The sequence below is a fragment of the Vibrio sp. PBL-C16 genome, from assembly GCF_034321865.1.
In the GTDB taxonomy this organism is placed as follows: domain Bacteria; phylum Pseudomonadota; class Gammaproteobacteria; order Enterobacterales; family Vibrionaceae; genus Vibrio; species Vibrio alginolyticus.
In genome coordinates this window covers 115343-173013 of record NZ_JAXLNY010000001.1, presented here as the reverse complement: position 1 = coordinate 173013, position 57671 = coordinate 115343, and the positions used below count along the sequence as shown (strand labels likewise).

Here is a 57671-nt window from a genome sequence, read left to right as displayed (position 1 = left end):
TGTCTTTGGACTCCGTCAACGCACCATCAATGTGAATTTGCTTCTTCTTAGCGGGGAATTGCCCCTCATCCACAGAAAGAATAATCACAAAGTCAGCTTCGCGTCCTTTACTCGCATGGCAAGTCATAAAGCGAATATCGAGATTAGGGAAACGTCGCAACCAATCGTCGAACAAATCGGGCTTATGATAATGGTTACGTCCTAGCAATAAAACTGACTTGGTTTGCTTGGCTTGTTGATTCAAGTGGTCCAAGATCTTTTCCACTTGATTGCTCGGCGCGGTATGTACGCTCTTCTGCTTGCGTTGTTTGTGGCTGTTTAGTGTTTTCGGCAACTGCGATGGGTTTTGCTGCACGAATGTATTCGCTACATCACCAATCTGATTGTTGAAACGATAAGTTGTATCTAAGTGATGAACGGTTGAGTGAGCAAAGCGTTCTTTAAAACCAGTGATAAGATCGACATCCGCTCCTGCAAACTGATAGATCGCTTGCCAATCGTCGCCAACAGCAAATAACGTGGCACCTGCTTGTTTCTGAGTGGATTCACACAGTGCTTCAATCAATGCCAGACGATCTGGAGAGATATCTTGATACTCATCGACCATAATAAAGCGCCATGGCGAGACAAACTTCCCTTTATTCACATAATCTGTCGCACGACTGATCATGGTTGGGAAATCCACTTGGTTGCTTTCTTTAAGCATTTTCTGCCACGCTGTAAAACATGGCCAGCATAAGGCGAGTTCACTATTTAAACGCGTATAGTCTTGGTGGTTTACGAGCTTTTCTTGTACTTGCTTTTTGGTCAAGCCCACCGCCGCTAAATGAGACAGCTGCGAATCTAGCCAAGCGATCAGTTTTGGATTTTCTGAATGGCTTCCTAACTCATCATCCCCTTTTAGGTACGCAATCGGCCATTTGTCTAAATGTTTTTGCCAACGTTTAAAGTTGGTGGGTGTCATCCAATGTTTTTTCAACCAGTCTACACACCATGCTGTTCGTTGATTTTCGTCCAACGCTAAAGGACTAATTTCGACAGGTTGCTGTTCGACTTGTTTAAGAATATACAAGCCCAACTGATGGAATGTGTTGACGCGCACACCGTCTGCCGCCATGCCCACTTTATCTACTAAGCGTTCTTTCATTTCAGTCGCCGCATCACGACCGAACGCTAACATGAGAAGCTCTTCTGCTTGAGCTTGATGGCTTTGCAACAAATAGGCAACTCGTGCGGTTAAAACGCTGGTTTTGCCCGAGCCGGCCCCAGCAAGAACTAAGTTGTGGTCGTCGTTGAGCAATACCGCATATTGCTGGGATAAATTCAAAGGAGAGGATTCAATTTGATTAAACAGCACTTCCCAATTTGGACGTTCTGCTTCTAGCCAATCGCGATTACGCTCACCAAGCGCCTCAGAGGTATCAATGAGCCAAGGCTCTATTTGCGACATACGATTCGGCATTCGCATTTTGGCTTCTTCTAGGGTGGTTTTCATCTCGCTTAACTCTTGGTTAAGGCTTTCAACCCAGGAGACCACTTGAGAATGCGATAAGTAAGCAGGCAAGTGCTTTAGTTTGTAAAGCTCTTCTTCCCACTTAGGTAGATACTCAGCCAGTTTTCGGCACTGAGTGTTGTGCCACTCTTGATATTGACGAACGGCCTCAAGCGCGAACTTTCGGCATTGTGGCCACGGTAAACCTTGGACTAGCCAGCTTTGTTGTTTGCCTTCGTGTTCATGAGCAAAAAACTGTAAAGAGCTCCATAATAACCCACGCTTTACGCTAACTTTGCCATTCCAGATCGTAAAAGGAATATGTTCTTCACTGCCTATCGAGCTTAATAAAACACTGTTCTCTTTTATTTCGACGTGATGGTACTCATTTTGAATAAAAAACTGTGCTTTGCTAGTGGCAGTAAGCTGCATGAAACGTGCGCCTTTTAGTTTAGAAGTTGTCGATTTATATCATTTTAAGGTGCTAAATTGTAGCAACGGCGAGCACCTAAGTAAGCTTCTTCTTCTATTCTTTAATAAAATTCACATTACTGTCGATTTAATAACCTAAAGCTGAGGTTATTTGAAGCTGGCTTTACAATCCTCAATACATGACCTGGCAGTTTTAATATAAGTCGATGACATCCCTGCTGATTTTATCAGCAACCACGAATTTTTCTTAAAGTAAATCATAAACGCGCTATAGTGGGTCTGGTAGTATTCCCCCTGTTCTTCATCGGAAACATAAGGCGCATTGTGCAAGCAACTTCTAAATTTCGGCTATATTGGGCAAACAAGACGATAAATTACAGCGTTCTTATCCTCATTACCTTACTGGGTGTGGTTATCCCAACTTGGTACTTCGAGCAAAACACGCTGATAACGCCATTAATATTAGGCGTTATTGCTGCTGCTTTGGCTGAAAGTGATGACAGTTTCACTGGACGCATTAAGGCTCTGATTCTCACCTTTCTCTGTTTTGCGCTTGCTGCTTTTTCAATTGAAATCTTGTTCGATACCCCTTGGGCTTTTGCGTTGGGATTATTTATCTCAACCTTCGGCTTCATCATTCTTGGGGCGATAGGTCCTAAGTACGCGAGTATTGCTTTTGGTTCGTTGCTGATCGCTATTTATACTATGCTTGGCGCACATGAAAGCACCAACATTTGGTTTCAGCCACTACTGCTTTTAACTGGTGCCGCCTGGTATTACTTCATGTCCATGATTTGGCAGATATTTTGGCCCCTTCAACCTGTGCAACAAAGCCTAGCCAATGTGTTCTTCCAAATGGCGAATTATCTTGATGCGAAAGCCAAGCTTTTTCACCCTGCGACCAACTTGACGCCACAACCGCTACGGATTGAAGCTGCAAAATGCAATGCTGCCACGGTTACGGCACTAAACGCTTGTAAAACCACATTACTTAACCGATCGAAACGGGGTCACATTGATGGGCCTAGTGACCGATTTTTAAATATTTATTTCATCGCTCAAGACATTCACGAACGCGTCAGTTCTAGCCATTATCGCTATCAGGATTTAGCGACCGAATTTGAACGTTCTGATGTGCTGTTTCGTTTTAAATATCTTTTGGAGTCTCAAGCCCAAGCGTGTCGTGATATTGCACTAGCCATTCAGCTAGGAAATGAATACTCCCATACCGATCAATCTATTCTGGCATTAGCTGAAGTACAAAACTCTCTTGCTTATCTAGAAGAACAAAAGCAAGGGCACTGGAAACGTCTTCTGATGCAGTTAACATATTTATTCAATAACTTAGCGACGGTAGAAAAACAGCTTAATAACATTAACAACCCAGATGTTGAAGGCCTCGAAGAAGATACCCTCGCCGATACCAACCCACACACGCTAAAAGCGATGTGGCAGCGTATATCAGCAAATTTACACAAAGATTCGATGCTGTTTCGGCATGCATTACGTATGTCAATTGCCTTAACGATTGGCTATGGAATCATTCAAATATTCAACATCGACCGAGGTTACTGGATACTCTTAACCACTTTATTCGTATGCCAACCGAACTACAGTGCCACTCGCCAAAAATTGACGGCGCGAGTAATAGGTACATTAGCTGGTTTGTTGATTGGTGTACCATTGCTGACTTTTTTCCCTTCTCAAGAAAGCCAGTTAGTATTTATCGTTATCTCTGGTGTGATGTTTTTCGCCTTCCGGATGAACAACTATGGGTACGCGACTGGTTTTATTACACTGCTCGTCCTCTTCTTATTTAATCAACTAGGTGAAGGTTACGCAGTTGTCCTTCCTCGACTAGCAGATACCCTCATCGGGTGTGTGCTTGCAGTAGGAGCTGTATTAGTTATTTTGCCCGACTGGCAGTCGAGAAGGCTTCACAAAGTTATGTCGGATGCGATAGAGGCGAACAAGCAGTATCTCGATCAGATCATTGGTCAGTATAGAATCGGCAAGAAAGACAATTTGAGTTACCGTATCGCTCGCCGCCAGGCCCACAATAATGATGCCTCACTCTCTTCTGCGATTAGTACGATGCTGGCGGAGCCTGGCAAATATCGCGCAGCTGTTGATGAAAGTTTTCGCTTCCTAACGTTAAATCACGCAATGTTGAACTATATTTCTGCATTAGGCGCGCACAGAACTCGCATCGAAGATGAGTCAATTCATAAACTCGTTTTAGATGCTCACCGTTGTATTCATCAGCATCTGGATGTACTTCATAAACAGCTTCACCAGCATTGTGAGGAGTGTGACCTATCTAATATTGATGATGCTGGACTCGAGCAACGCTTAAACGAATGGCGCGATGAAGACGACAGCTCTGCCCGCATGGTATTGCAGCAACTTCATCTTATCTATCGCATGCTCCCAGAGCTTCATTCACTTGCTAGTAAGTTTGCCGTCAGGGTAAGTTAGTAACATTCAAACCATATGTAAGAGGGAAGCGCTATATCGCTTCCCTTTTTCTTTTTACGTTTCCATCTACCCCAAAGTGGGTAATTATGTACCTTCTTAGGAAAAATCTGACGTATCACTTAACACACCTTGACAATATTCGGACAAAAAGCAATCGATCAAATTCTAATCTATTTTGGTTGAATAAATATGTTGTATCCAAAGGATGAAGATTTTCGGGCAACGACGGATAAACCGAATCACGACGAAGGTATTGAGATGAACGCACAACAATTTAATGAACTTAAGCAAAAGCTCAGTGATTTAACGGCAAGTCAGTTAAAGTCATTACAAGGTGAGATCAGCGTGAAACTAAATAAAGCGCAAAAACCGGTTCTATCTGGTGAAGAAAGAGAAATGCTTGCCAAACTGTTTGCCTAATCAAGTCATTGATATAAAACACTTGAACGTTTTATAAAGTCCACCTATGCTCTCACTATCATAATGTTGGGAGTAGTGATATGCCTGTATCGGGAATTCAATCTGGACACCACATCGTTCAGATGTCACAACAAATGGCCGAGAAAGCTGCACATGGCATTAGCAATAATGTAAGTAAGGTAAAAGAAGAGCTTTCTGATCACAACATCGATTTAGCTGCGGTTGCGGATGTCGCAATAACAGCCTCAACACCTAGCCTTCCCTCTCAAAAAGTTGAATCTCTCATCAACCTAGCACAAGCCGCTGGTTATAACCGAGTTGGCGCGTCTGTCATAGAGAAAAACAATGAAATCATTGGCAGCTTGCTAGACATCCACGTTTAGGCGATTTAACGTCAAATTATCGCTATTTTAATTTCCAACTATCACTATAACGTCGTAACTAGATAGCCCCTTTGCTTCGTTCTTGCTTTCTATTTCGATTCAAATATCTCCTGTTTAAAATCAAGCTTTCCCGAAAAAAAATGGGCGGCTTATCAGAGCCGCCCATTTTTGTGTTGTATACTGGTTTATCCGTTATCAATAACACCGTTGTTCAGCAATGACTCTACAATCTCGTTGGAGCTGAGACCGTTGAAGTCGATTGAAGTACCTAAGTTTTCCACGACAATAGTCTGTTGAACATTTGCATCCGTCGTAATGTTCAGAGAAACACTTTCCGTCGATGCATCGTAGTCTGCCGAAATGTGACCAAGCAGATCATCCATGTCGATCATTGAGTTATTGAGATCAGAGATAACTTCACGTAAATCGATGCTGTCTTCGTTAACAGTGAAGTCAGTAATGGTATCCACTGCCCCTTCATCAACGGAGTCTACCGTCCACTTGAAGATATCGCTGCCGTCTCCACCCGTTAAGATATCTGAGCCTAAGCCACCGATAAGAACGTCGTCACCGTCGCCACCAATCAAATTGATACCTGTGTCTCCACCGACTAAATAGCTGTCGTCCACTGCGGTTGACTGGTCAATATCGTCGCTATCACTACTCACATTCAAACTAATTTGGACAGGTGAAGACTGCGCTTCATCGCCATTAGATTCCGTTGATATCGCCGTAAGCGAAATATCGTAAGAACCGACATCAATACCACTGTTAGTATCTGTTGCGACAATTTCTAGCGTATCAATTTCATCGCTTGGTACTGTCCAAGTGGTACCATCGAAGCTAATGCCTGATGGAGAAACGCCACTTGTTACCTCAGCACTAGCTGGTACGCCCGTTAGCTCCAAAGACAGCACCTCGTCAATATCAGTAAGCGCCGCCATGATTCCGACAATCGCTAAACCTTGACTGCTCGCGGTTTGGCTAGCCGCAATTTGACGAATGTAATTAAACTGAGGATTGATATTCAATGTAGGTGCATCAGCTACAGGTGTCACATTGATAGTGAAGTCTTGATTCGCCTCCAATGCGGAACCCGATGCATTTTCGAAGTACACACCGTTGTCTTCGACTTTCACCGATAAAGTGATTGAAGCTGCGTTGACATCTCCTGCATCCACAAATACACCCTCAGAAGCGTCTGTTGCTCCAAGAACGGAGTTAATATTATCTGGTGTGCCCATTAGAGTTATTTCACCAGCCATCCCCGCCCCAACAGTCACACCACTACCTGCTGGCGGCTCGACACGAAGGTCGCCCTCGGTAACTGTAAGAGTCACCGTCATGATTTCATTCGCCTGCGCACCAGTGAAGTCGATGTCACTTACACTAATACCCGTTATTTTCTGGCCATCGGCTTCGTTGATCGTATCCGTTACCGACGTTGCAGTGATTTCAGGTGCGTCATTGGTCGCTTCAACATTCAACACTGCTGTGCCCGCGATTGTAATTGGGTCTGGAGCGCCGTTAGTTGTTCCGTCATCTGTGATTTCATAAGTGAAATTAACGTCACCAAAGAAATCTGCTGCGGGTTCAAACGTCCACTCTGTCGCACTCACTTGAGTCAACGTGCCGGAAGTTGGGTCCACTAACGCAACATTATCGACGGTCAAGTTGTCTGACTCAGGATCACTTGCGTTGCTCAGCAACTCAGTAGCCGTAATAGTTACCGAACCACCATCTTCTTCGGTACTACTCAACGTTACCTCTGATGTTACCGGTGCATCGTTCACCTCAGTGACTTCGAAGGTCGCCGTTCCTGACACCGTTTGAGGATCAGAAACACCGTTCGTTGTACCGTTGTCGGTAATGTCGTAGGTCAAATCGACCTTGCCGTTGTAGCCAGGCGCAGGAGTAAATGACCATGTACCTGTTACGTTGTCGAAATCCAATGTGCCGCTGCTTGGATCAACCAACTGGACATTGCTCACCATCAAGGTGTCGTTTTCAATATCAGACGCATTCGCCAACAAATCAGCTTGGGTAATATCAACCGCCGTACTGTCTTCTGCGATATCAGAAAGTGTCACTTCAGACGTCGTTGGAGTATCATTGACTTCCGTTACATTGAACGATGCGCTGCCGTTAACCGATTTAGGATCGGATGCACCATTTGTCGTGCCATCATCTGTAATGGTGTACGTGATTTCAACTGGCCCGTTGTAATCTGGTGCTGGGGTAAATTCCCACTCTCCCGTGCCACTGTTGAAAATAATGCTGCCCGAATTCGGATCCGTTAACTGAACATTGCTAACCGTGAGATTATCGTTCTCTACGTCTGTCGCATTCGCAATAAGATCCGCTTCAGAGATGGAGAACACACCACTATCTTCTTCAATATCCGGTAGCGTCACTGGCGTAGTTTCTGGGGTATCATTCACCGCTGTCACTTCAATATTGAAGCTGCTGCTGTTGGTATTTAGGGTGTCATCTACCCCACCAATTACGATACCTTCATTACCTTGGTCATCGACTGTCACGTCCACCTGAACGTCACCAAAGAAGTTCAGGTCTGGATTAAACTCAATCAGACCGTCTGCAATGGCATTGTTTAGATCGGCCACTGTACCTTTCAGTTCAACGGAGTCCGTACCATCACCGCTCACGGTTAGGTTGTAAGTAGCGATGAGCGTTGGATTAAGCTCCAAGATACCGCTGTCGACGTTCACATTGAGTACATATTCAGCATTCGGATCATCGAGTACGGCATCAATATCGGTAATGCTGAAACCATCAAGCAGCATTGGCGTATCTTCTGGTGTTTCCACATCCACGGTATTGACGAACTCTGGACGATCGTTCACTGCTTCAACATCAACAGTGACATCAAACTCCTCTGCGGAGCCCAAGCTTTGACTGCCATCGAGCCCAGTATCAACGGCTTGCACTTTGAAATGCAGCGAACCATCCCATGAGTTATCGTTGCGATCCCCAGAATTAAACACCACTTGATCCAAGTCTTGAGCATTGATTTCTAAGACAAAAATGCCGCCGCCTTGGTCAGTAAACACGGTCCCATCAGGTAATGAAACACTCGCCCCATCAGGGACATTGGAGACCTCAACTCTCAGCGTCTCTGGATCATTTTCCTGGTAGTTTGCACCATCTCCGATGGACTCTTTGTTATCAACCACTAACGCATTTACATTAATAACAATGTCTTCGCCCTCATTACCTGCAGCAGAAGTGTCGGGATTCACATCAACATCATCACCAATAGGATTGACAATAAGCGTAAAGTTGTTGTTTCGTTCCGTTGGAACTTGTAGCAACTCCTCTTGAATGAAGACCGTAATACCTATCTCAGCCTCGCCACTAAAGTGTTTTGGCGGTTTAATTTGGATGTCACTCAGGTCAATGGACGTCTGAGTGAGATCTTTTAGTTGAATACTCCATTCGCCCCCACCGTTGTTCTTAACAACATAATCAGAGGAATTGGATTTAACGATAAAGTCATCAGGAAGTCCCGTTAACTTGAGTGAAACGAAACTCTCAGAACCGTCATTATCGTTCAGGCTGATCGAAACACCAGAGCCCGATTGATTCAGCGAAATTAAAGTATCTTCGTCACCAATCACCGTGATTGGCTGCGTCGGATCGGCACCTGTAATGGTAATGTCATCAACGACTGGCGTAACTTCAAATGTGACATCGTCAGTGAAGGTTCTTACATCTATATTATCGCCAGAGTTATTCAAGATAGACTGATCAAACACAGCTTCATCAGTAATTTCTCCCTCGATATTAATCTTGACGGTATTTTGGCCACCACCTACGGGGTAATTTTCTTTTGGCTTAAACAGAACATTGTCAAGCGCACCAGCTAAAATCTCAGCTTCATTAAACTCAATACTGGTTCCTAAGCTGTTACCATTGGCATCAACAAACTCACCTAATGTTGTGTCATCAAGCTCTAACTTGATGTTCGTTAGTGTTTCTCGACCACCTTGAGTGTTGTTAAATTGATCGGCAAAATCAACACTCAAGTTAAGTTGGATTAAGCCATCTTCGTAACCGACACCATCCGCCGTGGGAACGTCGTTATTTAGATCAGTTACAGGTTGTTTGTTTGCATCCAAGCCGAAAGTACCAACGATATCTACTTTTACATTCGGTGTGACATCGCTATCCAACGGCTGATCCCCGGCTGAACTCGGAACGTCTGCAACCGGTAAAACCTGAACTGGAAACTGGACATTATTTTCTTTTTCATCACCGGACTCAGTGTCTTTAGTGACGAACCGAATTGGTAATTCGAAATCACCTGCGTAATCTTCTGCCAAGTGCATCGTCAAACCATCAAGGCCAGTAATATTTCCACTCGCATCGATATGGGCTTGGAACACGTATTTGCCATTGACAAAGTCGATATCCGTCCCCGTAATCACCAAACCAGGAGGAATGCCAGGAGCTGAAGGATCGACGATAATAGTCAAGACATCCTCCACGCCATCTGCATTAATCGCATCAACTTTCGACGTTAACTGAGCACCAAGGTTGATAGAATTATCTTCCAACGCTTGAATTTGGACATCATCAGCCACCTGAATCTCTGCCGCTACACTCATTTGCGGTGTGAGAACGGTAGGAAATTCAAGTGTCACATCCGTTTGGCGCATGACCGTCGCATCTTTTTCGTTGCCCAAATCTTCGCCCAAATCATTCACTTCTGCGTAAATGGTTAAGCCAATTTGAGAGAGACCGCCGTTATCGCCATCGTCGCTGTCATCGTTTGGTGTTAAATCAAGACCAGACGGCGCTTTAATTGAGAAGTTATCTTCATTGGTTACTGTCCAACGACCCCCACCTTCATTTAGTGCACCGACGATAACCAATTGGTTGAGGATCTCAGGGTCCACATTGTGAAATTGAACAACAAGTTGAGTCACCACTTCATCTGAAGACGCATCAAACTCTTGATATTTAATGATATGAGCACCAGATTCGCCCCCCAAAGAAGTGTTGATCGTAAAGTCAATGTTACCTTGATCGTCTGACTTCACGATATCGGTAGCACCACCACCACTTTCAGTGACAAGCAGACGGGTTTGGTCATCTATTGCCCCCGTCTTATCCTCTGGCTCAACGATTGGATTAACTTGGACATTCACCGTACCATTGATGGTTTTCTCAGCGATACCTTCACCGGGATTCGAAGCGTCAACATATTCATGGTCAATCTCTTTCACAGTGACGGTCGTGGTCAAGTCAAAGTCAGTACTTGAATCCTGCTCCAACTGGACTTGAACATAGCCACTTTGAGAGATTCTAGCGGAAAAATCTTGCTCTGATTCACCGGCTTGCGGTGAAAGCGTTAGTGTTCCAGAAACAAGCGTTTGTGCCACACCATCTACATAGACCGTGCTGCCTGGAGGAAATCCAGAGATGGTTACATCACTAAAGAATTCATCGGTATCAGGGCTTTGTACGAGCGTCGGTTTCCAATCGATGTCAAAGCGCGTATCTTCATCTCCCTCCGATCGAACAACGTAGTTATCTTGGGCGTCAATAACGGGTTCGACCTTGATCCTTACCTCTCTTTCAATCACACGACTATGGCCATCATTCTCGGTAACAATGATCGTCCCAGTAATCGCAATGTTTTCAGTTGAAGAGGCTTCCGGAATAATTTGAATACCGGAATTAAAATTCAGCCCAGTGATGTTTGCTTCGTAAATCGGTTGACCGTTACCATCATAGCCAACAAAGGTGAGGTCAACGCTTGAGCCGTCTGAATCTACGACACGAACACCGTCGGGGATGTTGGACAGGATAACAGTAATGGCTTCTGAATCATCCTGTGGTCTATCGGCAACTTCACCAGATACAACCGAGAAGTTAAGGTTTACAACACCATTCTCTTCGATAGTCGTCTCTATCCCGGCCACATCTCCGTCTACGAACCGGTTCCAAACGTTCCCCGCGTCAATTAATACCGTGTCTGGTATGTCAGCAACACCTTTTACACCAACGATGACAGTCTTACTGCCCAGTGACAACACATCTTCTGTCGTACCGGTAGACAATGATGCTGTGTCTTTCACAATGCCTTCGACATTGAAAGTAAAGTCATCATTGCTGTGCAACGGAGGAAGAACTTCGACGTTCGCTAATTCAGACTCTGGCACTTCGTAATAAAGTATATTGCCGCCTGAATCGGTCACTTCTACTATCTGACTTGGGTTTGCTGAGTCCAGCCACACCAGAGTAACCCCATCAATTGAGAAGTTAGAAATGCGCACAAATAACGCTTCAGAACCATCTAAGTCCGCTGATGGTTTCATGGTGATCACTTCACTTAATTGGAGTGGGTCGTGATCAGTGACAGGGTCTACCGTATTTTGAGTTCGAGCGTTATCCTCAAACACATTAATTCGATTTACAGTAAAACTACCTTTATCCGCAACTGGGTTTACATCAATAATGATGGTTTCGGTTTCTGAGCGAGCGGTATCTTTCCCAAGCAGTGGATTGTTGTTTTCCGTCGTAATAGCGGTGACATCAATTCTGATTTCGCCCGAGAAGTTATCTATCGGATCAACTTGAACTTCATCAATTCGGCTTGCATCCACCAGATAAACACCACCGGATTTTGGTATCGCACTACCATCTGAATAGACTAACTCTGCGTTACCTTCTCCTTGTGTAAAGACAAGCTCGTACACAATGCCTTCTGGGTTACTAGTGTCTTGGGTTTCAGCCGTGATGTTAAGTGCGACATTGTTTCCATCTTCATCAACCGAGTAGTTAAATTCGCTGCTTGCCGTCCACGTTGCAATATCTGCGACGGCAGCAACTTCAATGTCTAAACGACCATTAATCGTATGATCTGGCGTACCATTGTTAAGAATTTCCACGCGGATACGAGGATCGATACCAGAAGCATCGGTTGATGTATGACGATCTGGTACGAAGTACAAGTTATCTAACGAGACAAGCTCACCATTGAATGACTGCTCAACATTTGATGCGTCGAGAACAACCGTATTGCCCACAGATGTTAATTCAATGTAGTTGCCACTGCCGTCTCGGTAGTAGAACGTACCGTTGTGAGTATCAGCATCTCGAATAGTGATGTCACCTAAGCTCTCGTTACGGTCGATATCGTGTAAATTGATAACCAAGTCGACTTTCGCAGGGCTAACATCCAGCGTCGACAAGTTGTCCTGAGTATTTGCAGAGTCAACGCCCACAACGACACCATCACGCCCTTGGTCTTCGAACGCAGTAACGGTAGACGTGTCAATTTGCGCATTGCGGTCTCTTATCGAGATATCCACATCGGCATCTGCGATATCGCCATCACCATCGGTTGCAACAACGTTGATGGTGAAATCAATCGAGTCGGTTTCGGTATGGTCAAGGTCGTCATTCGGACGGAATGACACACTGCCATCGGTTCGAACAACCAAACGACCGATTTCAGTATCCACTCCGTCAAGAACCTTGTGAACAAATACGACTTGGTCGCTGCCGTTCAAATCGACAGAATCAGAATCAACACCATTTTGCTTAAAGTAAATGCCTGAATCATCAGCCGAGAATGAAGTCACTTGTGCGCCGTCAGCACCAAGGTCATCATCCCCCTCTACAGGGTCTCGGAATAAACGAACCGTGCGGCTGCCTTGCCCCTCAACACGCGAAATAGATGCATCGTGCAAGGTTGGAACATCATCGGTAATCGTCACTGGTAAGTTAATACCTGCCGTATCACCATCGACATCGGTCGTAAAGACTGGGAGATCAAGTATGAGTGTATCTTCGCCTTGAGTTGAGTGATCTAGCGCACCCTCAAGCGTAAACTTGTAAGAGCCGTCAGCGTTCAAAACTAGTGTGAACACTGAGTTACCATCAGGTGTTTGACCTTGATAAGTAAAGTTGTTGTTGCTTACCGCGGTTTGAACTAACGTCACCGCAAAACCACCTGAAGTTACTCCTGGTATCGGGTTAGAAGTAAGATCCAGCTGATAAGAGACAACGGTATCTGCCCCTTCCACCGTATCGAAATTGCCCGTTGCTTCTAGGCTGTCTTTGTTGGTTGCCTGAGAGCCGTTGGCAAGGTCATCCTCATCAACAGCCAAAGCATCTGCTGATTTAATTTCGGGAATGTCATCAACTACGGTAATTGGAAGATTCAGTGATGATGACGTGTCACCATCAAAGTCTGTTACTGTAATTGGAATATCAATGACAAGGTTGTTTTCACCTTGAACAGCGTCATGGTCGATTGGTCCCAACAGCTCAAATTGGTAGCTGTCATTATTCGCATCAAGAGACAGCGTGAAGATCTTAGTTGATGTGCCAGTAATAACCGCTTCGTAACTGGTTACTCCACCATTCGTGCTTACTAGATTCAACTCGATGCTGCTGCCGTTCGACGTTAAACCAGACACGACTGCATCGAGGTCTGAAACTTGGTAGCTGACAATCTTGTCTGCACCAGCAACGACCTCAAATCCGCCGTTCAATACCGTTGAATCACTACTTGTCGTGTCAGAGCCACCGGAAAGATCATCTTCATCAACGGTTTGTTGGCTAGAGTCTGTCACTTTCACAATAGCTGGGACATCGTCCACCACGGTGATCGGCAAGGTGATGTTATTGGACACATCGCCATCAAAATCAGTCGCGTTGACTGGGAAGTTAATGACCAACGAGTTTTCATCGTTACCCGCAGGATGATCAAGTGCACCCAACAGTTCAAATTCATAACTGTCTGCTGAACCATTTAGCGTCAGTTTAAAGACGGTGTCCGTCGTACCTTGTACATAAGCTCGGTACTCAATCACACCGTTTGAATTTGAAAACTCAACCAACTCAAGCGGTTGACCACCTGAGGTAAGGCCAGAAACAGGCGATGTTAAACTATCCAACTGGAAGCTAACGATAGAGTCGGCACCATCAGTAACGTCAAAGTTGCCACCAATGATATTGGATTCTGGCGTGTCGTCCGAACCTTGGCTTGGAATATCATCCTCATCCACAGACAAGGTACTACTAGAGCTAATAGCATCAATGGTTGGCTTGTCATCTACGATGGTCACTGGCAAGGTCGCAGTGATGATATCGTTGTCGCCATCCGTGATCTTCACAGGTAGATTCAACAAAATCTCATCAGAGTTAACCGCGTGATCTAACTGACCAGATAACTCAAAGTCGTATTTACCATCTTGATGAAGTGTCAACGTGAAGACAGTCACTCCACCCGGAGTTTGTCCCACGTAAACAAGCGCGTCAGCAGTTGAAGCACCAACGTCTTGAGAAAGTGTTACCTCTTCTCCACCCGATTTCAGATTCGGGATAGGATTTGAGCTCAGATCCAATTCGAAAGCATCAATACCATCTGCGCTAGTGACTTCGAATTCACCTGATACCGTTAACGGCTCTTTAGTGCCATCAGAACCAAGAGGTAAGTCATCTTCGTCGACACGTAGACTTTCAATATTGGTAACAACTGGAACATCGTCCACAACGGTAATTGGCAATGTGAAGGCTGGTGAAGTATCACCATCATTATCTGTCGCCGTCACAGGGAGGTTAATAACAATCTCGTTTTGCTGATTACCATCTGGATGATCAAGCGGCTTCTGTAAATCGAATTCGTAGGTGTTGTTCGTTGCATCCAGCGTCAGTTCGAACACCACTTCAGCAGGATTGCCAGCGACACCTTGGTAGACGTTCACGCCGTTTACGCTAGAAGACAGAACTAAGGTTATAGCTTCACCATCTGAAGTCAGTGACGTAACAGGCGTGGTCAGGTCACTGAGCTGAATAGAAGCAACTTGATCAGCACCTTCGGTGATATCAAAAGTACCTGAAATAACAGTATCTTCTGCACTTGCAGCATCCGTACCTGCTGGCAGGTCATCTTCATCAACGGTTTGTTCGCTGCCTGCTAGTAAACCATCAATGGTTGGAACATCATCCACAACCGTAATTGGTAAGGTGGTGTTGTTCGACACGTCTCCATCAAAGTCAGTCGCGTTTATCGGCAAATTGATGACCAGTTCATTTTGGCCATCAGCATTTGGATGATCGAGAGGAGCAAGCAAATCGAACGTGTAGCTGTCATCAGAGGCATCGAGGGTCACACGGAATACTGGTGTCGTCGTGCCATCAATACGAGCTTCGTAAACTGAAACACCACCTGCGTTTGATACTTCAACCATAACCAGTGATTGACCACCAGACGTCAGGCCTTGTACTGGCGTCGTTAGGTCAGAAACGCCGTACTCCACAATGCCATCAGAGCCATCAGTCGCGATGAAGTTACCCGCAATGCTGTTCGACTGCGTACCGTCAGATCCGATTGTTGGGATATCGTCCTCGTCAACCGTTTGCACACTTGTTGTTTCGATGCCACCAAGTGTCGGTTTGTCATCAACGATCTTGACAGGAATTGTCTCAGCAGACGTGTCGCCATCAAAGTCTGTTGCGATGATTGGGAAGTTGAGCGTTAACTCATCGCTATCAACAGCATGGTCGATTGGACCTTCAAGCGTGAAGTTGTAACTACCATCAGTGTTCACTGTCAGCGTAAAGACCGCTTCAGTCCCCGCTGTCGCCTCGTAAGTAAAGCTGCCATCAGCGTTTGCGGTTTCAGTCAGCGTCACTGCCACGCCTTGTGATGTAAGGCCAGCCACTGGTGTTGCAGACGCGTCAAGCTGATAACTTACCACTCGGTCCGAGCCTTGTGTGGTAGTGAAGTTGCCATCGATTGAAATCGGGTCAGTCTGATCTGAGCCAATCGTACCTAAATCATCTTCATCAACGGTAATTGCATCGACATCGGTAATGGTCGGCTTATCATCCACAATGGTGACTGGGATCGTTTCTGTGGTGGTATCACCATCAAAATCCGTTGCGATGATTGGGAAGTTCAGTGTCAGCTCATCACTACCCGTCGCATGGTCGATTGGACCTTGCAGCGTAAAGTTGTATGAACCATCCGTATTAACGGTCAGCGTAAATACTGCTTCAGTTCCTGCTGTCGCTTCATAAGTGTAGCTACCATCACCGTTTGCAGTTTCAGTCAGGGTCACTGCCACACCTTGTGATGTTAGGCCATCAACTGGCGTTGCAGCCGCATCCAATTGGTAGCTTACTACCCCATCAGAGCCTTGCGTTGTAGTGAAGTTGCCATCGATTGAAATTGGATCTGCGCCGTCAGAGCCAATCGTCGCTAAGTCATCTTCATCCACACGGATCGCGTCTACGTCAGTGATGGTTGGTTTATCGTCAACGATGGTAACAGGCAGTGTTTCTTTCGACGTATCGCCATCAAAGTCTGTTGCGATAATCGGGAAGTCGATTTGCAGGCTGTCGCTATTCACCGCATGGTCTAGTGGACCCTGCAAAGTAAAGATGTAGCTGCCGTCTGGCTTCACCACCAATTCAAATACGTCATTGCCATTTGCTGTGGCAGTGTAAGTAAAGCTGCCATCACCATTTGCTGTCTCTGCAAGCACGACAGGCTCACCATGAGAGGTCAACCCTGCTACTGGATCTGCCGTTGCATCAAGCTGGTATTTAACAACGCTGTCTGAGCCTTCAGTTGTGCTGAAAGACCCCGACATAAACGCATCATCGTTTTGGTCTGAGCCAATTGAGGCGAGATCATCTTCGTCTACTGTTAGTGGAACAACGTTGTCAATGGTTGGAACGTCATCAGTAATCGTGACGGGAATGGTCGCGGTCGTCGTATCGCCATCAAAATCTGTTGCAATGATTGGGAAGTTCAGTACTAATTCATCGCTGTTTAACGCGTGATCGACCGGCCCTTCCAGACGGAAGTTGTATGTGCCATCAGCATTCACGTTCATGGTGAAGACAGGATTGCCATCCGCGGTAGCCACGTAAGTAAAGCTGCCATCGACATTCGCAGTCTCTACCAAAGTAACAGGCTCACCTTGGGAGGTTAATCCCGAAACAGGATCAGAAGTTGAATCAAGTTGGTAGCTCACCACTCGGTCTGAGCCTTGAGTAGTAGTGAACACGCCTTCAACAAACACAGCGTCAGTTTGGTCTGAGCCAATGCCTGATAAATCATCTTCATCAACAGCCAGAGGCACAACATTATCGATGATTGGCGCATCATCCGTGATCGTGACTGGAATGGTCGCCGAAGTCGTATCACCATCAAAGTCGGTGGCAATAATTGGGAAATCAATCGTCAGGCTATCGCTGTTGGCGGCATGGTCAATCGGGCCTTGCAGCGTAAAGTCGTACGTACCATCTGTTGCGACATTCAACGTGAAGACAGGATTGCCGTCAGCGGTGGCCACATAGGTAAAACTGCCGTCACCATTCGCGGTTTCCACCAAGGTAATCGCCTCACCTTGAGATGTCAGCCCCGCAACAGGATCTGCTGTTGAATCCAGTTGGTAGCTCACCACTCGGTCAGAGCCTTGTGTGGTCGTAAACGCGCCTTCAACGAACAGATCGCCGCCTGGGTCTGAGCCCACACCGCTAAGATCGTCTTCATCGACACTCAACGCATCCACCGCTGTAATGGTCGGTACATCATCAACAATCGTGACTGGAATGGTTTCAGTAACGGTGTCGCCATCAAAGTCGGTTGCGATAATTGGGAAGTTCAGTGTCAGCTCATCACTATCAACAGCGTGATCAATTGGCCCTTCAAGTGTGAAGTTGTAAGAGCCATCAGTATCTACTGTCAGAGTAAATACTGGGTTTCCACCCGCAGTCGCTTCATAAGTGAAACTACCATCACCATTTGCGGTTTCTGTCAGTGTGACAGCAGCGCCTTGCGATGTTAAACCGTCCACTGGTGTTGCTGAAGCATCGAGTTGGTAGCTCACCACTCGGTCAGAGCCTTGTGTGGTAGTAAAGCTGCCATCAATAGAAATTGGATTGCTTTGGTCTGAGCCAATTAACGCTAGATCATCTTCATCAACCGTAATGGTGTCGACGTCGGTAATAACAGGCTTATCGTCCACGATTGTCACTGGGATAGTGGCATTTGTGGTGTCGCCATCAAAGTCGGTCGCGATGATTGGGAAGTTCAGTGTCAACTCGTCGCTATCTACCGCGTGGTCGATTGGACCTTCAAGCGTGAAGTTATAAGAGCCATCAGTATTCACTGTCAGCGTAAAGACCGCTTCACTCCCCGCCGTCGCCTCGTAAGTAAAGCTGCCATCACCGTTTGCGGTTTCAGTCAGCGTGACGGCCACGCCTTGTGATGTAAGGCCATCAACTGGTGTTGAAGAAGCATCGAGCTGATAGCTCACCACTCGGTCCGAGCCTTGTGTGGTAGTGAAGTTGCCATCGATTGAAATCGGGTCAGTCTGATCTGAGCCAATCGTACCTAAATCATCTTCATCAACGGTAATTGCATCGACATCGGTAATGGTCGGCTTATCATCCACAATGGTGACTGGGATCGTTTCTGTGGTGGTATCACCATCAAAATCCGTTGCGATGATTGGGAAGTTCAGTGTCAGCTCATCACTACCCGTCGCATGGTCGATTGGACCTTGCAGCGTAAAGTTATATGAACCATCCGTATTAACGGTCAGCGTAAATACTGCTTCAGTTCCTGCTGTCGCTTCATAAGTGTAGCTACCATCACCGTTTGCAGTTTCAGTCAGGGTCACTGCCACACCTTGTGATGTTAGGCCATCAACTGGCGTTGCAGCCGCATCCAATTGGTAGCTTACTACCCCATCAGAGCCTTGCGTTGTAGTGAAGTTGCCATCGATTGAAATTGGATCTGAGCCGTCAGAGCCAATCGTCGCTAAGTCATCTTCATCCACACGGATCGCGTCTACGTCAGTGATGGTTGGTTTATCGTCAACGATGGTAACAGGCAGTGTTTCTTTCGACGTATCGCCATCAAAGTCTGTTGCGATAATCGGGAAGTCGATTTGCAGGCTGTCGCTATTCACCGCATGGTCTAATGGACCTTGCAGGGTAAAGGTGTAGCTGCCATCTGGCTTCACAACCAATTCAAATACGGCATTGCCATCTGCTGTGGCTGTGTAAGTAAAACTGCCGTCGCCGTTAGCAGTTTCAGTAAGCACAACAGGCTCCCCATGAGAGGTCAACCCTGCTACTGGATCTGCGGTTGCATCAAGCTGGTATTTAACAACGCTGTCTGAGCCTTCAGTTGTGGTGAAAGAGCCCGACATAAACGCATCATCGTTCTGGTCTGAGCCAATTGAGGCAAGGTCATCTTCGTCCACCGTAAGTGGGACAACGTTATCGATGGTTGGAACGTCATCAGTAATCGTGACTGGAATGGTCGCGGTCGTCGTATCGCCATCAAAGTCTGTTGCAATGATTGGGAAGTTCAGAACTAGTTCATCGCTGTTTAACGCATGATCAACCGGACCTTCTAGACGGAAGCTGTATGTACCGTCTGCATTCACGTTCATGGTGAAGACAGGATTGCCATCCGCGGTAGCCACGTAAGTAAAGCTGCCATCGGCATTCGCCGTCTCTACCAAAGTAACAGGCTCACCTTGAGAAGTTAAACCTGCGACAGGATCAGAAGTTGAATCAAGTTGGTAGCTCACCACTCGGTCTGAGCCTTGAGTAGTAGTGAACGCGCCTTCCACAAACACATCGTCAGTTTGGTCTGAGCCAATACCTGATAAATCATCTTCATCCACAGTAAGAGGCACAACATTATCGATGATTGGCGCATCATCTGCGATCGTAACGGGAATGGTTGCCGTGGTCGTATCACCATCAAAATCGGTGGCAACAATTGGGAAATCAATCGTCAGGCTATCGCTGTTGGCGGCATGATCAATCGGGCCTTGCAGCGTAAAGTCGTACGTACCATCTGTTGCGACATTCAACGTGAAGACAGGATTACCGTCAGCGGTCGCCACATAGGTAAAGCTGCCGTCACCATTCGCGGTTTCCACCAAGGTAATCGCCTCACCTTGAGATGTCAGACCCGCGACAGGATCAGAAGTTGAATCAAGTTGATAGCTCACCACTCGGTCAGAGCCTTGTGTGGTAGTAAACGCGCCTTCAACGAACACAGCGTCAGTTTGGTCTGAGCCCACGCCGCTAAGGTCATCTTCATCGACACTCAACGCATCCACCGCTGTGATGGTCGGTACATCATCAACAATCGTGACTGGAATGGTTTCAGTAACGGTGTCGCCATCGAAGTCGGTTGCGATAATTGGGAAGTTGAGTGTCAGCTCATCACTATCAACCGCGTGATCAATTGGCCCTTCTAGCGTGAAGTTATAAGAGCCATCAGTATTCACTGTCAGCGTAAAGACCGCTTCAGAGCCCGCTGTTGCTTCGTAGGTAAAACTGCCATCACCATTTGCAGTTTCTGTTAGCGTGACAGCCACACCTTGCGAGGTTAAACCGTCAACTGGTGTTGATGTACCATCGAGTTGGTAGCTCACCACTCGGTCTGAACCTTGCGTGGTGGTGAAGTTACCATCAATAGAAATCGGGTTGCTTTGGTCTGAGCCAATTGACGCTAGATCATCTTCATCAACCGTAATGGAATCCACGTCAGTAATAACTGGCTTATCGTCTACGATCGTCACTGGGATAGTGGCATTTGTGGTGTCGCCATCAAAGTCGGTAGCGATGATTGGGAAGTTCAGTGTCAACTCATCACTATCTACTGCGTGGTCGATTGGACCTTCAAGCGTGAAGTTATAGCTACCATCAGTATTCACTGTCAGCGTAAAGACCGCTTCAGTACCCGCTGTCGCCTCGTAAGTAAAGCTGCCATCACCATTTGCGGTTTCAGTCAGTGTGACTGCCACGCCTTGTGATGTAAGGCCGTCAACTGGTGTTGCAGAAGCATCAAGCTGATAACTTACCACTCGGTCAGAGCCTTGTGTGGTGGTGAAGCTACCATCAATAGAAATCGGGTCAGTCTGGTCCGAACCAATCGTGCCTAGGTCATCTTCATCAACGGTAATCGCATCGACATCGGTAATGGTCGGCTTATCATCCACAATAGTAACAGGCAATACGATTTGGCTTGTGTCACCATCGAAATCGGTAGCAATAACGCTAAAATCAAGGGTTAAGCTGTCGCTATTTGACGCATGGTCGATTGGACCTTGCAGCTCAAAACTGTACGAGCCATCAGTATTCAAAATTAATGTGAAGACTGCGCTGCCATTTGCCGTTGCACTGTAGGTGTAACTGCCATCTGCATTTTGCGTTTCGGCAATGGAAACGGTTTGACCTTGAGATTGCAGGCCATTTAATGGATCAGCGCTTACATCCAACTGATACTGTACGACGCCATCAGAACCCTGAGTCGTCGTGAACTGACCTTCAACCAACGTCGGCTGTGATTGGTCAGAGCCTACCGAACTTAAGTCATCTTCATCAACAGTAAGAGCAACAACGTCGTTAATGGTTGGCACATCATCAGTAATGGTAACCGGTAGAACAAGTGCACTGGTGTCACCGTCAAAGTCCGTTGCGACAATAGTGAAGTCTAGCGTTAAGCTATCGCTACCCACAGCATGATCTATTGGACCTTCAAGGGTAAATGAATAAGAACCGTCAGGGTTCACTTGTAAGGTGAAGATAGCGTCCCCTTCTGCCGTTGCAGAATAGGTAAAGCTGCCATCTAAGTTAGTTGTTTCCGTCAGAGAGATAGATCGACCCTGTGATTCCAACCCATTGAGTGGATCAGTGCCGCTCTCTAATTGATAACTTACAACACGGTCTGAGCCCTGAGTCGTCGTGAAGCTGCCTTGCGCGAGCACAGAATCGCTTTGATCGGAGCCGATGCTTGATAAATCGTCTTCATCGACGGCTAGTGCCTCAACGCCATCAATCGTAGGAACGTCATCTTGAACTTGAATGACAATTTGCGCAGCTTCTGGTGTGTTCGAACCTTCGGTAATAGAGGAGCGGTCACCATCCGCATCTACCGCGTAAACTGGCAGTGAGAAAGTGAGCGAGTCATCGTTAGCACCCGTATGGTCAAGTTGTTCATACAAGTTGAATTGGTATTCGCCCAATGCAGGTGCATCAATCGCCACATCAAATACGGTAATACGCACACCATCCAGCTCGATGAAGCCTTCGTAAGTACGTACGCCGTTACTCTCGGACGCTAGTTCTAGTTGAACAACCTGCCCTTGAGATTGGAGTTCTCCACCAACATTGAACTCTGTAGGTTCCAACTCATAGTGATCAATGATGTCACTTCCGACCGCTGTCGTGATCGACCCAGTACCACTTGTTACTGCCGCGCCTTCCTGTGAACCTTGGTCAACCCCCGCCTCGTCTAAAGACAAGCCCGTCACGTTCTCAATCACTGGATTATCGCCATCGAGGATGGTCATCGTAAAGGTGTTGCTTGCCGTATCTTGGTCGAAATCGACGATTGTGGTTGGCAAAGAGAGCTCAATCGTATCTTCACCGTTTGTTTGTTCTAACGGCTTAAATTGCTCAAATTGGTAGGTACCATCAGTATTCAAACTGATGGTTAAGACGGTTTCATTCGAGCCCGCAATGGACAAGGTGATAGTACTGCCGTCTTCAGAGAGTACCGCTTCTGTCGCCTGATTATCACTCAGTAGGCCATCGAACTGACTAAGTCCTTCTTGATTAAACGTGACCGTTGCCAATTGATCACTACCAATATCAACAAAAGTGCCAGTAATTGGTGTAGAAGAAGATTCAACGTTTTCAAAAGTAACGTTCTGCGGCGCAGGATCATCGCCATCAATAACGGTTGTCGTAAAATCGATAGGCGCTTGAATGCTATTACCACCAATATCTGCGCCTGTAATGTCAAAAGCGATATTGATTTGATCACCGACGATAGATACTTGGCCATCAGCAACAGACGCAACATGGTCAATACCCTGGCTAATCGTGGTAACGACCTCTAACTCTAAATCACGGCCTAAAGATGTCACTTCGATCTCGATACGAAGCACTTCGTTACCACCTTGAGTGCCGATAATGGCATTTTGCGCTTCGTCGTAAACGAACGCTACTGGCTGACCACCAGAGGTAATGTCACTATTTAACTCGGTTAACAAAGACTCTAATGAGGACGTTTCAGGTACAAATGAAGCAGTATCAAGTGCGAGATCCCCTGCTTCAACCAGCACACTAGAAGAAATGGTTTGCGGGTAGCTAGATAGAGAAATTGAGCCTTCTGTTACGCTAGATTGCAGTGACTGCCCACCATCAGCAAAGATCGTGACATTCAAACCGTCATCTTCGTCGCGATCATCTTCTCCGCTGCGAGTCGCAGACGTTTCAAAAAAAGTAGACGCGAGTACTTCCGGGTTATTATATTCAACCGTCACGTAGCCAGCATTAGCCGAGCCTTCAGCACCTGCGCCAGCAGCTGTTGCTTCTAAGATAGCGGTAGGGTCAGCTCCGTCTAAAATAGCTTGCTGGATAGCGGCAATATCGTTGGCGTCGAAGTCAGCACTTCCAATAGCCGTTGGGTCAAAAGTCACCAAGCCATTAACTGGAGATTGTACCAATACTGGTTCTAGTGATTCAGAAGAAGGCACAGGAAGACAAGCAACACAATTTGCATCGACCAGATAAAGCTCATTATTTATCTGTACGTCGAGAGAAGCATTATTTTCTGTGATAATAATCTCGCCAGGTCTTAACTCATCCCCCGCTTTTATGACCTTAACGTTTCCATCCAGGCCCAAAACCAAAACTTCACCTTTGACAGCATTTACAATCGCGCTCTGCGGTACCGTGTGCGTACTCATCTGACCTCCGCTAATGGCTTACGTTTCCCATTAACCTTTTTAGATAATTTCTTATTAATTTAGTGCGGCATACTGCACACCTTTATGCGATTAAACTAAGTATTGAATCATTAAACAATCGATAAATACCCTACTACCGAGCAACATAAGTAAAACTTACTCGTAGTCACAGAAATGTGACACATGTGCTGACGCGTAGATATCGAATAATTATATGAAATTGATACCTTATTCTAATTAAGTGTAGTTGTTTTAAGAAAAGAAGAGAGATGAAATCATTCAGCTAAACGCCAGACTGCCGGTTGCGATCAATAATGGAAGAAAAGCAATGAGAATGTTGTATATACCGGAGCGTGATGACAGCTTAATCAATATCGGTGACGAAAAAAACGTAACGATTAAATATTGAACAACATAAATTGCAGGACAAAATGCAACGATAAAAATGTGGCTTACGATATGAATCCCCGCACACCACGAGTTCGGTTTTGTTCTGATATACAGCAAAAAAAACACGACCAAGCTAATAATAAAATACATAAACACAGCACTTGAAAATAATTATCATTTTCAATCATATGTAAATATTCCCTTACTTTCAATGGTGTTTGAGCTATTAATGTCATCGTTATTATCAATCAACACAATAAGTAAAATTATCAGTAATTCCAGTCCTAAACGTTTGCGTAATCGCTAACCTTCTCTTAACCTTGATTTGAGGCTTTTATCACGGTTTTTCCATTGATATAGTGCGTCCATACAACAAAAAAAGACCATTCGAGGCATGGAGCTTCCTCATTAATCTCAAGATGAGAAGAATTGGTACCGACAAAATTCGGCAGATTTTAAGAGGGTCAAAAAATGGACATGAATATGGTTGAGATTTTAGGTTATGCAGCTTCAATCATGGTCGCTATTTCGCTAACTATGAAAGATATTGTTAAGCTTCGTATCCTTAACTTTATTGGTTGTGCGCTATTTACTGCTTACGGACTAATGATTGATTCTTGGCCTGTAGTACTAACTAACGGTTTTATTGCTTGCGTTAACATCTACTTCCTAGCAAAAATGCAGCAGGAAAAAAAAAGCCTAGAGCCTGAGAAAGCGCAATAGCATTCAAACAATAAAAGCCCGCAAATCATAAGATTGCGGGCTTTTGCTTTTAATATTCCATTTCTATCACAGCATCCCTAAACGAGCGCTAACGAACCCAGCTAAGTGCTAATGTTTCTCGACGAGAAAACATATCCATATGCGATGAAATGATCGCCTTAACCGTATTCAGTTTCTCTTCTGAATCCGCCTCACAGGTTATAGTTAAGCTAGATGCACAAAGGTTAAACTCCGCTTTTCCGGTCGGAAATGTCACCAAACCGCTATTTTCATTCCAAGTAGCAGGAACTTTTCGTCCAAAATGCCGACAAAGCGTCACTAAGTATTTGTCAGCGTGTTCGCTATCTATTCGGGTGCTTTCTTTAATCATGAACTTACTCGTTACTTTGAAACGTCCTATGAAGAACCTTGTTAGAATTGATAAGCTGCAGAGAGCTTGAAGTTGCGACCCGGCTCGTTGTCATCAAGCGTGAAGCCACGTGCAGTACCCGAACGAGACGCATGAGAGCTGTACAACTCGTCAAATACATTATCAATACCAAAGGTCACCGACAGTCCATCAATATCAGACGGCACCCATTGAGCGTATAGATTATGTACATCATAACTTGCTTTCTTTGGCTGACCATCAAAGACGTTATCTTCCTCTAGAACAAACATTGAGTTCCACCCGAAGATCGTTTCTAAAGCGTCTGACTGGTAATCCAAAGTTAGAGCAATGCTATCACCCATATCAATGCTACGCCCATTGCCCCCAGCAACAGGACCACCAGTATTCTTGTTTTTGGTGTCCGACTTAGAGTAAGAAAGTTTGCTGTTAAACTTGTCGTAACCATAAGAAGCACTTGCTTCAAAGCCCTTAATCTCAACATCACCTAAGTTGTAAATCAGGTAAGTTTGAGTCGCGTTTTGGTACTGGTCTGCAATGTAATCATCAATTTCCGTTTGGAATACCGTAATATTCGCCCCAAAGAAATGCTTATCAAAGGTTTTATCAAAGCGAACACCACCCTGCGTGTTCAATCCCGTTTCTGGCTTTAGCCCATCCTCTAAAAATGCAACGTCTTGGTAAGCAATAAAGGTTTCCATTAGCTCTGGACCTTTAAATAGAGAGCGTGCACTCGCAAACAACGTCCAATCTTGAGTCACCGCCCATTCTGCTGCTAGAGCCCAAGTCACATCATCATAATTACTGGTTCCTGTCTCAGCTTTGCGTTTGTAATCATCAAAGCGCATACCTGCAGTAATAAAGAAGGCATCAGAGAAGAAGAACTGATCTTCTACAAACAGTGCGGTTGAAATCGCCGATTCGTCCATAAACTTACGACTACCGTAGTAACTCGAAGACGTTTTATCCATGTAGTCGAAGCCATAAGTGACTCGATTATCAAACTCACCTAACATAACATCTGACTGGAATTTGCCATTCAAACCAAAGTTTTGGTTTTTGGCGGTGTTCTTTGATAAACGATTCGAGGGCCAACGAGGGGCCATCACCGTTTCGTCACGTTTAATTTCTGTCTCGGTATTATAAAGAGTGACGTTTCCTTGGTGTTGTTCGCCTCGCAACTCGTAACTCAAGGTAACGGTATCGCGGTCATAATCCGTAGGGATAAGTAACTTGCTCGACAGGCTATTATTTGCACTACCCGACATATCAGGACGCGGACTGTAATCTCCACTGTCTCGGTACATGTCATAAGAGAGCTCAAAACGATGGATGTCATTTAGTTCATACCCCAGCTTAGCCAGAATGTTGTAAACATCACCTGCAGCACCATAGGTTTTATTGCCATCACCATCTTCAAAATCATCACGCGTAACGTAATGGCCATAGACCATCGCATCAATGTTTTCGGACAAAAGTCCGTACAGTGTCAACGAACCTTGTTGGTTGTCGTTGGATGCATAGCCGCCATAAACACGCGCACCAAACTTTTCATCGTAACGAAGTAAGTCACGAGCGTCTTTCGTTTCAAAGTAGACCGAACCGCCTAACCCGTTTTGAGTCACAGAGTTATTACCTACCTGAATGTCCGCAGATTTGAGAATGTCAGGGTTCAACGTCAAGTTACCAATATGATGGAACATGCTCGCATGCTGAGAAGCACCGTCAAGACGAATGTCCAAATCGGTTTCGCTCAAACCACGAATCGTAATACGTTGATTCACAGAGTGTGTGCCACCAACATCCACACCGGGAATATCGCGCAGTAAATCAGACATATGATCCGCTTGCTTCAGTGACATGTCGTCCGCAAACATCGACTCAGTGTTGCTGGAAACTTTCGTTCCCCATACAACGACCTCTTCAAAATGTGACTCAGTATCTTGAGCTAAAACAGGGGTTGATAGCGCCATTCCCACTGCAAGGCAAAGGCTTGAAAGCTTGATAGGTGAACAAGCAGGGCTTTCCATAACTTCATTCCTAAATATTAATGATAATAATTCTCAGATATAATAAGCATGAGTTTTATAAATACAAAGGCGATTTGGTTATGCGAAATCGCACAAGTGTTATGAGGAAGTGTCAAATGCAGGAAGTCACAACAAAACGAACTAAAATTGCCAAGATAGCTTTAACCCAAAGACTAGAGGCGACAGAGAAACAATGGATTGTCACGCAAGGCCAACCTTGTCAAACTCAACTGGCCGAAGGTAAGTTCCTATCATATCAGTATAATGATCAAATTTTTGTTCATGGTGGGCGTTGTCTAGAACTTATTGATTCGAATATTGTTTCTACTGCACACGCCTCACTGCTGGTCACTATTCTTTTAGAAGGTAGACTCTCGTTTGGCTACGACGATTTGCAATTTGATTTAGACGCGAGCGACGGCCCTAAGGGTGTAGTGGTGAACTTACTCAAACCTGCAAATTTTCGTCGTTCACTGCTCAAAGATAACCTCATTAATAAGATCAACATATTGGTTAAGCCCCAATGGCTAGAGGCCCGCCTTGAGCAAAATTGTAGTCATCAAGCCTTTTTTAACTCTCATCAGGCGTTTCAACAGTTGGAGCTTAACCAGACGCTATGCGAGCTGGCTGAAACGTTAACAAATAGAGAAACACCGCAAGAGTTTCAAGAGAAGCTAGAGGTCGAAAGCTTGATCTATCAAATATTACATCAAGCCACCAAGCAAATTCCTAAGAATTTCAGTGCTAAAAACAGCAGTATTGAACGACACATTGATGGTCGGATTGAGGATATTGTCAGCTATATTGAAACTCACCTTGATCAAGAACTACGCTTGGAAAAGTTGGCGAGCCAATTCTCAATGAGTGTTTCAAACCTGCAGCGCCGATTTAAACAATCACTTAATATGACCATAAACGGCTACATTCGTTTTCGACGTCTTGAGATTGCTAAGCAACATTTGGAACGTGGCCTAGTGACGATAACAGAAGCCGCCTATGAAGCCGGATACCACCACCCTTCTAACTTCACTTATGCCTTTAAAAAGGCATTTGGTGTGCCACCACATGAAGTGATTAAAGAGTAAGGGGACTCTAGGTAACTGACTGTTATTTAGGAGTGTCTTATCCACAACATCGGTATATACTCGCCTTAAACGTTATGGAGGTTAAACATGAATATTGGTGCTATCGCGAAGCTCACAGGGCTTTCATCTAAGTCGATTCGATTATATGAAGACAAAGGGATCATATCTCCACCAGCGCGTAGCGACTCTGGCTATCGCGAATATTCAGATAATCATATTCAAGAGCTTAACTTGGTATCACGCGCAAAAAGCGCAGGCTTTTCGTTGCAAGAATGCAAAGAGTTCGTACAACTTGCTCATAACCCCAACCGCAAAAGTAGTGAAGTAAAAGCAAGAACCATGGACAAACTGAGAGAGGTTGAAGAAAAAATTGCACACCTCATGGAGATCAAAACGCAACTTGAAGGTTGGGTTTCTTCTTGTCCTGGAGATGCAGAGAGCCGATGCCCAATCATAGACGAGCTCACCAAGTAAGCCCGCCTATCTATTGGTCTCGTTAAAAACGAACTAGCTCGCTTAATGATAAGTACACATGCGCTTACCGTTCAATTCTATGATGTTAAATGGCGTTTCGTAGATGTCCTCTAGCGTAGACGCTTGAATAACCTCTTCAACCGCACCACTCGCCACAACCTTGCCTTTCTTAAGCGCCAATATGACATCTGAGTAACACGCCGCGAAATTAATATCATGAATCACGACCACCATGGCTTTATTCATGTCATGGGCTAACTGCTGCACAACTTTCATGATCTGAAGAGAGTGTTTGATATCTAAGTTATTAAGAGGTTCATCAAGAAAGACATAATCTGTATCTTGTGCAATCACCATAGCAATAAATGCAAGCTGTCGCTGACCACCACTTAATTCATCCAAGTATTTGTCTTGAATATCTTGCAAATCTAAGTAGTCGATCGCTTGTTCTATGACCTCATGATCTTCTTTAGTCAGATTTCCTTTAGAGTATGGGAAACGACCAAAAGAGACTAACTCTTTTACGGTAAACCGCATTGTAATCGAGTTAGCTTGGCGAAGTACTGCCAGTTTTTTCGCTAGCTCTTTTGTGTCCCATTCCGCGATTTCCTTGCAATCAATGATAACACTACCGCCATCTCGCTCCGTTAAGCGCGAGGCCATAGATAACAGCGTGCTCTTTCCCGCGCCATTTGGACCGATAATCGATGTTACCTTGCCCTTTTCAAACTGAGTATTGGCCTCGTCTACGACTTTGTTTGAACCGAAAGCCTTCGTTAATTTGTCTATTACTATCATATTTATACAACTTTGTTTTTCAGCAGCAGGTATAAGAAATACGCACCGCCGATAAAGTTAATTACGACACTCAACGTCGTCTCAAAACTGAACACGTTTTCGATTATCCATTGCCCAGCAAGTAATGAACTGATGGATAGAAACGAACATCCGACCAATAGCGTTTTATGTTGGTAACTTCGGAACATTTCTCGGCTTAAGTTGGTCACTAGTAAACCAAAGAACATGATTGGCCCTACCAAAGCCGTAGAAATAGCAATCAAAACCGCCGAGATAATAAACACATTTCTCGTCACTTTAGGTACATCAACACCCAAACTTTTCGCATTGTCTTGGTCGAGCCAAAACACATCTAAAGTGCGATGCATCCTAAACAACAACCAACATGCAAACATCAAAGCCGGAGCACTAAAGTAAACCAAGTTCACTTTGACATTATTGAAACTGGCGTACAGTTTCGACTGAACAATTGCATATGTGTTTGGGTCCATCAGCAAAGAAAAGAATGACGCCGCATTGGAAAATAGCTGACCAAAGATCAAGCCGACCAATAGCAACGTAATCAAGTTCTTGCTGCCTTTTGAAAAGTAAAACCCAAACAGCAGTAGCGAAAACGACACCATTACAATGACTGCAATCGCGAAATTGACGTACAAGTTAAGAACTAAGGTACTCAACCCACCAAAAATCAACACGATCAAAATTTGGGTTAACACATACAGCGCATCAAAACCCATGATACTTGGCGTTAAAATTCGGTTGTGCGTAATGGTTTGAAATACAAGTGAAGACTGAGCAATGGCCACACCCGCTAGCACTATCGCCAATACTTTAGGAACTCTACGAGACAAAAAATATTGGTAGTTGTCAGCCGTTAGCCCAATACCAATAAACAGACACGCGAAAAGAATCGCAATGCCACCTAGCAGCAGGATTTTCGTTGAATCACGCATGTTGCTTACCTCGCAACAACATAGCGATGAATACCACTCCACCCAATATGCTGATCACGATAGAGATTGGCATTTCATGAGGGAAAATAATTAAACGACTCACCAAGTCGCAACACAACACTAAAATGGCCCCATACATGGCCGTAAGCGGAATGTTCTTTTTGAGGTTATCGCCATAAAAGTGACTCACGAGATTCGGTACAATCAGCCCTAAGAATGGCAACTGGCCAACAATCATCACGACACTTGCTGACATGATGGACACCAATAGCACGCCAATCGTCACAACCTGCTGATAATTCAAACCCAAGTTAATCGCGAAATCTTTTCCGATACCTACGGCGGAGATCCTTGCGGCAAAAAGATAGCTGAGGATAACCATTGGTACCGCGATGTACAGCAGTTCAAAATCACCACGCAAGATGTTAGCGAAGTTTGCGACTGTCCAAGCATTCAGACTTTGAAGTGCATCATATTTGTAAGCGATAAACGTAGTCATGGATTGGATGACATTGCCGAAAATAATCCCGACAAGCGGCACAAAAACCACGCTCTTAAATTGAATGCGCTGAATAAAGAAAACAAACGCCAGCGTCCCAAATACCGAGATGCCGAATACGAGCCAAAGGTGATTGTCGTTACCAAAGAAAACCACGCTCAGTACATAGCCCAACATGGCACATTCGATCGTACCAGTTGTAGAAGGTGCAGCAAATCGGTTCTGGCTGATTTGCTGCATGACAAGACCCGCAATACTCAAGCCAGCACCAGCAAGCAATATGGCAAATAAACGTGGTATACGGCTGGTAAAGAAAAGTTCTAATGCTTTCTCATCACCTGAAAAGAGTTGTTGGGGTGTCATGTTTGCCACCCCAACAAATAACGAAACCGTGCTTAAAACCACAAGGGTTAGCAATAACTTCTTCAAAGTTAACCTCTGCTATCTTGGATTACAGTTCAACGGTTTGCTTTATCTCACTGACCATTTTTTCTGTTGCTGTCACACCAGACATCGACAAGTACCACGCGTCCACATCTAAATAAGTGATTTTATGATTTTTATATGCCGCAGTCGCTTTGACTAAGTCGTTATCCATGGATTTACGAATATCGTTATCCGGCGTACCTGTCAGAGAATTTCGGTCAACCACGAGAATATTTTTCGGGTTAGCTTCACGAATAAACTCATAAGAAATGACATCTCCGTGAGTGCCCGTTTTCACGTGCTCAACCGTTTCCAAGAAGCCAAAGTCGTTATAAATGACGCCAAATCGCGACTGGGCACCAAACGCGCTGATGTTGTCACCCATGCTTAAAATCGTTAATGCATCATTTTTGTTCGATTGGTTGTAGTCGCGGATTGCTTTGAATTGAGTATCTAACGCTTCAATTTTCTGCTCTACTTTTTCTTCGATATTGAAGATCTTACCAATATTGCGCCATTGCGCTTGCGTGCCTTCCCAATAGCCTTGGTTTTCTTTCGCCGCGAAAACAACTGTAGGGGCAATTTCACTCAGCTCTTCATATTTCGCAGACGCTCGCGGACCAACCAAAATCAAATCCGGTTTTTGCATGTAGATGGTTTCAAAATCAGGTTCAAACAAACTACCCGCAGAGGTGTAGTTATCTTTGCTGTATTTTGAAAGGTAACTAGGAAGATTAGAAGAGTTAGATACTGCAACGGGATCGATACCAAAGTTGTCCAGCGCATCTAGCGGGCCAAAGCCAATCACAACCACACGCTCTGGGGATTGTTCTAGCTCTGTTTGACCCATGTAGTGGTCAATCACAACTTTAGCAGCGAAAGAAGGAGAAACAGTAAATAACGACAGCATAGCCGCACCGACGAATTTTTTCATTTTGTTAAGCCTTAATGAGATCTATTATCATACGCGTTCGCAATATAACGCTACTCTTTAATGCATTCAACAAAATTTAAGGTACTTTACATTAGTTACGTTTACTCAAGACTTAGATATATCAAAGACTTATAAAACCCATTAGTTTCAATACCTGGGCGTATCATTCATGCGCTTCAATAAACGCTTTGAGTGCCAGCTCATCAATAATCTCCAAACCGTTGTCTGTTTTGGTAATCAATCCCTTTTCAATCAAGTCCTTAACTGCACGTCGATAGACTCGGCCTGAGGTGCCAAACCGCTCAGCCTCTTGGTTCACTTTATCAAAGCCACCAAGGAGCTTATCCGTCTGATTACGGACGAGAAGATCATAGGCAATGTTGTAAGTAATGGGATGCAACAAACGATTAGTGTAGATATCCATGGAGTCTTGATAATCCTCAGCCAATGCTGAAGCGAAGAACACCATCATTTCAGGATGATTTTGCAGAGCTTCGGTTAGTTTTTGGATACAGATAACATCAACCTGCATATGTTCATCTGCTATCACATTCCATTGACAAGGGGTCTGAGTGAAGAACTCCATTTCACCATAAATATGATAGTCGCAGTTAGCTTCCCCTAATTGAAAACGTCGTCCATTTGCGGCCAATATGTTCATCGAGACTCGACCTACTGGCACAACATACAAGTACTGAAGTTGCTCACCTTGGCGGAGAATTGCTTCCCCAGCATCAAAGTAACGCGAATTTATTTGGCATTGATAAATCAAATCGCGAAAGGTGGCACTCTTTTCTTCAAGGTATGTTTTGAAGCGACCAGTCGGATAAGGGCTGATTTTCATTTTCTGCTCTCTCAGAAAAAGTTACGGACAACTATTTAAGGTGGATTGTACCCCGTAACTCCAAATAAAAAAGCGACAGTGACCTGTCGCTTTACATCTATTCTGTTTATGTGACTTACTGAGATAGAGACTGGCTAACGCTGAGCAACCAAGGCTTCTAATGCCGTAATCGCGGCACTCTTCTCACCTTGCATCATTACTTTGGCCTCATCAACGTACTGACCAACCCCTTCTTTCACATCTTGTTGATACAGCACCACGTTGTTTAATATCGAAGCCACATGAAGGCCTCGTAGTCGACCGACCGTAAACAGCGCAGAGGTTTCCATATCTGCACCTAAGATGCCTTTCTTGTTCCAATGTTGGCATATTGCATCCTCGTCATCGGTATAGAAACTGTCGTGAGAACGCACCACACCAAAATGATAATGCACTTTTTGCATCGACAAGTAACGCTCAACTTCCTTTAACAGTGAAAAGCTTGCGTAGGCTGGATAAGACGAATCGACATACGCTTTAGAGCCGCCCTCATCTCTTACCGCGCCTTCGGCAATGATCAACTCGCCAAGGTGAATGCCTGATTGCATTGCCCCCGCCGATCCAACGCGTACCACATGAGTCACACCGCACTGTTTTAGCTCTTCCACTGCGATGATCATCGATGGCGCACCTATACCTGTACTACACACTGAAACAGGCTTGCCTTTGTAGTTGCCGGTAAACACACGATACTCGCGGTTTTCCGACACCATTTCTGCATCATCAAATAATGCCGCGATACGATTCGCTCGATCTGGCTCGCCACATACAATAACGAGGGGAGCGATTTGTGTTTCATCCACTCCGATATGAGGTTGTTTGGCCATTTTTCGTTCCTTACGCAGCAGCGTGCGCTAAGGTTTTATCGCCATTGCGCTTAGCGCTACGAGCCCACTCACGCGTGCCATTGGCAGCGATGAACATAAGAATCGCGTACTGAACAGACATTGCGTAAACACCTTGCGTCGCGTAGATACCCACACTGATAATGTTAATCACGACCCATAGAATCCAGTTTTCGACGTATTTACGTGTCATCAGAATTTGTGCAACCACAGAAAGCACTGTCATGGTTGCATCCCAGAACGGGAACGCGTCAGGTTCAAGCACCGGTTCAGCCAAGTCAGCACCAAAGAGATTCAAGCTATCAACAGCAATGTTTGCTAGCGCAAAGAAAAATGGGTCGATATAGATCGTTAATAATGCGATACATGCAACGCTAATAGAGGCAGTAGTAATAAGTTTCTGTTTATTTAACCAGCGAACCTCCAGCGTTTCACCTTGTGCGTTTGGACGAGTCCACGCATACCAGCCGTAAATGTTCGCACAGAAGAAAAACAATTGAAGAAGCAATAATCCGTATAACTGAATTTGAAAAAAGATAACGGCAAAAAGCGTGACATTCAGCAAACCGAATAAGTAGTTGATGGTTTTTTCTTGGCTGGCAAACCAAATGCAAAGCAGTCCAAAAACGGTACCGAAAGCTTCGATCCAGCTCATTGCGTAGCCGTCGCCAATCGGAATGTTAACGAGAGTATTATTAATATCGAGTAAGGCAAAGAGGTCCATAACATGTCCTTTATTATTTTGTTTGGAATACGCTTATATTAGAGCGTGATCCCCAACAAAAAGGAGGACATTTGTCCTCCTCTTGATGCACTCGATCATAATTCAGTTCAATGTTTACTTGAAAGCAATAAATGATGCTATTGAACGGTGTTGGAAATAGACGTGCCTATGAGTCCAAGCCTAGATAGCGTTTTTTGAATGCAGAAGCTGATGCAAATAAAGCTGACGCCAAAAGTGTAATAATAAAGCCAATTGCGTACTCAAATGCTTCATTAACCAGTAGCTGATAGCAGCTCACAAAAAAAATCAATACAACTGTAATAACATTAACTCGGTGAAACCAAGGGTGTTTTACAGATAACTTAGCGTAACCTTTTGATAACATTTGACTAATCCGCCAGACAACAATTAATAGTTTTATTTATAATCAACGACGATAGTAAGGCTTTATCGTATAAAGAGAAACGACTTTTTTAATTTTTTAGCTCAACATCACACGTCATTCAGTGAGGTTTGACTTTAACCTCTTGACGCTTTTTCGTTCCACTAGAGTCGGCTCTAATTGTACGACCTGTGCCTCTGTTGATTTTTCATCCAACTTTCGGACAAGAGTCTCAACGGCAGCCTGCCCCAAACGGTACTTAGGCTGATGAATGGTAGTTAGCGATGGCGACATAAATTTCGCGATATGGATGTCATCGTAACCAATAATGGATAGGTCGTCCGGCACTTTAATACCGAGCTCATTTGCGGCGTTAATCACACCCATCGCCATCATATCGTTAGAGACGAAAATCGAGCTGGGTAATGCGCCACGCTGAGCCATTTTTTTGAACGCTTGATACCCACCCTCACATTCGAAGTCAGACTCAATGATCCAATTGGCATTAAATTCCAAGCCCGCTTCGTTCATTGCTCGCTTATAACCTTCGTATCGCATTTGCGCTTGGTGTTTAATCAAAGGGCCAGTGATGCACCCAATTTCGGTATGGCCGCAATCAATTAAGTATTTCGCCGCTAAGTAACCGCCACGAAGTGAGTTGTCTTGGATTTTATCACTTGTAAATAGCATCGGCCCCCAGTCCATTACCACTACTGGGATATCTGGGTAACGCTCAAATACATCGATACGCTCTCCTTCTAGCGACGAACACATCAAAATCAAACCATCGACACGCTTTTGCAATAGCGTATTAATGGATTGACGCATACGTTCGTTATCACCCTCGGTGTTACATAAAATGAGGCTGTAGCCTTTTTGGTAGCAGCTGCGTTCGACGCCTTTTACGACTTCGCCAAAGAATGGGTTGGTTGAGGTTGTCACGAGCATACCAATGGTTTTGGTACGATTAACTTTGAGGCTACGCGCCAACGCAGAGGGCGCGTAGTAGTTAAGCTCTTTTGCGGCATTGTTAACGCGTTCAGAGATCTCTTCGCTCACAAAACGCGTCTTGTTAATAACATGGCTCACTGTTGAAGTGGAAACCCCTGCCAGTTTTGCGATGTCTTTCATCGTCGCCATGTTACTACTCCTATTTTAATGAGGCGTTGTGCGCCTTATTGTTCAGCGAGAAACGCGTCCACCTCTTCGCGGGTTGGAATCGACGTTTGCGCGCCAAAGCGGGTCACAGAAATTGCAGCCGCCGCATGTGCAAACTTAATCGCTGATTCTAAAGGTAAATCTTCTAGGAGACCAGTGACGAATGCCCCATTAAATGTATCGCCCGCTGCGGTAGTATCCGTCGCTTCAACGCGGAAACCCGAGATGATTTCGCCTCGACCGTTTTGGCTTAGCCAAACGCCTTTTGCACCGAGTGTGATCATGACAATTTCTATACCTTTACCATGTAGCACATTCGCCGCTTCTTGCGCGCTTTCGTTGTCTGTTACAGTAATACCTGTCAGAACTTCAGCTTCCGTTTCATTTGGTGTAATCACGTCAATGCAAGACAGTAATTCATCTGACAGTTCGCGAGCTGGCGCTGGGTTCAGAATGACATTGGTTTTGGCATCTTTCGCGATTCGCGCAGCTTTCTCAATGCCGCACATCGGCGTTTCCAATTGCATTAGCAAGTAATCTGCTTGGCGAATACGCTCTAAATCTGGCTCAATCGCTTCTGCTGTCAGTTTGGCGTTCGCTTCAGCTGAAATGCAAATGCTGTTCTCACCACTGTCCGACACTTGAATCATCGCGATACCTGTCGGGCAATTTGGCTGCATCTTCACACCAGTGATATCGATGCCGTCCATTTTGAAGTTTTCGCGAATGTTAATGCCGAATGAGTCATCGCCCACACAAGCGATAAAACCGATGTCTGCATTTAATCGCGCCGCCGCGACGGCTTGGTTGGCACCTTTGCCACCTGGGATAACTTGATAGTTGCGACCATGCAGCGTCTCGCCTGGGCGAGGGAAAGAAGGCACTTGAAGAACATGGTCAGCGTTTACACTACCTAACACCACTAACTTATTCATACGGTTATCCTCGGTTCTGAATGAACCCTTTTTAAAAACTGTTTAGGAAAATACATTAGATGACTTTAACTTCTCTTCCTGACGAAGGAGTCTCGATAAAAAGCCAAAGGCATCTATACCCCACACTTTGCAGTATTTTGGGTAAGTTTGCCCTCACCTCCTAAACGACAGATATAAACGGAGGAGAGAGCAAAAATTAGGATGATTTATTGAACTTAAAACTTACTTAGTGACTACTTTTAGTGGTACTGGGATGTACTCTTCTACTTCTTCACCTTTCAAAACTTTGTCAGCCGTTTCAACACCTAAAGCACCGATAAGGTCTGGTTGCTGAGCAATAGTTGCCGCTAGTTTGCCACGGTTAACTGCTGCAATGCCGTCTTCCGTACCATCAAAACCAACGATAACGACATCTTTGCCAGAAGCTTGAACTGCGCGAAGTGCACCTAGCGCCATTTCATCATTCTGTGCAAATACCGCTTGTACATCCGGGTTAGCCGCTAGCAGGTTTTCCATTACGTTTAGACCTTTCGTGCGGTCAAAGTCCGCTGGTTGGCTAGCAAGAAGATCCATATCGCTGCCCTTCACGGCATTCATAAAGCCTTCACCGCGCTCACGCGCTGCCGATGTGCCCGCAATACCTTCAAGTTGAATGACTTTTGCTTTTTCGCCGACTTTTTCCATGATGTAGTGGCCTGCCATTTCACCACCAATTACGTTGTCCGACGCGATGTGACTCACAACTTCACCACGGCTTGCACCACGGTCTAATGTCAACACAGGGATCTTAGAACGGTTCGCCATACGAATTGCATTAGACACTGCATCAGAATCCGTTGGGTTGATAAGAATTGCTTTTACGCCGCGAATACTTAAATCCTCGATGTTCGACAGTTCTTTACTCGGGTCATTTTGCGAGTCCAGTACAATTAAGTCGTACCCCAATTCTTTCGCTTTTGCTTCCGCACCGTCTTTCATCGTTACGAAGAACGGGTTGTTTAGCGTCGAAACCACAATCGCCATGGTATCTTGAGCTTGCGCCGCTACCGATACGGTTGAAGAAAGAAGTGCAGCAGAGATAAGAGTTGCAAGTTTTTTCATCGTTCTAGTCCTTTGTGTAGGGTGAGCCAGTACACGTCCCCTGACTCGGTTTGTATTCACTGTTTTATATATACAGATTGTTATGAATTACTTGTTTTTGTTGTCTACCAATACCGCCAGCAAGATAACCACTGCTTTTGCAATCATTTGGTAGTAGGAAGAAACATCAAGTAGGTTAAGTGCATTGTTCAAGAAACCGATGATCAGCGCACCAATCAAGGTACCCATGATACGGCCTTTACCGCCCATCAAGCTGGTACCGCCAAGAACAACCGCTGCGATAGCGTCTAGCTCGTAGCCCATACCTGCTGTTGGCTGCGCCGAAGAAAGACGAGACGTTACAATAATGCCTGCAAGCGCTGCTAACATACCGCAGATGGCGTAGACACCAATCTTCACTCGGTCTACATTGATACCTGATAGACGCGTCGCAGACTCGTTGCCGCCTAGTGCGTAAACATAGCGACCAAAGCGTGTGTGGTTAAGTAAATACCAAGCCGCTGCAAACACAACCACCATTAACCAAACAGGAACCGGAATGCCTAGCGCGTAGCCAGTACCAAACCATGCAAACGCATCCGCGGTGTCAGTAAAGCCTGTCGAGATTGGTCGACCTTCGGTGTACACCATGGTCACACCTCGTAGTAACGTCATGGTAACCAGCGTAGCGATAAATGCCTGCACCTTACCCTTCGCAATAATGATACCGCTGATCGCACCTAACGCTGCACCTGCGACTAAAGCAGTTGGAACCGCCACCAGCACAGGAACCTCAAGCGCAATCATGCTTGCCGCAAAGGCACCACACAACGCCAATACCGAACCAACACTTAAGTCGATGCCTGCGGTTAAAATAACTAATGTCATACCCACTGCGATAATGGCATTCACGGAGGTTTGACGAAGAATGTTGAGAATGTTGTCGACCGTAAAGAAGTTCGGGTTCAAAAATGACACAACAACGATCAGAAAGATCAGAGCTATCAGTGATTTTTGTTCAATCAGCCACTCTTTTGTGAACAACTTCTTGTTGCTCGTTTCGGTTGGTTTGCTCATGGTATTCGTACTCATGCTGCTTCCTCATTGATCTCTTTGCCTACGGCACAGGCGAGTAATTTTTCTTGATCGGCGTCTTTCGCATCAAATTCGCCAGTGATACGACCTTCATGCATCACTAAAATACGGTCGCTCATGCCGAGCACTTCAGGCATCTCGGAAGAAACCAAGATGATGCTCATGCCTTCGGCCTTAAACTTGTTGATGAGCTGATAAATCTCTTTTTTTGCTCCGACATCAACACCACGTGTCGGCTCATCCAGAATCAGAACTTTAGGTTTCGTCATTAACCCTTTCGCTATCGCAACTTTTTGCTGGTTACCACCAGATAAGTTGCCGATGATTTGATCTCGCGTTGGGGTTTTAATGTTGAATAACTTAATAAAATCTTCCACAGCAATCACTTCGTCGCTGTGTTGAATCTGGAAGCCTTTGGTCAGCTGGTTTAGCGAACAAAGTGACATGTTCTCCTTAACCGAAAGACCTAAAACCAAACCATCGCCTTTGCGATCTTCAGAGATGTAAGCGATACCATTTGCCAAGCCATCTTGCGGGCTAACCGGGTTAATAGTTTTGTTATCAAGATTGATAACACCATGCTCACTAGGTAATGCGCCGTAAATGACTTTCATGAGTTCAGTGCGGCCTGCGCCCATCAAGCCAGAAATTCCAAGAATCTCACCACGCTTGAGAGTAAAGCTCACATCCTGAACGCCAGACCCAGTCAAACCAATGACTTCAAGACAAGTTTCGCCATGTTGGACATCAATACGTGGATATTGCTCTTCTAATTTTCGGCCAACCATCATTTCAATTAGGCCATCTTCATCAGTGTCGGACACCTTGCACTCACCGATAAACTTACCATCACGAAGCACCGTAATATCATCACAGATTTCAAAGATTTCTTTAAGACGATGCGAAATGTATACGATGCCGCATCCTTGCTCGCGAAGCTCATTAATCACTTTAAATAGTGATTCCGTTTCCGTATCGGTCAATGCGTCCGTTGGCTCATCCATAATGATGACTTTCGACTCAAACGAAAGTGCCTTTGCAATTTCCACCATTTGTTGTTCACCAAGGCTTAAATCGCCAAGCAATGTTTTTGATGAATGCTTTACATTGAGACGTTTTAAAAGCTTGTCAGCTTCGTCATACATTTTGCCCCACTGGATACGCCCTAAGGAGCCGGTGAACTCTCGTCCCAAGTAAATATTTTCGGCAATCGTCAGTTCAGGAATCAGGTTCAGCTCTTGGTGAATAATGCTAATACCAGCTTCCTGTGAATCGCGTGGCCCTTTAAAGGCCGCCGGCTGACCGTGATATTGAATGCTCCCCGCATCCATGTGGTAAATGCCTGTCAACACCTTCATTAACGTTGACTTGCCTGCTCCATTTTCACCCATCAGCGCCATAACACGGCCTGGATAAACATTCAGGCTTGCTTTGTCGAGTGCTTTTACGCCCGGAAACGCCTTCTCAATTTCGCTTAGTTGTAGAATGGCTTGAGTCATAATCTGTCCTCAATATCTCTGGCTTAAAAAACCACGCCCGCTTGGAAAATAACGTTCGCATATGGCGAGCATTCGCCAGTTCTTACGATAGCGCGACTTTGCGCCGTGCGTGCTTTAAACGCTTCATGTGACACGTAGCTCACTTCAATAGATTTGCCCGTTTCTTCACTCTCTTTGCTCAGTTCGTTGAGCAACGCTTCATGCAAAACTGGGCTTGCATCAGAGAGCTCTTCCGCAATGATGACCCCTTCGATTTGGGACTCAGATAGAATTACGCGAACAGTATCAAGAAAACTTGGTACCCCATGCGTTAGCGCCAAATCGATTCGCTGAACATGCTCTGGGATTGGTAGACCAGCATCACATATCGTGATCTCGTCAGTGTGGCCTAGCGTCGCCACCAAGTAAGAAATATCTGAGTTAATTAGGGTACTTTTTTTCATCTCATCGACCTTTCGGTTACACGTTCATACAACCATGAGCGCCTGTTTTAAAGTGTTTTCGTTATTAACAGAAAACTCATCGAAACGTTTCGATGAAATAATAATTCGTCATCGCAATTTGACCAGTGTGAGATCGATAAGGTGTGAGAATGATCTGTAATTCAATTGTCATTGAATAGGAAAAGCGCACTTGAGTCACACTTTACAATCGAAACGTTTCGATGACGGTATTTTCCTATCATTACGGTTAGGTTTTATACAAGGAGGAAGGAAAAGAGACGTCCAACTACTGAGAAAACCTCTAGTTAATAAGCTCGAAACCTTTCACGTCATCACAATTCTTAGATAGCTGCCTGATTTTGGAGAACGCTCACCTTACAATCTGGTTACAATTTGCCAAAACACATCATCCGTTCAGTACCTTACCTGGTACGCGACGTTTGTAGGGACACAAACGGAAACTAAGAACCATAATGAAGTTAAGCAATAGAGTCATTTTGCTTGTCGCGCCAGTGATCTTATTAAGCGCGTTAGTATCTAGCTATATTATTTATAGCATTCAAAAAGTGACGCTCATCAAGCGGGAAGACAGCTATATTCAGTTGCAGATGGAAAAGCTCGCCGGGCAGTTTCGACAAGCGAATATTTTTCTTAATAGCTATGCCTATACGCTCAGTAAAAGTGATGTATTACAAGACTATTTGGTTAATCATAACAACCCCTATCGTGAGCGAGTCTTGTTTAATCGATTAGACGAGACCGCTGAAGTATTAAGCCATGGTTACAAAGGCGATGCGAGCATGGCGATCCTCGACGGCAAACAAAACCTTCTCTATTACACAGAAAACAAATATTACGAATCATCAGGTGTGGTCGACCCAAAGGTGTTAGAGTACATATCACGAAGTTTCAATGAGAGAGAGGCTTTCAGTCACACTGGCTTTATTTATAACTCCAGTGGACAAAGCATTCTTCTTCAATATGAGGTCGTCGACAAAAGAACGGGGACTCACCCTTTGAGCTTTGACTCAAAAAATGTGTTTTTTGTGGTAGTTTCCGTATCACTTGAAGCCTTTAACGAGATTAAGCATGACATCGAGTTTGACACGCACAGCGTGATTACTTTCGCCGACAAACCCATTTATCTTGATATTCCTCTCGCTCAAACCATTGAGCTGCTGCCGCACTTTTATGCCGTGCTTTCTCCTGCCGAATATTTAATGTGGAATAAAGTCGATAAAGTGTGGCTAGAACTTGCTTTCTCCTTTGGCGTAGCGGCGTTTTTCACCATCACATTAATCATTTTGGTGTTGTACCGCTATGTGTTGCGCCCTGTTTCTCGCCTTGATAAGCAGCTGAACGAACTTGAATCTAATCAACGTGACAATATTGAAAAGCTAGAAACAAACGATGAAATAGGACGCCTCTCTGCACGCTTTTTTGATATGTATGAGGAACTTAATGTCATCTATAAAAAGACAAAACGCCTAGCTGAAACGGATCACCTGACGCAACTCGCCAATCGCCATCGTTTTCATGAGCTTGCCACTCGTGAACTTATCTCCCCTTCGCAGTTTCTGTGGGTTGTTTACGTCGATCTTGATAACTTTAAATACGTGAATGATAAATACGGGCATGAATTGGGAGATAACTTATTAAAAGTGTTCTCATCACACATCAAGAATGCCTGTCAAAAGTTCTCGCACGATTACAACAGCCCCTGCTTTGCCGCCAGGTTATCTGGTGACGAATTTGCAATTTTGCTGAGCTCAAATCAAGAGGTAAAACGCTTGCCTGATTTGCTTGCATCAGAGCTGCTAAAACCGATTAGTAATCTCAGTTCATCTTGGAGTAATTCATTTCCCGTTACGGCAAGCGTAGGTATTGCACAATATCCTCAAGACGGTACTGACATCGCGAAGTTACTCTCCAGTGCCGATGCGGCTATGTATCAAGCAAAACGGGCAGGGAAAAATCAATACGCCTATTATTCAGCCGCTCTCAATATTGAGTCTCAAAGACGAAGTCAACTTGAACGTGCGCTCCGAAAAAGCAATGTAGAGGAAGAATTCCACCTTGTTTTTCAACCCTATATGAACAATCGAAGCAACGAAATTGAGGGGTTAGAAGTCTTGTTGCGCTGGGAAGCCGAAGGTATCGGCCCTATCCCTCCAAAGGAGTTTATTCCAATTGCAGAGCAAGCCGGATTATTTGATAAAATTGACCGCTGGGTTTTCGCCAATGCAACGGCGGAATACCATCAATTAAGGAATATTTTCGGTAAGGACATTGTTCTTTCGGTCAATTTATCATCAGCGGAGCTAAACTCGATAGAAATGGCAAACTACATCCATGAACAAGCGACACTGCACCAGGTTAAACCAAAATGTATTGAGATAGAAATAACCGAAACCTTTGCCGCAGAACAACAAGGCACGGCCCTACTTGATGAGCTATCAAAACGTGGCTACCGTCTTGCAATTGATGACTTTGGTTCTGGTTACACATCGTTAACTCAGCTCGTTCAGTATCCGGTTCAAAAAATCAAATTTGATCGAGAGTTCCTCGTTACATTGATGAACACCAATAACGGCCATGTGATCAAACCTATTATTGAGCTATGCCATGCCCAAAATAAAACGGTTACAGCAGAAGGTATTGAACACAATATGATGCATGAATGGCTATCGGCATACCGCTGCGACTATATGCAAGGCTATTTATTTGGCAAACCAATGACTAAAGAACAATTGAGCTTGTGGTGGCAATCGGCAAATGACGACAGTCGATTTGATGCGTCCATGGTCAGCTCAATTAGGGTTTCAAGAACATAAGTTAAGGGGAGAAGTACAGCAGTCACAACTGTGGCGGCTGTATTTAGTTGTATATGAGCTTCATTGATAGATGCTCAGCTTTTGTTCCCCCATACCTATATCTATGACTTTAGTCGAGTAAATCACTATTTATTCGTTTTTAAACCAGCACTTCCTTGAAATCCAAACCGGTCAAATTCAGCGCTTTGACGCTATCGTACAAGCCACCTTTTTTGTCCGTGCAAAACGTTCTGAGCCCAGCACCTTTTACTCTGAACAAGTCAGATTCATTAACGGCTTCTCTATTCAAAACGAGTTTCTTAAACGGTCTAGCACGACTTAGCTTACCATGACGAAGATTATACTCGGTAGCAGAGGTATCAATGGCATCAATTTGAGTGACAATGTTTAATGCTCGCCAAGGCTTTCCTTGTAGATTTAATGGTAAAAATTCGACATTCTCGCTCAACACATCGAGCTTATCCGCAATAGAAGCGGATACAGCAAGAGTAAAAGATCCCCATGCTGCAATATCAGGCCTGGGTAATGGCTTTTCACCCTTAACGTCTAACCATTCAATATCAATACTTTTCCAACTGGCTTTAACAGACTCTCCATAGAGTTGGATAGGTTTGCTTGCCGTTACTTGAAGAGACATTTCCAATGGCGACTCTTGCAACATTGCAAAATCATTAACATTGGGAGTGACAATAAACACTTTATTAAATGCTGTCATAACCGTCCTTAAATAAATTTGAGCGCTTTTCTTAATGAGACGAGCGCCTTCACACCAAACCAAACCAAACCAAACCAAACCAAACCAAACATAATAGATAGAGTTTACTTTCATGTTCAAAAATTTAATGAATTAATATCTGGCGTTCTTATCTTTTAATTTCTAAGTTTTATTATTTATATATTTTAATCCACACGATAGAATTATTTTTTCAATTTTTACTATGTACCCTTCCTTATGTAATCGAATAAATTAGAGAATAAACAATAGCACGCATCACTTCACTTTTGTCGAGCTCATCACTCTCACTTAAACGATACATTCACAAGTTCAATTTTTGTACGACTTAGACTTAGCTTTGTCAATCGTGAATTAAAAACAACCGATTCACCGTTGTTTTACTGCCTTTTCTTACCACCCTGTTGTTTATTCATACATTATAAATGCATTTATACACATAACGATTCGGCGTTACGATTTGTTACGAGTTAAATCACAAACTTTTGAGGTATTGGATAAAGCGTAGAAAAAGAAAACACATTGAAATAAAAAGAGTTTCTAAAGTACGAAAAATAAAACGCCGTTTTTATAAATTAGCAACTTCACAAATATCCTTAAACACAGTTTTATTAATTACATATATCAGATATTATTTACGCCGAAGTTTATAGAAACCATCGTTAAACTTCATATTTTATATAAGTTTCAATTAGTTAGTTTTTAACTCGAAAACTTATCGTCAACCCAATATCAAGCACCTAAGCGTGCAATAAGAAACATTGGGAATAGAATTATATTGATGTGCATGTTGTTTTAACGAATGCATGAAGCAATCGGTAAATTTGTAACACCATAGAGTTTTATTTAGCCAAGATGAAAAAGTTAATTTTATTATTTACATGTGCGCTGTTGTCTGTCTCACCTTTTGCTTTTGCAAAACAATCAGATAACGAATCCAGGGATCATTTACGACCAAAGCAAGCTGAACATGTGTTTAAACAAGCCAAGCTAGATGGCATAGTAGACTTTAAGTTGTTCAGTGACGCTTACATCGCTTATCAGAAGACACCCGATAGAAAGAAGTCGGTACTAACGATCATCGACTATAGTAAACCATCAACTGAAAAGCGTTTTTATGTGGTTGATTTAGATAAAAAGAAGCTAATCTACAATACGTATGTTTCTCACGGCGTGAACAGCGGAAAGAAAACAGCGACACAGTTTTCAAATGTCGTGAACTCGCGAAAAACATCATTGGGCACTTTTTTGACTGATACCACTTACTACGGCTCAAATGGCTATTCACTTCGATTAGATGGGCTAAGCTCTGGATTAAACGACAAAGCTCGCGAGCGTTACATTGTCGTGCACGGCGCCGATTACGCAAACCCTTCCTTCATCAAGAAGAATGGATACCTCGGACGCAGTTGGGGTTGCCCTGCTTTGCCAGAGAAGTTGTCTCGCGAGATCATTGACACCATAAAAGGCGGCAGCGTTATTTACGCAAGCGCATAATATCGATACGACACATATGGGGAAGAAAAAGAAGATTCTATTTCTTCCCTAGTAATAATCCTGTTAGCTTAATCGTCCTGTGCAACGACTCTTTTTCCATTTTCGCTTACTCGAAAGCGAAAATTATTGTGTTATTCGCTGATATACCTAAGTGCGATCAGAAAACTCTGTTCATCCCCCTTCCATCTCGTTAGTATACGCTGAGTTGATCAGACACTGGCTTTCATCGTTATCATAGTGCCACTAAGATTCCTTAATCATGGTGGGTAACTGTGGCTTTATATGTTTAGGGTTACTTCTTGCGTTATCTACACCGTATATTATTGATGCTTTCTTTGTCCCTGCTCTCAGGGCTCATCACAGCTTCATATGCGCATGAGTGGCACCACACCAAACATTACACTTCCGAGCGCCTACTTAAACTCTCTCAACAAGACGATTTTGAGCTAGCACACACTGATTTTCATGCCTCAGCTTCTCTGAGCTCTTGGGGTTCAGAAAGTTACTACCTACATATAAAGCGCGAGTTGTTCGGGCTTGTCTCCTGTCGCCGAACATCAGCTACTGATGGCGTTTTATCATCAGATTTTACTCCTGATTATTTTTTACTTATTGCTTTCTCTTCTCCACCACTACTGGAGTTGGCAAAACAAGCATCTCGCTTACCTCTAGACAGTTATGGCGGACTCATGAGTCAACGCTCTCTTTATCGCCTCTCAGGAAGAAAGGAAGCGAACTTAATGTACGTCTTTACTCATGGTCGCAACGCCTTCTCTGTTGTTTAACTTTTTATGACATACAGAGAACACGAAAATGTAACGATAAGAGCCAATATGCTCATTGTTACTAGAACCAATTTGAGGTCCATATAATGACAAGAATCGCTACAACCATCGCACTAGCATTACTATTTTCAGCGGGCTCAACCTTTGCAAACACAGAAACTAAGCCAGAAGAAATGAGTAACGACACTCTGTTAGAGTGTGCCAACGTTTCTAACGCACGTATTGCAGTTCCGGAACACAGAGCGATGTTCAGACACTACTTAATGTCTGAGAGAGACTACAGCTTTGACCAGCTATCGTCTGCCGAACTTGAATTTAAAGCAGCAGATAAGAATGAGTCTGAAGTAGAGAACATCTACAAGTCTCAGTGCAAAGAAGTTGGCGAATACCTATATAGCATTGGCTATTAAATTCGAAACCCTAACGACACTCAAAAAGAAAGGCGCATACATTGCGCCTTTCTTTTTACTGACAAAAACCTGTCGATTAGATGTCTAATCTGCATACAAGCTTAAAAGTGCAAATCAAGTAAACTTACTGAGAAAACTCAGACACATCCTTGGGTTTACAGAACGCTCGACGTGCTTTAACAAACAAGAAACTAAGCACTCCAATCACAAGAGTAATTATTGGTGCCGCCATTAATAGCATTGTGATTGCTTTGCTCATATTTTCCGGTAGCAAAGGAAGTAATGAACCAAAACCGCATAATATCAGCGTCCATAAAATCGCACTCAGCCACGCAAAGTAATGGAATTTACTAATACGTTTCACTCGCAACCCCATCATTAATGGCAATAGGGAACGAACAACCGGAATAAACCGCGCGCACAAAAGCGCAATCAATCCATGTTTACTGAGTAACACGTCGACCTGTTCCAAACGCTTTTGAGGAACCGCACTCACCCAGCCTTGGACCTTAGGTAAGCGATTTAGCCACTTGCCTTGTAAATAAGCCGCCCAACTTCCCAACCCCGCACTAACAGCTATCACCAACATGATCATAATTGGGTCAAGGACGCCAACCGCCGCCAGCGTACCGGATAATACGACGACACTGTCGCATGGGAAAGGTGCAGCAGGAATAAAACCACTTTCCAAAAAGATAATCACTGCAACAACAAAATAAACCAAACCTGCACTGCCTGGCGCCATTAACGCCGTGAAATCTTGATGCCAAAAAGCACTCAAGACCTGAATGATCGAATCAAACATAAACCGCTCCTAAGCATAATTAACCAAAAAGTTGCAAAAACATGGAATGTGTTAGCGAGCATGTATAAAGCGGTATATGAAATTCGATTCTTTTCTCACTCCGATTCTGTATTTAAAGTGAGTAAAAATACTTTCAATACAACAACCTAAAGCCTCATTGCCGATGCGTTTTAGCCGCTTCATCGAGTAAATTGCCGAACGATGCGCCCACCATGCTACATCAAGCATTTCAAACCATTCGGGTTCTACATCGTCGTTCGAGCTCATTTCCTTAGCATGGCTAACCCTCAATCTATTCCGGCTGTTTAAACTCGGATAGTCTTGTTGTACTGGAGAGATAGGATGTTCTGAAAAGTGCTTCGACTTAGCGTCAACAGCAATATTCTGGTTATGAAAGGAAAGAAAATTTGGGTGTGAGTACGGCAGGCTCATGCTCGGAGCCAACAAGCAGAAAAGTAGTCCGAGTAAAGCAATCAGAGTCGTACGCACAAAGGTAACCAGAACCAAAATGATAAGTTCTTTTAACCCTGTGCGTAACTATTGGCAATTAGTATTCTTAATCGTTAAGAATACTAATTATTTTTCACCGTAAGGGTAGCTTTCAAACATCTTCGCGATTTCTTCTTGGATGAGAGATTCTCGTTTCTCAGAGCTCATTGACTCAGACAGTTTACGACTTGAAACGCCTTTCCAAACGACTTGATTAGCCTTTGCATCAACCAGTTCAACCACCAACTTCCCATACTTACGTTCTTTATATCTTTCTGGGCTTGAAGTGATCACACCAAAGCTATTCCAGCCATAGCCAAAGCTCACCGACGATCCTGAAGAAACAAGCTCGGATTCTTCTACGATATCATGATGTACGTAAAGGTCACCGCCACTATTTACCTTAATTAAACCCTTACCCTCAAGCTGTTCAGCAAGCCCTTGCTCAATACGTCGACCATCAATACTGGTAGGAGCTTCCGCCTGAGCACCGAAGTCAAACGTTCTGTAAGCTGAAAAGTCGGCTTGTTTATCTACATCGGTTGTAACGGTAGTACAAGCAGATACCAGCATCACCACCAGCCCTAATATCAAACCTCTCATCATGTTAAATCTCCTTTGGTTAAGCTGACTGTTTCAGCAGAATTACCCTGTGTTATACATACGCATCAACAGTAAAAAGTAATCATTTCAATATCTAGTCTTGACCATGAAACGTGACTGTTCAATAAACGAGATTAACCTTTACACAGAAAATCTTGAATATCATCAACATCTAAACACCTAAGAATTCGGTGTTTACGACCTAATTGGAAGCCCCTAGGCTTAGTAGCGGAATCGCGAGTGCCACAAAAAACCAGAGACAATGAACACTTTAACATCAGTCCGCTACTTTTTTAGGCAACTGACAAACATTTGATGAGAAAAGACTTTTCTTTTTCGTCCAGTGTGGCATATTAACTGAGTCCTATCGATGCGCGGGCATCGTATAATGGCTATTACCTCAGCCTTCCAAGCTGATGATGCGGGTTCGATTCCCGCTGCCCGCTCCAATCTCTTTATCTCAATTTACTCATAAAAATCCGATGGCGGAGCGAACAAACGGCAGCAGCGTTGTTTCCATGATAAGTTTGGTCGAGTTACGTCATAAAACATGTCTTTCCATTCTGCAAACGTCACGCGGATGGGATTAAAGCTGTTTACAGGTTTAGAAACCCCATACCGAACCGTTTCCACCTCTGGTTCAAACGTTCCGAACATTCGATCCCAAATAATTAATACACCCGCATAATTTTTGTCGATGTACTGACGGTTCACACCATGATGAACGCGATGATGAGACGGCGTGTTAAATACCCACTCTAGTGGCCCGAGCGAACGAATTGATTGGGTGTGAACAAAAAACTGTAAGCCCAGATTAAACAACACAACGAAGACAACCCATTTTGGCTCAAAACCAATAATCACCAAGGGCAACCAAAAAATCCACATCCCCGCTAGCGGATACATTAAACTTTGACGAAAGGCGGTACTGAAGTTCATTCTTTCCGAACTGTGATGAACAACGTGCGCGGCCCACATCCAACGAATACGATGGCTAGCCCGATGAAACCAGTAATAGAAAAAATCTTGCAGGACAACAAGTAAAAGAAAAGCTGAGACGCTCATTTCGATATCAAAAAAACGCCAATCGAACCACCACAAATACAACTGAGCAATCAGTAAACCCGTGAGTATGTCTGTCGCTTGGTGTAAGCCCGCAAGAACAAAATTACACGCTACTTCAGGGAAGTAATACGTCGCGCTTTCAGGCAAGCGTCCCCTTCTTTGTCCGAACCAATATTCGGCAAGCATGCAGAAAAAGAAAACTGGAGCCAGAATCATCAGAAGTAATTCTGGGCGGTCCATCAACTGCGTCCAATCCATTGTGTTTCTACCATTTTGCATAGTGATCTTCAGTAAGACCCATAACTTCTTCTAACTGATGTTTGATGCCATTTCCATCGATAATATAGCCAGAGAAATAACCGATGTACTGACGAAAGTTACTTTTGAGAAGCCAAAAATTTTTCTTCTCTGAGCGTCGATTCAAAGGCGTGAACTGTAAGTTAACTCGTTTATCTTCCGACGTAATATGCCACTTTTGCCCTTCATCACTTCGTGAAAACTGAAACTGCACAGGTTGCAAAAAGTGACGCTGACCATTAATCCACAATACATTTTCGCAATAGCCAGTTTCATTAACGCCAGCTGCCAAGTTCAACCCCAGACGCCTGTCATCCTCAAAGCAATTGATACTCGCCCAGCGCCAACTTGTTTCTCGCCGCATGTACCCAGCGGAAAAATCGTAACCAGCAGCCACCTCTGAAAGATCTTGCTCTTTTCCTAATATGAACAAGTTACCGTCTACTGCTAACGCATTGTGCTTCTGAGTATATGTCCAACCCGCATAACCTGTTGGCGTACACAACATTAATGGCAAACTCATATTTTCTGGACGTAAATAGAGATCCGCATTGACTGACTCTGTCACAAAGTGGACGTGCCAAATACCATCCTTAATAGAAAACTGAACTCTTTTGTTAGCAAGATGGGCAAGACTGCGCCAACTGGAAGGCTGAGTTTGATAACCTATATTAAAAGGTTTCAACCATTGTTGCTCAATCAACTTATTCTTTTTAATATCAAACAGGTAGCAAAAGCCGGATGCTAAATACCGTATATCAGCAATCGCTACTCCAATGACGTAATCAGGTGTGACCAAATTGACGAACTGAAACTGCTTATAATCGCGGTAACGGCGCCACTTAGACACTGGCTTATCCATCTCATCGAGGTAAGTAAATTTATCTAGCTGTAACGATGTTGGAATTCCATCAAGGTGGCCAAACGCTGGTAGACCATTCTGCTGAATAAACGAGTTCAGAACCTTAAGCTCATCCATATAGTTGTCTTTTCACAAGTTATCACACACAAACTTTAACATGACGTTAACATAAACAATTTGCGTAACTGCACAACAACATCGACTAAAGTGATTTCTGCTTGTTATATGTGAAACTGATCACTCAACCACCCGCTTACTTAGCTCGCCCTACCTATCTCAACCAACACTGCCTGGGTTAGAAGCTGCACATTCTCATCCGCAGGAAAGACCACTACAACCATTGAATCTTGGTCAAAATCACTATTTAATGGAAATACATTCATATAAACTGATTTCTTATTCACATCAAGGAAGAAATCTATGTCATACATACACGATACTATTGTTGCGTTGCAACACAGTAGCCCTGCGCAAAAAGAATTTTACCAAGCGGTAGAAGAAGTATTAACTTCTCTCGCGCCGGTAATAGAAGGCAATAATAAATATAAGGAACAAGCGATTATCCAGAGGATCGTCGAGCCAGAACGTCAAATCATGTTTCGAGTTCCTTGGGTTGATGATGCTGGAAATGTACAAGTAAACAAAGGTTATCGAGTTGAATTCAACTCTGCTTTGGGGCCGTACAAAGGAGGATTGAGATTCCATCACTCAGTCAATGCGAGCATCATAAAATTTCTCGGCTTTGAGCAAATCTTTAAAAACGCACTGACTGGCCTTCCTATCGGTGGCGGCAAAGGCGGTTCAAACTTCGATCCTAAAGGAAAATCCGACGGCGAGATCATGCGATTTTGCCAATCATTTATGAACGAGTTGTACCGTCACATCGGTCCTACCACCGATGTGCCCGCAGGCGATATCGGTGTCGGGGCGCGCGAAATTGGCTATATGTTTGGTCAATACAAACGATTGACGGGCCGCTACGAAGGTGTGCTTACAGGCAAGAGTCTTCTTTGGGGTGGCTCACTCGCCAGAAAAGAAGCGACAGGATATGGCGCCGTCTATTTTGCAGAATGCATGCTCAACGACCGCAACGATTCATTGAAAGGGAAAACTTGTCTCGTTTCTGGTGCTGGCAACGTGGCTATCTACGCCATTGAAAAACTGTACCATATGGGAGCAACGCCAGTTACATGCAGCGACTCTCGAGGTACGATCTATCATGAGCACGGTATTGATCTTAAGCTCCTAAAACAACTGAAAGAAGTGAAAAGAGCAAGCTTAGAAGAATATTTAGAAACTTACCCTGAAGCAGAATACACACCAGAGGGCGACTATCCTAATGAAGGACATGCTGTTTGGCGATATCAGGCTGATGCTGCCTTCCCTTGTGCGACTCAAAATGAACTAACGTCAGACGACGCACTGGCTCTTATCGAAAACGGATGTATTTTGATTAGTGAAGGGGCGAACATGCCAACCACCCGTGATGCTGCCAATATTATCGTGGACTCAGACATAGCTTATGGGCCTGCCAAAGCAGCCAATGCAGGCGGCGTTGCAACCAGTCAACTTGAAATGGCGCAAAACGCCAGCATGCAAAACTGGACGTTTGAACAAGTGGATAGTCAGTTGCAAACCATCATGAAAAATATTTTCATCAATGCAAACGAAACCAGTAAAGAGTTTGGCCAACCTGGAAATTTAGTTTTAGGCGCCAACATTGCAGGCTTTAGAAAAGTCGCTGATGCAATGATTGAGCAAGGTGTCGTCTAGATGAACGAGCCAGCAGGATGACTGCTGGCTTAATATAACTCCGCAATAGGCCGCGCTTTTTGATAAAGAGCTCCACTTAATTCGCAATAAGCGTTGTCACTTCTGTTTTAACGGAGTTGGCGATAAAGCAATTCTCATGGGCCATGTGGTGCAGTTTTTCTAATTGAGATGGTGTCGGTTGTTTTTCACCTGAAAATGTTATCTTAGGGTTTAACGTTACCTTTGATACCCACTCTTTTCCGTTTTCGCCTTTTTCAAGCTCCCCTACCGCTTCATCGAAGTAACTGTCCACAACGTAACGCCGCTTTGCTGCAATAGACAGGAAAACGAGCATATGACAACTAGAAAGTGCCGCGACAAACGCTTCTTCTGGATCAACGTTTTCTTCTACGGATAGTGGTAATGGTACTACGTGGGGAGATGGAGATGCTGGGACTTGCAACCCTCCATCAAATTGCCAAATGTGTGCCCTACTATACTTATTATCACTAAACTCTTCCCCAGCTTTACGATGCCATTTGATTAAAGCGGAATGCTTACTCATTCTAACTCCCTGATTTTCCGACGACGAATCAACACTATCCGTCCTTGCCACAGTAAACCACAACAAAATGAGTTAAGGAAAGCATCGCACTCACAGGGACTATAAAATCTGTTGAGGATCGGCATTGTTCTTCTGTATATCATCCAAAAGTCTATGAGACTGATGGATGTTGACCTGTAACCGATTGATCAGCATCTGCAACTGCTCAATCTCGGGACTTTGGTTGGCTTTAAGTTGAGTTTCCAGGGCCTCCGTTTGGCTCGCCAAAATAGGTAAACTTAGGTTCAGTGCCATCCCTTTCGTTTTGTGCAACGTCAGCGCTAATGAAGCAAAGTCTTCAGCCATAAAGTATTCAATAAGCTCATCAACAGATGTCTCAAAATCGACAATAATGCTTTTTAGCAGCTCGTCAAGCGCTTCTGGCTCATCTCGTAAAGAAGTAAACATGCCTGAACGGGAGAGTTCTTCCTCTGTTAACCTTAAGTTCTCGATTGGCTTACGTTGCAACTGAAGCACATTGCTGTCATTCGTTAGTGGCGGATTCCGTTTCGGTTCGAGTCTGGCTGCAAACTGTTTGAGAGCGTCTGAAAAGCTCTCATGCTGTAGCGGTTTTGTAAGCACATGGTCTGCTCCTGCTTCAATAAAGCTATCGTGAGCTTCACGAAATACGTCTGCCGTGTACGCAAAGAGTAATGTCTTGATACCTAACTCTTGTCGGATAACGCGTGTCGCCTCAACACCATTCATCTCGGGCATATGGTTGTCCATCAAGATCAGGTCATACTCGTTCTCTTTCGCCTTTTTAACCGCGATTAACCCATTTTCTGCTACATCCACTTCATGCCCGAGCTTTTCGCAAAACCCTTTTGCCACAATGGCATTCACACGGTTATCATCAGCAAGTAGTATCTTTAAATGGTGTGATTTTGCGCGAGGTTTCGGTGCTTCTTGCTGCTTTTTCGGAGCAGATTCTACCCAAGGAATCGGCAACTCAACGATAAATTGACTTCCAACGCCTTCTATACTCTTCAGAGTTATATGGCCACCCATCAAATCGGTTAGTTTTTTGACGATGGCTAACCCAAGCCCTGTTCCGCCGAACCTTCGAGTCGTTGATGAGTCTGCTTGCTCAAACGAGTTAAAAATATGCTCGTGCTTGTCTGGCGCAATACCAATACCGGTGTCGCTCACGCGCATGACCAACAACTGATTCGATTCATCTAACTCGGTTCTAACCAGCACATGCCCTTCATTGGTAAACTTCACCGCGTTACCGGCGAGATTAAATAAGATCTGTCGTAAACGCGCACAATCCCCAGTAAATTCGGTATATTCAGAAACCTCGTTTTCCAAGATTAACTCGATATTTTTTTCATCAACAAGTGGTTTTATTGCGCTACACACCGGAGAAAGCACTTGATCGAGCTTAAACTTAGCTTGCTCAAATTCCAGTTTGTTTTCTTCAACTTTAGAAAAATCCAAAACATCGTTGAGGATAGTCATCAGATGCTGGCCAGAGTCAAGAATAACCCTAATGTGCTCTTTCGTCGTCGGCTCTTTGGTCTCTTCTGCAATCATTTGAGAAAGCCCTAGTACGCCATTCATCGGCGTTCTCAGTTCGTGACTCATTGCAGCAAGAAAATTTGATTTCGCTTTTGCCGCTCGCTCGGCTTTGTTTCTCGCCTCTTCAATTTCAAGATTCAACTGTTTTAAGTTATGCATTCGGTGATGTGACTGATAAACAAACGCGCTAACTAGAAACATCACCGCGATAAATACAAACAACCACGTAAAACGCGCCTCACTTTGAGCAATATTGAGTAACCGATGCTCTGAGCTTTCGACAAACTCAATATAAGTGTGATCAAGCAGTTCATTCGTCAGCAATTCAATTCTTTTATCACTCGTTTGAAGCCGTTTAAGGAAGTTCGCTTCCTTTTCACTCTCAACTTCAGTTTGTGTTAGAAGCAGCTGGTTGAGAAATTCAAAATAACGACTGCCACCCAATGATTGACCGCTATCGATAGAAACATCTTGCTGATACAAATTGAACAACATGAGTAATGCATACCGATTTTCTACCTGAACACCAATTAACATATCAAGCTTCAACGTTGTTTGAAGCACTCGCTCCTTAAACTGTTCAAGCGTATCCCTAACTTTTATACGATTGGGTGTCACGGGAAACCAAACTGATGCCTTTGATGATTCCAACAGTGCCTGTGCTGCGATTTCTATCTCTACTAAAGATGTTGTTAACTCATAGTTTTTCCTATCTTCAACGGCATATCGGTTCACGATAACATCACGCTCTTCAATCAATTCATGTCCGATATTCATTAGCTCTGCATGAAATTCTTGAGCGTTTTTTGAGTTCATATACGACATATACGCCAGTGTGCAGCACGCCAGTATCCCAATAAAAAAGCACAAATTGATCAGTTTGAATTTATTCATTTTCCAACACCTCTAAAATTATGGGTCTAGGTGCTGTCAACGACTGCAAGAATGCTTCAATGTCCGCGACATTCTCATCGTTCATCGTTATACCGAGCTGGGTTTTAGCCATGATTTGTATCGCGTCGGATAACTTATCGACTTGCCCATTATGAAAATAAGGACTCGTTAGCGCGACATTGCGTAAACTGGCTACTCTAAAATAGAATCGCTCTTCATCTTCTATCGTAACGAGTTGCCTGCCCGAGTCCTCTACTACTGGCTTATCCTTGAAATAGGCGAACCTTTGGATCATCGCTCCGCCGATATTTTTGCCCTGATGACACTGCACACAACCTGAAGTCTGAAATGTTTTCCAACCTCTGATTTGCTGTTCACTCAGTACATGCGTGTAACCCAATAAGTAAGCATCGAATGGTGCGCCAGGCGTCTGCAGCCCTTCAACAAACTCCACAATAGCGGACTTGATATTATGAACGTTAATCGGCAATTCACCGTCACGATTAAATAGCGCTTGATAATGTTCACTCTCTTTTACATATTGCTCTATCGTTTGCCAGTTTGAGTCCATTTCCATTGGATTATGGATTGGACCATCAATCTGAGCCATCAAGGTGTTTTCCGTACCATCCCATAAAAAACGATAATTTAACGCTGCATTAAACACTGTTATAGAATTTCTAATTCCATCACCTTTCACCCCCGTAGAGACTGGTGTATTTTCAGCTCCATTGGTTTGCAGATTGTGGCATGTCGCGCAGCTGACATTACCATTTGACGATAATTGAG

General features: G+C 44.2%; 37 protein-coding genes and 1 tRNA gene (2 of these 38 running past the window's edge). 12 read left to right on the top strand and 26 right to left on the bottom strand.

Annotated features, from left to right (window positions below):
• Positions 1–1924, bottom strand: the 5' portion of a protein-coding gene (gene helD / locus UQW94_RS00660) for a DNA helicase IV (protein ID WP_322141908.1). 146 nt of this gene lie to the left of the window's left edge; 1924 of the gene's 2070 nt are visible here — the first part of the coding sequence; it begins with the start codon at positions 1922–1924; the stop codon falls past the left edge of the window.
• 324 nt (positions 1925–2248) lie between these two features.
• Here helD and yccS point away from each other — a divergent pair, with 324 nt between their 5' ends.
• The 3 genes from yccS (at position 2249) to UQW94_RS00645 (ending at position 5205) form a co-directional block, all read left to right on the top strand.
• The gene (gene yccS, locus UQW94_RS00655; protein WP_053303489.1) at positions 2249–4402 is read left to right on the top strand and encodes a YccS family putative transporter; all 2154 of its coding nucleotides are present in this window, start codon (positions 2249–2251) and stop codon (positions 4400–4402) included.
• A gap of 189 nt (positions 4403–4591) precedes the next feature.
• On the top strand, positions 4592–4822 hold the full coding sequence (locus UQW94_RS00650) for a hypothetical protein (RefSeq protein WP_267923549.1): 231 nt from the start codon (positions 4592–4594) through the stop codon (positions 4820–4822).
• 80 nt (positions 4823–4902) lie between these two features.
• Complete coding sequence (locus tag UQW94_RS00645) at positions 4903–5205, top strand: hypothetical protein (protein ID WP_054577819.1); 303 nt, start codon at positions 4903–4905, stop codon at positions 5203–5205.
• A gap of 185 nt (positions 5206–5390) precedes the next feature.
• Here the strand turns inward: UQW94_RS00645 and UQW94_RS00640 are convergent, their stop codons facing one another.
• A complete protein-coding gene (locus UQW94_RS00640; RefSeq protein WP_322141907.1) occupies positions 5391–23984 on the bottom strand; it encodes a retention module-containing protein in 18594 nt (6197 codons plus the stop codon).
• 861 nt (positions 23985–24845) lie between these two features.
• On the opposite strand from UQW94_RS00640, the gene UQW94_RS00635 reads away from it, so the two are divergent.
• Positions 24846–25097 carry a YgjV family protein gene (locus UQW94_RS00635; RefSeq protein ID WP_005376619.1) on the top strand — a complete coding sequence of 84 codons (252 nt, stop codon included), beginning with the start codon at positions 24846–24848 and terminating at the stop codon, positions 25095–25097.
• Between the two features lie 88 nt (positions 25098–25185).
• Here the strand turns inward: UQW94_RS00635 and UQW94_RS00630 are convergent, their stop codons facing one another.
• Together UQW94_RS00630 and UQW94_RS00625 are read right to left on the bottom strand one after the other, a co-directional pair.
• Complete coding sequence (locus UQW94_RS00630; RefSeq protein WP_033906471.1) at positions 25186–25467, bottom strand: DUF2218 domain-containing protein; 282 nt, start codon at positions 25465–25467, stop codon at positions 25186–25188.
• A 41-nt stretch (positions 25468–25508) separates the two neighbouring features.
• Positions 25509–27515, bottom strand: a complete 2007-nt coding sequence (locus tag UQW94_RS00625) for a TonB-dependent siderophore receptor (protein WP_262680803.1) — start codon at positions 27513–27515, stop codon at positions 25509–25511.
• A 116-nt stretch (positions 27516–27631) separates the two neighbouring features.
• Here UQW94_RS00625 and UQW94_RS00620 point away from each other — a divergent pair, with 116 nt between their 5' ends.
• Both UQW94_RS00620 and cueR read left to right on the top strand, forming a co-directional pair.
• Positions 27632–28600: a helix-turn-helix domain-containing protein gene (locus tag UQW94_RS00620; RefSeq protein ID WP_171343175.1), complete on the top strand. Its 969-nt coding sequence runs from the start codon at positions 27632–27634 to the stop codon at positions 28598–28600.
• Between the two features lie 87 nt (positions 28601–28687).
• Positions 28688–29074 (top strand): Cu(I)-responsive transcriptional regulator, encoded by a 387-nt coding sequence (cueR, locus tag UQW94_RS00615; protein ID WP_171343174.1) that lies wholly within the window; start codon positions 28688–28690, stop codon positions 29072–29074.
• Positions 29075–29116: 42 nt separating this feature from the next.
• On the opposite strand, the gene vctC is transcribed toward cueR, so the two are convergent.
• The 13 genes from vctC to rbsD form a co-directional block, all read right to left on the bottom strand.
• A complete protein-coding gene (gene vctC, locus UQW94_RS00610) occupies positions 29117–29872 on the bottom strand; it encodes an iron chelate ABC transporter ATP-binding protein VctC (RefSeq protein WP_017635379.1) in 756 nt (251 codons plus the stop codon).
• Between the two features lie 2 nt (positions 29873–29874).
• Positions 29875–30825 (bottom strand): iron chelate uptake ABC transporter permease subunit VctG, encoded by a 951-nt coding sequence (vctG, locus tag UQW94_RS00605; RefSeq protein WP_005376631.1) that lies wholly within the window; start codon positions 30823–30825, stop codon positions 29875–29877.
• Positions 30818–31753 (bottom strand): iron chelate uptake ABC transporter permease subunit VctD, encoded by a 936-nt coding sequence (gene vctD, locus UQW94_RS00600; protein ID WP_017820306.1) that lies wholly within the window; start codon positions 31751–31753, stop codon positions 30818–30820. Before vctD ends, vctG begins: the two co-directional genes overlap by 8 nt.
• A 22-nt stretch (positions 31754–31775) precedes the next feature.
• The gene (locus UQW94_RS00595) at positions 31776–32684 is read right to left on the bottom strand and encodes a siderophore ABC transporter substrate-binding protein (protein ID WP_065275234.1); all 909 of its coding nucleotides are present in this window, start codon (positions 32682–32684) and stop codon (positions 31776–31778) included.
• Positions 32685–32847: 163 nt separating this feature from the next.
• Positions 32848–33528, bottom strand: coding sequence for a Crp/Fnr family transcriptional regulator (locus UQW94_RS00590; protein WP_042522565.1), 681 nt, complete (start codon positions 33526–33528; stop codon positions 32848–32850).
• A 134-nt stretch (positions 33529–33662) separates the two neighbouring features.
• On the bottom strand, positions 33663–34394 hold the full coding sequence (locus tag UQW94_RS00585) for a nucleoside phosphorylase (protein WP_017635382.1): 732 nt from the start codon (positions 34392–34394) through the stop codon (positions 33663–33665).
• Positions 34395–34404: 10 nt separating this feature from the next.
• A complete protein-coding gene (gene pnuC / locus UQW94_RS00580) occupies positions 34405–35136 on the bottom strand; it encodes a nicotinamide riboside transporter PnuC (RefSeq protein ID WP_017820308.1) in 732 nt (243 codons plus the stop codon).
• 499 nt (positions 35137–35635) lie between these two features.
• The gene (locus UQW94_RS00575) at positions 35636–36658 is read right to left on the bottom strand and encodes a substrate-binding domain-containing protein (protein ID WP_005373138.1); all 1023 of its coding nucleotides are present in this window, start codon (positions 36656–36658) and stop codon (positions 35636–35638) included.
• 35 nt (positions 36659–36693) lie between these two features.
• Complete coding sequence (rbsK, locus tag UQW94_RS00570; protein ID WP_005382617.1) at positions 36694–37611, bottom strand: ribokinase; 918 nt, start codon at positions 37609–37611, stop codon at positions 36694–36696.
• Positions 37612–37833: 222 nt separating this feature from the next.
• A complete protein-coding gene (gene rbsB, locus UQW94_RS00565; RefSeq protein WP_005373143.1) occupies positions 37834–38712 on the bottom strand; it encodes a ribose ABC transporter substrate-binding protein RbsB in 879 nt (292 codons plus the stop codon).
• 87 nt (positions 38713–38799) lie between these two features.
• Entirely contained in the window at positions 38800–39783 is a 984-nt protein-coding gene (gene rbsC / locus UQW94_RS00560) for a ribose ABC transporter permease (protein WP_005373145.1), read from the bottom strand.
• Positions 39780–41285 (bottom strand): ribose ABC transporter ATP-binding protein RbsA, encoded by a 1506-nt coding sequence (rbsA, locus tag UQW94_RS00555; protein ID WP_054577815.1) that lies wholly within the window; start codon positions 41283–41285, stop codon positions 39780–39782. Before rbsA ends, rbsC begins: the two co-directional genes overlap by 4 nt.
• Positions 41286–41308: 23 nt before the next feature.
• Positions 41309–41728, bottom strand: coding sequence for a D-ribose pyranase (gene rbsD, locus UQW94_RS00550; RefSeq protein ID WP_054577814.1), 420 nt, complete (start codon positions 41726–41728; stop codon positions 41309–41311).
• A gap of 473 nt (positions 41729–42201) precedes the next feature.
• Here rbsD and UQW94_RS00545 point away from each other — a divergent pair, with 473 nt between their 5' ends.
• On the top strand, positions 42202–44562 hold the full coding sequence (locus UQW94_RS00545; RefSeq protein WP_054577813.1) for an EAL domain-containing protein: 2361 nt from the start codon (positions 42202–42204) through the stop codon (positions 44560–44562).
• 139 nt (positions 44563–44701) lie between these two features.
• On the opposite strand, the gene UQW94_RS00540 is transcribed toward UQW94_RS00545, so the two are convergent.
• Positions 44702–45277 carry an imm11 family protein gene (locus tag UQW94_RS00540; protein ID WP_053349404.1) on the bottom strand — a complete coding sequence of 192 codons (576 nt, stop codon included), beginning with the start codon at positions 45275–45277 and terminating at the stop codon, positions 44702–44704.
• Between the two features lie 873 nt (positions 45278–46150).
• Here UQW94_RS00540 and UQW94_RS00535 point away from each other — a divergent pair.
• The 3 genes from UQW94_RS00535 (at position 46151) to UQW94_RS00525 (ending at position 47987) form a co-directional block, all read left to right on the top strand.
• Positions 46151–46792, top strand: coding sequence for a murein L,D-transpeptidase catalytic domain family protein (locus tag UQW94_RS00535; RefSeq protein WP_322141906.1), 642 nt, complete (start codon positions 46151–46153; stop codon positions 46790–46792).
• Between the two features lie 326 nt (positions 46793–47118).
• On the top strand, positions 47119–47577 hold the full coding sequence (locus tag UQW94_RS00530) for a hypothetical protein (protein ID WP_017633653.1): 459 nt from the start codon (positions 47119–47121) through the stop codon (positions 47575–47577).
• Between the two features lie 86 nt (positions 47578–47663).
• Positions 47664–47987 (top strand): hypothetical protein, encoded by a 324-nt coding sequence (locus UQW94_RS00525; protein WP_042522561.1) that lies wholly within the window; start codon positions 47664–47666, stop codon positions 47985–47987.
• Positions 47988–48111: 124 nt separating this feature from the next.
• Here UQW94_RS00525 and UQW94_RS00520 read toward each other — a convergent pair whose 3' ends face one another.
• The 3 genes from UQW94_RS00520 to UQW94_RS00510 form a co-directional block, all read right to left on the bottom strand.
• The gene (locus UQW94_RS00520; RefSeq protein WP_017820317.1) at positions 48112–48792 is read right to left on the bottom strand and encodes a DedA family protein; all 681 of its coding nucleotides are present in this window, start codon (positions 48790–48792) and stop codon (positions 48112–48114) included.
• 51 nt (positions 48793–48843) lie between these two features.
• Positions 48844–49224 carry a hypothetical protein gene (locus UQW94_RS00515; RefSeq protein WP_225478221.1) on the bottom strand — a complete coding sequence of 127 codons (381 nt, stop codon included), beginning with the start codon at positions 49222–49224 and terminating at the stop codon, positions 48844–48846.
• Between the two features lie 144 nt (positions 49225–49368).
• Entirely contained in the window at positions 49369–49887 is a 519-nt protein-coding gene (locus tag UQW94_RS00510; RefSeq protein ID WP_005382627.1) for a DUF4136 domain-containing protein, read from the bottom strand.
• 371 nt (positions 49888–50258) lie between these two features.
• Here UQW94_RS00510 and UQW94_RS00505 point away from each other — a divergent pair.
• A tRNA-Gly gene (locus UQW94_RS00505) sits at positions 50259–50333 on the top strand.
• Positions 50334–50349: 16 nt separating this feature from the next.
• Here the strand turns inward: UQW94_RS00505 and UQW94_RS00500 are convergent.
• Entirely contained in the window at positions 50350–51207 is an 858-nt protein-coding gene (locus UQW94_RS00500; RefSeq protein WP_322141905.1) for a sterol desaturase family protein, read from the bottom strand.
• A 7-nt stretch (positions 51208–51214) separates the two neighbouring features.
• Positions 51215–52225: a DUF2804 domain-containing protein gene (locus UQW94_RS00495; protein WP_047101375.1), complete on the bottom strand. Its 1011-nt coding sequence runs from the start codon at positions 52223–52225 to the stop codon at positions 51215–51217.
• Between the two features lie 303 nt (positions 52226–52528).
• Here UQW94_RS00495 and gdhA point away from each other — a divergent pair, with 303 nt between their 5' ends.
• Entirely contained in the window at positions 52529–53881 is a 1353-nt protein-coding gene (gdhA, locus tag UQW94_RS00490) for an NADP-specific glutamate dehydrogenase (protein WP_005373174.1), read from the top strand.
• A 76-nt stretch (positions 53882–53957) separates the two neighbouring features.
• Here the strand turns inward: gdhA and UQW94_RS00485 are convergent, their stop codons facing one another.
• The 3 genes from UQW94_RS00485 to UQW94_RS00475 all read right to left on the bottom strand — a co-directional run.
• Complete coding sequence (locus UQW94_RS00485) at positions 53958–54425, bottom strand: OsmC family protein (protein WP_017820322.1); 468 nt, start codon at positions 54423–54425, stop codon at positions 53958–53960.
• Positions 54426–54524: 99 nt separating this feature from the next.
• The gene (locus UQW94_RS00480; protein WP_322141904.1) at positions 54525–56882 is read right to left on the bottom strand and encodes an ATP-binding protein; all 2358 of its coding nucleotides are present in this window, start codon (positions 56880–56882) and stop codon (positions 54525–54527) included.
• Positions 56875–57671, bottom strand: partial view of a cytochrome-c peroxidase gene (locus UQW94_RS00475; RefSeq protein WP_017820324.1) — the 3' portion only. Its footprint extends 172 nt past the window's final position; the window shows 797 of its 969 coding nt (coding positions 173–969); the start codon falls outside the window, past its right edge; its stop codon occupies positions 56875–56877. The genes UQW94_RS00480 and UQW94_RS00475 overlap by 8 nt, the downstream gene beginning before the upstream one ends.

Excerpts from the sequence above, each read along its gene's own strand:
- UQW94_RS00650 (WP_267923549.1), top strand. The coding sequence starts at position 4,592 with ATGTTGTATCCAAAGGATGAAGATTTTCGGGCAACGACGGATAAACCG.
- UQW94_RS00645 (WP_054577819.1), top strand. The coding sequence starts at position 4,903 with ATGCCTGTATCGGGAATTCAATCTGGACACCACATCGTTCAGATGTCA.
- UQW94_RS00640 (WP_322141907.1), bottom strand. The coding sequence starts at position 23,984 with ATGAGTACGCACACGGTACCGCAGAGCGCGATTGTAAATGCTGTCAAA.
- UQW94_RS00635 (WP_005376619.1), top strand. The coding sequence starts at position 24,846 with ATGGACATGAATATGGTTGAGATTTTAGGTTATGCAGCTTCAATCATG.
- UQW94_RS00630 (WP_033906471.1), bottom strand. The coding sequence starts at position 25,467 with ATGATTAAAGAAAGCACCCGAATAGATAGCGAACACGCTGACAAATAC.
- UQW94_RS00625 (WP_262680803.1), bottom strand. The coding sequence starts at position 27,515 with ATGGAAAGCCCTGCTTGTTCACCTATCAAGCTTTCAAGCCTTTGCCTT.
- UQW94_RS00620 (WP_171343175.1), top strand. The coding sequence starts at position 27,632 with ATGCAGGAAGTCACAACAAAACGAACTAAAATTGCCAAGATAGCTTTA.
- cueR (WP_171343174.1), top strand. The coding sequence starts at position 28,688 with ATGAATATTGGTGCTATCGCGAAGCTCACAGGGCTTTCATCTAAGTCG.
- vctC (WP_017635379.1), bottom strand. The coding sequence starts at position 29,872 with ATGATAGTAATAGACAAATTAACGAAGGCTTTCGGTTCAAACAAAGTC.
- vctG (WP_005376631.1), bottom strand. The coding sequence starts at position 30,825 with ATGCGTGATTCAACGAAAATCCTGCTGCTAGGTGGCATTGCGATTCTT.
- UQW94_RS00595 (WP_065275234.1), bottom strand. The coding sequence starts at position 32,684 with ATGAAAAAATTCGTCGGTGCGGCTATGCTGTCGTTATTTACTGTTTCT.
- UQW94_RS00590 (WP_042522565.1), bottom strand. The coding sequence starts at position 33,528 with ATGAAAATCAGCCCTTATCCGACTGGTCGCTTCAAAACATACCTTGAA.
- UQW94_RS00585 (WP_017635382.1), bottom strand. The coding sequence starts at position 34,394 with ATGGCCAAACAACCTCATATCGGAGTGGATGAAACACAAATCGCTCCC.
- pnuC (WP_017820308.1), bottom strand. The coding sequence starts at position 35,136 with ATGGACCTCTTTGCCTTACTCGATATTAATAATACTCTCGTTAACATT.
- UQW94_RS00575 (WP_005373138.1), bottom strand. The coding sequence starts at position 36,658 with ATGGCGACGATGAAAGACATCGCAAAACTGGCAGGGGTTTCCACTTCA.
- rbsK (WP_005382617.1), bottom strand. The coding sequence starts at position 37,611 with ATGAATAAGTTAGTGGTGTTAGGTAGTGTAAACGCTGACCATGTTCTT.
- rbsB (WP_005373143.1), bottom strand. The coding sequence starts at position 38,712 with ATGAAAAAACTTGCAACTCTTATCTCTGCTGCACTTCTTTCTTCAACC.
- rbsC (WP_005373145.1), bottom strand. The coding sequence starts at position 39,783 with ATGAGTACGAATACCATGAGCAAACCAACCGAAACGAGCAACAAGAAG.
- rbsA (WP_054577815.1), bottom strand. The coding sequence starts at position 41,285 with ATGACTCAAGCCATTCTACAACTAAGCGAAATTGAGAAGGCGTTTCCG.
- rbsD (WP_054577814.1), bottom strand. The coding sequence starts at position 41,728 with ATGAAAAAAAGTACCCTAATTAACTCAGATATTTCTTACTTGGTGGCG.
- UQW94_RS00545 (WP_054577813.1), top strand. The coding sequence starts at position 42,202 with ATGAAGTTAAGCAATAGAGTCATTTTGCTTGTCGCGCCAGTGATCTTA.
- UQW94_RS00540 (WP_053349404.1), bottom strand. The coding sequence starts at position 45,277 with ATGACAGCATTTAATAAAGTGTTTATTGTCACTCCCAATGTTAATGAT.
- UQW94_RS00535 (WP_322141906.1), top strand. The coding sequence starts at position 46,151 with ATGAAAAAGTTAATTTTATTATTTACATGTGCGCTGTTGTCTGTCTCA.
- UQW94_RS00530 (WP_017633653.1), top strand. The coding sequence starts at position 47,119 with ATGCTTTCTTTGTCCCTGCTCTCAGGGCTCATCACAGCTTCATATGCG.
- UQW94_RS00525 (WP_042522561.1), top strand. The coding sequence starts at position 47,664 with ATGACAAGAATCGCTACAACCATCGCACTAGCATTACTATTTTCAGCG.
- UQW94_RS00520 (WP_017820317.1), bottom strand. The coding sequence starts at position 48,792 with ATGTTTGATTCGATCATTCAGGTCTTGAGTGCTTTTTGGCATCAAGAT.
- UQW94_RS00515 (WP_225478221.1), bottom strand. The coding sequence starts at position 49,224 with ATGAGCCTGCCGTACTCACACCCAAATTTTCTTTCCTTTCATAACCAG.
- UQW94_RS00510 (WP_005382627.1), bottom strand. The coding sequence starts at position 49,887 with ATGATGAGAGGTTTGATATTAGGGCTGGTGGTGATGCTGGTATCTGCT.
- UQW94_RS00500 (WP_322141905.1), bottom strand. The coding sequence starts at position 51,207 with ATGGATTGGACGCAGTTGATGGACCGCCCAGAATTACTTCTGATGATT.
- UQW94_RS00495 (WP_047101375.1), bottom strand. The coding sequence starts at position 52,225 with ATGGATGAGCTTAAGGTTCTGAACTCGTTTATTCAGCAGAATGGTCTA.
- gdhA (WP_005373174.1), top strand. The coding sequence starts at position 52,529 with ATGTCATACATACACGATACTATTGTTGCGTTGCAACACAGTAGCCCT.
- UQW94_RS00485 (WP_017820322.1), bottom strand. The coding sequence starts at position 54,425 with ATGAGTAAGCATTCCGCTTTAATCAAATGGCATCGTAAAGCTGGGGAA.
- UQW94_RS00480 (WP_322141904.1), bottom strand. The coding sequence starts at position 56,882 with ATGAATAAATTCAAACTGATCAATTTGTGCTTTTTTATTGGGATACTG.